The sequence below is a fragment of the Streptomyces sp. NPDC047043 genome (genome assembly GCF_040644055.1).
In the GTDB taxonomy this organism is placed as follows: domain Bacteria; phylum Actinomycetota; class Actinomycetes; order Streptomycetales; family Streptomycetaceae; genus Streptomyces.
This window is the reverse complement of sequence record NZ_JBEYVO010000013.1, coordinates 171,280-227,494: the sequence shown is the minus strand read 5'-3', so window position 1 is coordinate 227,494 and position 56,215 is coordinate 171,280. Positions and strand designations below refer to the sequence as shown.

The window sequence follows — 56,215 nt, the reverse complement described above, 5'->3', positions numbered from 1 at the left end:
AACTGGGCGGCGGAAGCGCCGGCCGGTAGGGCAAGTCGCAATGCGCAGTACCTCTCATCAACTCGGGAATCTTCAGCGGAAGGCATCGAATCGCATGGACGCGGTGGACAGGCAGCTCATTCAGGCCCTGAGGGAGAACGGCCGGGCCTCCTACGCGGAGCTGGGACGCCTCGTCGGTCTGTCGGGACCCAGCGTCACCGACCGCATCAACCGGCTCGAGGCGGCCGGCGTCATCACCGGCTACCGCGCCACGGTCGACGCCGCCTCGCTCGGCCTCGGCGTCACCGCGCTGATCGGCATCTCGCTCTCGGACGCCGCCGACCACGAGGACGTGGCGGCCCGGATGAAGGACCTCGGCGAGATCGAGGACTGCTGGTTCATCGCGGGCGACGACTCGTACATGCTCAAGGTGCGGGCGAACGACGTCGACGGTCTGGAGAGGATCATCCGGCGGCTCAGCGGCACCAAGGGCGTCTCCAGGACCCGTACGACCATCGTGCTCTCCACGAAGTGGGAGAACCGGGTCGGGGAGCTGCCCGAAGAGGCGTAGACGTACGGTTGTCGAAGGTCGTCGGTGGTCGTAGGAGAAAGGTGTGGGAATGGACGTCGGGCTCAAGCGCGAGCTGGAGGAGAAGGTCAGGGCCGGTGAACGGCTGACCCGCGAGGACGGCATCGCGCTGTACGAGTCGGACGACCTGGCCTGGCTCGGCGGCCTCGCGCACGAGGTGCGCACCCGCAAGAACGGCGACGTGGTGCACTTCAACGTCAACCGGCACCTCAACATGACCAACGTGTGCACCGCCTCCTGCGCCTACTGCTCCTTCCAGCGCAAGCCGGGCGAGAAGGACGCGTACACGATGCGCATCGAGGAGGCGGTGAAGCTCGCCAAGGCGATGGAGAGCGAGAACCTCACCGAGCTCCACATCGTCAACGGCCTGCACCCCAACCTGCCGTGGCGCTACTACCCGCGCTCGCTGCGGGAGCTGAAGGCCGCCCTCCCGGACGTCTCGCTGAAGGCCTTCACGGCCACGGAGATCCACCACTTCGAGACGATCAGCGGTCTGTCGGCGTCGGAGATCCTCGACGAGCTCATCGACGCGGGTCTGGAGTCGCTCACCGGCGGCGGCGCGGAGATCTTCGACTGGGAGGTCCGCCAGCACATCGTGGACCACCGCACCCACTGGGAGGACTGGTCCCGGATCCACCGCCTCGCGCACGAGAAGGGTCTCAAGACCCCGTGCACGATGCTCTACGGCCACATCGAGGAGCCCCGGCACCGCGTCGACCACGTGCTCCGGCTCCGCGAGCTGCAGGACGAGACCGGAGGCTTCCAGGTCTTCATCCCGCTGCGCTACCAGCACGACTTCGTGGACATGAAGGACGGCAAGATCCGCAACCGCCTTCAGGCGCGGACGCAGATGGCGACGGGTGCGGAAGCCCTGAAGACCTTCGCGGTGTCCCGTCTGCTCTTCGACAACGTCCCGCACGTCAAGGTCTTCTGGGTCATGCACGGCGTCCAGACCGCGCAGCTCGCGCTGCAGCACGGCGCCGACGACATGGACGGCTCGGTGGTCGAGTACAAGATCACCCACGACGCCGACAACTACGGCACCCCGAACAAGCTGACCCGCGAGGACCTGCTGGACCTCATCCGGGACGCCGGGTTCCGGCCGGTGGAGCGGAACACCCGGTACGAGATCATCCGTGAGTACGACGGCCCGGACCCGGCGCGCCGGGAGTCGCCGCAGCCGATGCGGGTGTGACGTGACGCGAGGTGCCGGACGGGTACCCGTCCGGCATGGTGAGCACCAAGGCTCCTGAGGACGCCTACACCGCCGAACCCTTCCTCCCCGACCGTGGTGGCCTGGCCGCGCTGCGCAAGGCCGCCGCGGACTGCCGCGGGTGTCCCTTGCACAGGGACGCCACGCAGACCGTCTTCGGCCGGGGTGCCGCCGGCGCCCGGGTGATGCTCGTCGGCGAGCAGCCCGGCGACCAGGAGGACCGCCAGGGCAAACCCTTCGTCGGGCCGGCCGGCAAGCTGCTCGACCGGGCCCTCGAAGAAGCCGGCATCGACCCGGCGGACGCGTACGTCACCAACGCCGTCAAGCACTTCAAGTTCACGCAGACCGGGCCCCGCAAGCGCCGTATCCACAAGGCGCCCACGCTGCGGGAGACGGCGGCGTGCGGGCCCTGGCTGGCTGCCGAGCTGGCCGTGGTCGAGCCCGAGCTGATCGTGGTGCTCGGGGCCACCGCGGGGAAGGCGCTGCTGGGCTCCTCGTTCCGGGTCACGCAGGTGCGCGGGACGGTGCTGGAGGAGGAGATCCACGGGCGGCGGGAGCGGCTGGTGCCGACCGTGCATCCGTCGTCCGTACTGCGGGCGGACGACCGCGAGGCGGCGTACCGGGGGCTCGTCTCAGATCTCGAGGTGGCCGCGCGCGTGCTGTCGTAATAACTACAATGGCCGCGTGTCCCTTACCTTCACTCTCGACCCCGCCGTCACTCCCGCCCTGCGTGACGGCGTCCTCGACCTGTGGACGGACGTGTCCAACGCGGGCGGATCCGTCGGGTTCGTGCCACCGGTGACGCGGGAGGCGATCCGCCCCGAGCTGGTGAAGCACATGGTGGCCATGGCGGAGGGCCGCACCCGGCTGCTGGTCGGGCACGACGAGGACGGGCAGGTCGCGGCGACGGCCTTCCTCGCGTTGAACACGCACCGGCTGATGACCCACTGGCTGTGGCTGTACACGGTGATGGTGCACCCGCGCCATCAGGGCAAGGGCTACGGCCGTGACCTGCTGGCCGCCGCCGAGGAAGCCGCCCGCTCCATCGACGGCATGGAGGCGATACGCCTGACCTGCCGCGGCGGGAACGGCCTGGAGCGTTTCTACGGCTCCTGCGGCTACAAGGAGGTCGGCCGGGTGCCCGGCGCGATCCGCGTGGCCGCCGGCGACGACCGCGACGACGTGTTCATGCTCCTGCCGCTCGGGTAGCCGCGGCCGCACACCCCCCTGCAAGATCGGGTGCCGGGCGTGCTTCACTGGACGGTGCCCTTTGGGAATGTTCGTACCGTTGACGGAAGAGTGGATTGAGATGCTCCGCTACACGCTGATGCGCCTCGGGATCTTCGTGGGCTGCTTCGCGGCTGTCTGGGGCCTGGTCTACTTCGGCATCGTCCCGCGCGGCTTCGGCGCCTCCAACGGCATGTGGATGGTCCTGCTCGCCCTGGTGGTCTCCGCGCCGATCAGCTTCGTGGTCCTGCGGGGAGAACGGGACCGTGCCTCCGCCCAGGTCGTCGAGCGCGTCGACCGCATGAAGGCCAACCTCGAGGCGAATGCCGCCCAGGAGGACGTCGCGGACGACGCGGCGCGGTCGCAGGGCCAGGCGCAGGGCCAGGCGTCGTAGACCTTGCAAGCGGGGGCCTGTTGAACATCCGCCCAACTACCCTTGCCCCATGGGTGCCGTGAAGACCAAGCGGATGCCGCGGGCGGTCCGTGAGCAGCAGATGATGGACGCCGCCGTGCGGACCTTCGGGCAGCGTGGGTACATGGCCGCGTCGATGGACGAGATCGCCGAACTGGCGGGCGTGTCCAAGCCGTTGGTCTATCTGTACCTGAACTCGAAGGAAGACCTGTTCACCGCCTGTATCCGCCGGGAGGCGAAGGCGCTCGTCGAGGCGGTCCGGGCCGGTGTCCGGGCCGAGCTGCCCGCCGACCGCCAACTCTGGGAAGGGCTGCGGGCGTTCTTCACGCACACCGCGCAGAACCCGGACGGCTGGGCGGTGCTGCATCTCCAGGCCCGTACGCGCGAGCCGTTCGCCGCCGAGGTGACCGCGATGCGCGAGGAGATCGTCGCGTTCGTGACGCAGCTGATCGTGGTCGCGGCCAGGGAGGCGCACCGCGACCCCAATCTGCCCGAGCGCGAGGTCGCCGGGCTCGCCGAGGCGCTGGTCGGCGCCGCCGAGTCCCTCGCCGCCTGGGCCAACGCCACCCCGGGCGTCACGGCCCGGCAGGCGGCGGCCACGCTGATGAACTTCGCGTGGGCGGGGCTCGGCAACCTCATGGAGGGGCGGCCGTGGTCCCCGCCGGTCACGACGGAACCGGAGCTCCCGGCGAGCCGCTAGCCGGGACCTCGGCGCAGGCCGCGATCTCCACGCCCGTACCGGCCAGCACCAGCGGCAGCGTGTGCGGCACCGTCGAGGGCAGGCTCAGCAGGGTGGCCGCGACCGGGCCGCGCAACAGCTCCAGTTCCAGGGGCAGTTCGGGGCGTACGATCTCCAGCTCGCCGTACTCCGCGATCAGCCGCAGTTTCTCGGGGTCCTCGTGGCGGTGGGCGTAGTAGCGCCCGGCGTTGTGCCGGTGGGCGAGGGACGAGACCTCCTCCACGTACCGTTCGGCGTCGATCAGTCCCGTCTCCGCGAGCGACGTACCGATGAGGTCGGTGGTGCCGTAGCGCACGTCGGGCGGGCCGAAGCGCTGCCGTGCCCAGGTGTAGGAGTTGGCGGACGTGACGATGCCGGGCGGCAGGCGCAGGCCCGCCGTCAGGCAGGAGAAGACCTCCAGGCCCCGTCCCTCGCGCGGGGCCAGCCGGCGCACCGTGCGTGCGGCCGCCCGCGGGGCGGGGCCCGTGCGGTGCCGGCGGATCAGGGGGCGGTCGGCGAGGAGTTCGCGGGACAGCTCCAGGGTGGCGGTGCCGTCGTCGACCAGGACGAGGTCCCGGGCCCGGGACAGCGGCAGCAGCCGCTGGATCAGCCCCGAGAACGGGTCGCCGACCACCAGCGTGTCCGCCGCGGCGAGCTTCGGCGCGAGCAGGGCGAGCGCGCACGCGAACCCGGCGGGGCCCCGGCAGATGTCGTACGGCCCGACCCGCACCCCCTCCTCCCGTGCGAGCCCGGCCATGGCCCGCAGCTGCCGCCGACTGCCCGAGTCCCGCGGCAGCAGCACCGCGACCTCGCAGCGTCTGGGCTCCGGCACCCCGTCGCGCTCCCCGAGCGCCCACTCCAGCAGATTGAGCAGCTGCGCGGGCGACTCGACGAGCGCGAGCACGCGGCTCATGAGACCCCTGCCCATGCACCGGTCGCAGTCATACGGCACCCCACCGACGCAGCGTCGGCGCCACCCGCTGGTGCCCCATCCGGTACAGCTTCATCGCGCCGCGGCCCGCGACCCTCCGTACGGCCTTCCCGGCGCGCCCCGAACCGCCCGTGCCCAGTGGGGCGGGCAGCGGGCGGCCCTTCTCGTCGAAGCCGTTGCTGCGGAGGATTCCGGTGAGGTAGATGTCCGCGGTCTGCGGGGAGTAGTACGGCTGCAGCGTCGGCAGCGGGCCCGCCGCGCGCAGTGCGGCGATGCGGGCGCGGGCAGCCGCGTACGGGTCCGTCCTGCCGATGCCCTGCGCCGCCGCCCACGCGGGATCCGGCTGCGGCAGTGCGCCCGCGTCGATGTCGTCCCAGGACGCGAGGCAGCCGGAGCGCACGAAGTAGTGGTTGCCGTGCGCCTCGCGGACGCCGACGTCGGTGAGGATCGCCGTGGGGATGCGCCGGTGCATCGACTCCAGGGCGGCCGTCGAGCTGACGGTGACGAGCAGGTCGGTGCGGTCGAGAACCTCGCCCATGTTGCCGTAGACCAGCCGGAGGTTGGCGGGGGCGGGCTCGGCCAGCTCGTCGACCAGGAGCTGGTACGGGTCGGCCTCGACATGGGTGGTCTGCTCGCCGGGCATGCTGCGCAGCTTGATCAGCACCTGCCGGTCGGGGTACCGGCGCGCATGCGCCGCCGCCCGCTCCAGCAGCCGTAGCCGCCCCTGCCGTTCCCTGGGCACCGACGGCTGGACGGCGAAGGTGACCGTGAACGGCCGGTCGGTGGACGGCCGGTAGGGCTCGCCGCCCAGGAACGGCAGCGCGCACTCCACCACCGAGTCCGGGTCGACGCCGACGTTCTCGAAGACGGAACGGAAACGCCCGGCGTCGTAGGCGGAGTTGGCGAGCACGAGGTCGGTGCCGGCGCGGGTCATGAGCCCGTCGACCATCTTCTCGTAGACGACCCCGACGTACCCGCTGACCGTGACCGGCCTGTGCTCGCGCCCCTCCCACGCCAGCCCCAGGCTGTGCGTGAGCGCCAGGACCGTACCGCCGAGGACGGCCAGGACGACGATGTCGGCGCTCGCGAGCTCCTCGTCGTCGACCAGCTCGGCGGCCGACAGCACGCGCTGTGTGTCGGGCACGATCCCGACCTCGGCGAGCTGCCGCTCGGTCGGTGTGGACCGGCCCCGCAGGAAGCAGGCGTCGAGCGCGTGCCCGGGAGCGATCTGCCGCGCCACCGAGGCGCCCCACTTCCAACGGGTGTCCGAATCCGCGAGTACGGCGATACGTCTGGGAGGCATGGCTCGGCGCCCTTCGTGCGGTGGATCAGGAGGGGTGGGGGTGCGCCGAGGCTAGGAGCCGTGTCTGGGTGCCGGATGAGTGATCCCTTGAAGGAACCTTGGGCAAGCTTGGGGTGACTGTGAGAGATTCCTCAACTGCCCGGTTTTTCCAGCGGGTTCACGATCGGCCGGCAGGCGTCTGTCGCCCACTGTTCGCCTGATGTTCACGGGTGTTCACGGAACCCGGGAGTAGTGGCGCCCCTCACGTGACAGCTGTCATGCACAAAGCCGGACGCCGGGCACTGGGGGGAGCGGAGCCATCGCCCGTACGTTCCTTCCCATGACGAAGAGCGACGGGGCGGACCCGCAGAAGACCGACATCAGGGTGAGCGTGATCGGCGGTCACCGCCTCAAGGGCGAGACCCTCCACGAGCGCACTCTCACCGTGTCCCTCATCGGCGGCGCCGAAGTGGACCTCACGGACATCGACATCCCCGACGGCGCCGAACTGCGCATCACCAAGCTCAGCCTGATCGGCGGGGTCAGCCTCAAGGTCCGCCCCGACGTGCGCGTCGAGGTTCACGGCATCCGCCTGGGCGGCGTGAAGGACGACGGCCCGAGCGAACCCGGCGGGCCGACCGTCCGCATCGACGCCTGGGGACTGATCGGCGGCGTCGGCGTCAGCCGCGGCTGAGGCTCTCCACCACGCCGGTCACATGCACGCGCTCCCCGCCGCGCAGCTCGAAGCGGCCCCCGTCCGCCGCATACGTCACCGTCCCCGGCAGCAGCACCGGTGCCCTGAACTCCGCTGCCACGCGGGCGTGTTCGGGCGTCCCGTGCGCGGCGAGGCAGCGGGCCACCGTCCACATGCCGTGGGCGATGGCGCGCGGGAACCGAAGAGGCGGGCGGTGAGCGGGTGCAGATGAATCGGGTTGCGGTCGCCGGACGCGGCGCCGTAGCGCCGTCCCACGTCGGCGCCGAGCCGCCACTCGGCGACGGCGGGCAGCAACTCGGGCTCCTCCATGGGCTTTTGAGCCGCACGGTCATGGGCCCGGTGCCGCGCGAGATACGTGCTCCGTGACTCCCACACGACGTCCCCGCCGTCCCGCACCTCGGTGATCACCGAGGCCTCGGTCCCGCGTCGATGCGGCTCCAACCCACCTACGTACACGGCGAGTTCGTACTCCCCGGTCGCGGTCAGGTTCCGCCGCCGGGTGATCTCGATCGACGTGTGGACGAGCCCGAGCAGCGGCAGCGGGAAACCCCGGTCGCTCATCAGCCGCATGGCCAGCGGAAAGCCCAGGACGTGCGGATACGTCAGTGGCAGCGCGTCGTCGCCGGTCGCGAAGCCGCACACCCGCTCGTACGCCGCCAGCCGCGCCAGGTCGATGCGCAGGGCGGGCAGGACGAGCCGGGCGCGGGGAAAGTCCGCGTCCGGACGTGGCCGTTTGAAGGGGGAGAGCAGGGCGCCGCGCGCGAGCAGCGGCGTGAGGGCGGGAGTCTGGGGCAGCACCACGGACGTCGACATCACGCCCCCAGCAGGCTCTGGCCGCAGACCCGGACGACCTGCCCGTTGACCGCACCCGACGCGGGGTGCGCGAGCCAGGCCGTGGTCTCGGCGACGTCGGCCGGGAGTCCGCCCTGCGCAAGGGAGTTCATCCGGCGGCCCGCCTCACGGATGAACAGCGGTATCGCGGCCGTCATCCTGGTCTCGATGAACCCGGGCGCGACCGCGTTCACGGTCACCCCGTGCTCGGCGAGCGCACGCGGTGCGAGGGCGCGCACCAGTCCGACGACGCCCGCCTTGCTCGCGCCGTAGTTCGTCTGACCCGCGTTCCCCGCGAGCCCGGCGATCGAGGCCGTGCCGACGATGCGGCCGCCCGGCCTGACCGCCCCGGCCGCGAGCAGCGCGTCCGTCGTCCGCAGTACGCTCGCCAGATTGACGTCGAGCACCGAACTCCACCGCTCGGCGGGCATGTTGACCAGCCGCCGGTCGCGCGTGATCCCCGCGTTGTGGACGAGTACGTCAAGGCTGTCCGGCAGCGCGTCCGCGATCCGCGCACCCGCGTCCGCCGCCGTGATGTCGAGCGCGAGGGCGCTGCCGCCGAGCCGTTCGGCGACCCGCCGGGCGTCCTCCTCCGCCTGCGGAACGTCCAGTACGACGACCCGCGCACCGTCCCGCGCCAGCGTCTCGGCGACCGCCTCGCCGATCCCGCGGGCGGCACCGGTGACCAGGGCGGTGCGCCCGGCGAGCGGACGGTCCCAGTCGACGGTGACCTCCTCGGCCGTACCGACCCCGATCACCTGACCGCTGACGTAGGCGGACCTGGGGGAGAGCAGGAAGCGGAGGGTCGACTCGGCGGCGGCCGCGTCCGTCACCCGCAGGAGATTCACGGTCCGACCGCGCCCGACCTCCTTGCCGAGCGAGCGCACGAAACCCTCCAAGGCCTGCTGTACGGCGGCCTGGTGGTGGTCGTCGGCGTCAAGTGGCGCACCCAGCACGACGATCCGGCCACTGCTCGCGACCGACCGCACGACAGGGTGGAGCGTCCCGTGCACCTCGGCGAGCGCGTCGACGTCCCGCACTCCGGTGGCGTCGAGGACGACGGCGGCCGGACGCTCGGTCCCGGTCTGCAGTCCCGTACGGGAAAGGACGGGACCGAGGTCGAGGTCCGACTTGCCGGCCGTGAGGTGGAGCAGGCCGCCGCCGGTCAGGGACGGCTGCTGCGGGGACCAGCGCTGGAGCGGAGCGGGTTGGGGGAGGCCGAGTCTGCGGGTCAGGAAGCGGCCGGGTGCGGTGCCGGTGAAGCTCAGGTAGCGGTCGGCCATGTCCGTACTCCCCACGCGAATGCCTGCTTACTCCAGAGTCAGGTTACCCGAGGTAAGTGGAGGTCGGGAGGTGAAAAACGTTCAACATACCGCCCGGTAGGGTGTCTTCGGCCAGAAAAGCCACGAGGCTGCACATCCCCGACGCCGGACAATCGTCGAACCCTCACCGGGTCATCACGCGAGCGCCGTACGATCTGCTCTCCTGACCTGCGGCAACTCCCCCGCAGGGCAACTCCGTTGAACCTCTGGAGTCGCCCGTGTCCACCTCCCACCCGCCGGCTGTTCCCATGGCGGTCCACTCCACGACGTACGACGGCACGCCGGTCCTCGTGGAGCCCGCGATACGACGCCTGGACGGGCAGGTGCGCGAGGTCTCCGTGCCGCCCTTCGCCCCGCCGCTGACGCACGGCTCGCTCGCCGAGCTGCCGTTCGACAACGCGCGCATCGCTCCCGAGGACAAGGTCCTCAGCCGCCGTACCGAGTCGGGCAAGTGGACGCATGTGACGGCGGCCCGATTCGCCGAGGAGGTCCTGGCGACGGCGAAGGGGCTGATCGCCGAAGGGCTGGCACCGGGGGACCGGATCGCCGTCATGGCGCGGACCGTCTACGAGTGGACGCTCCTCGACTTCGCCGCCTGGGCCTGCGGACTGGTGACCGTCCCGATCTACCCCACCTCCTCGGTCTTCCAGACCCGGTGGATCCTGCAGGACTCCGGCGCCGTCGCCCTCGTCACGGAGACCGCCGCCCAGGCGGCGGCCCTGGGCCCGGAGCTGCACCGCCTGCCGGACCTGCGCCACCTGTGGGTCATGGACAAGGGCCATGTGGAGCGCCTCGCGGAGCACGGGGCGGACGTACGGGACCAGGAAGTGGCCGTACGGCGCGGGATGCTGGGCCCCGACACCGTGGCCACCGTCGTCTACACCTCGGGCACGACCGGCCGCCCCAAGGGCTGCGTGATCAGCCACGGCAACTTCTTCGCCGAGGTCGACAACGCGATCGAGCTCCTCTACCCCGTCTTCCGGGCCCGCACCAGCGAGGAAGCGGCGATCCTGCACTTCCTGCCCATGTCGCACATCTTCGGGCGCATGGTGGCGGTCGCCTGCATCCGCGCGCGGGTGCGCCTCGGCCACGCCCCGAGCCTGAAGTCGGAGGAACTGCTGCCCGACCTGGCGAGCTTCAGGCCGACCTGCCTCGTCGCCATCCCGTACATGCTGGAGAAGGTCTTCAACGTGGCCCGCGCGCGGGCCGAGACCGGCGGCCGGGTCACCGCCTTCGATCGTGCGGTGGGCGTGGCCTGCCGCTACGGCGAGGCGCGGGAGGCCCGCGCGGCCGGCACCGGCCCCGGCCCGAGCGCCGCACTGAAGGCGGCCCGCACCTTCTACGACCCGCTCGTCTACCGCCGAATCCGCAACGCCATGGGCGGCAGGGTCCGCTACATGATCTGCGGCGGCTCCCCACTGGGCAGGCGCCTGGCGGCGTTCTACGCGGGCGCCGGCATAGAGATCTACGAGGGCTACGGCCTGACGGAGACGACCGGCGCCGCGACGGTGACTCCGCCGCTCAAGCCCCGGCTGGGTACGGTCGGTTGGCCCCTGCCCGGCACGAAGGTCCGGATAGCCGCGGACGGCGAGATCCTGCTTGCCGGCGGACACGTCCTGCGGGGCTACTGGGACCCGAACGCGGGCGGAGTCGTCCCCGCGACCGCCGACGGCTGGCTCCCCACCGGCGACATCGGCCGCCTGGACGAGGAGGGCTACCTCTACATCACCGGCCGCAAGAAGGAGATGCTGATCACCGCGGGCGGCAAGAGCGTCGCCCCGGCCCCGCTGGAGAACTGGCTGCGCGCGCATCCCCTGATCTCCCAGGTGATGGTCGTGGGCGACCGCCGCCCCTACGTCGGAGCCCTGGTCACCCTCGACATGGAGGGCATCGCCCACTGGCGCCGTATGCACGGCAAGCACCCCGCCGTCACGGCGGAACTCATCCTGGACGACGAGGAGTTGAGGGCGGTCCTGCAACGGGCGGTGAACGAGGCCAACAAGCTGGTCTCCCGCCCGGAGTCCATCCGGCGCTTCAGTGTCCTCCCCGTCGACTTCACGGAGGAGGCGGGGCATCTGACACCGTCGATGAAGCTGCGGCGGCAGGCGATCGCCGAGGACTTCGCGGCACAGATCGAGCAGCTCTACGACCCCTACGGTGCGTCGCGCGGATAGCCGCCCTCGGCCCGGCCTGCCGTCGAGGCTGCACAGGCCCGTCTCCGGACCAACCCCGAACCCGCACCAACTCCCCATGCGCGCGCCGTACGATCGCGGTTGTAACCCGCGGTAACTCTCGAGCCGCACACCGCCGGTGAATGAATCGGTACGCACTGCACGTATCACAACAGCAGAGCGGAACCGAGCTGCACGCCCCAGGAGCTGCCATGTCCGTGCCCGTGCCCTACCCGTCCGCGTCCGACTACGACGGCGTGCCCCAGCTGGTGCAGCCCGAGATCCGGCGGCTGGACGGCGAGGTGCGCGAGACGTCGGTTCCGCCGCTCGTCCCGCCGCCCACCCACGGCTCCCTCGCCGACCTGCCGTTCGACAACGCGGACGCGGCGCCGGACGCGCGTGTGCTCAGCCGCCGTACGCAGGACGGCGATTGGACGGACGTGACGGCGGCGGAGTTCGCCGAGGAGGTCCTGGCCCTGGCCAAGGGGCTGATCTCGGAGGGGCTGGTCCCCGGCGACCGGATCGCCGTCATGGCACGGACGATCTACGAGTGGACGCTCCTCGACTTCGCCGCGTGGGCCGCCGGCCTGGTCACCGTCCCGATCTACCCCACCTCCTCCGTCTACCAGGCCCGGTGGATCCTCCAGGACTCCGGTGCGGTGGCCCTGGTGACGGAGACGGCGTCCCAGGCGGCGGCGCTGGGACCGGAGTTGAGCCGGCTGCCGGACCTGCGGCACATGTGGATCGTGGAGAAGGGCCACCTGGAGCGGGTGGCGGAACTGGGCCGGCCGGTCCCCGACCAGGAAGTCGCCGTACGGCGCGGGATGCTGGTCCCCGACACCCTCGCGACGGTCATCTACACCTCGGGCACGACGGGCCGCCCGAAGGGCTGTGTCCTCACGCACGGCAACTTCCTGGCCGAGGTCGACAACGCGATCGAACTCCTCTACCCCATCTTCAAATCGAAGGCGGACGACCCCGCCACCCTCCTCTTCCTCCCCATCTCGCACGTCTTCGGCCGGATGGTGGCGATCGCCTGCGTCCGCGCGCGGGTGCGCCTGGGCCACGCCCCGAGCCTCCAGTCCGAGGACCTCCTCGCGGACCTGGGGACCTTCCGCCCCACCTTTCTGCTCTGCATCCCGTACATGCTGGAGAAGGTCTTCAACAACGCACGCGCCAAGGCGGAGGCGGGCGGCCGGGCGAGCGCCTTCGACCGGGCGGCGCGTGTGGCGGTCCGCTACGGCGAGGCGCTGGAGGCGCGAGCGGCGGGCACGGGCTCGGGGCCGAGTGCCTCACTGAAGACGGCCCGAGCCTTCTACGACCCTCTCGTCTACCGCCGTATCCGCAACGCCATGGGCGGCCGCATCCGCCACCTGATCTCGGGCGGCTCCCCACTGGGCCGCCGCCTGGCGGCCTTCTACGCGGGCGCGGGAATGGAGATCTACGAGGGCTACGGCCTGACGGAGACAACGGGCGCGGCGACGGTCACCCCGCCCCTCAAACCCCGGCTGGGCACGGTGGGCTGGCCCATGCCGGGCACGAGGGTCCGCATCGCGGCCGACGGCGAGATCCTCCTGGCCGGGGGCCAGGTCTTCCGCGGCTACTGGGACCCGCACGGCGGCGGGGTCATCCCCGCCTCGGCGGACGGCTGGTTCCCGACGGGCGACATCGGCCGCCTGGACGACGAGGGCTATCTGACGATCACCGGCCGCAAGAAGGAAATCCTGATCACGGCGGGCGGCAAGAACACGGCACCGGCCCCGCTGGAGAACTGGCTGCGTGCGCACCCCTTGATCTCCCAGGTCATGGTGGTCGGCGACGCCCGCCCCTACATCGCCGCCCTCATCACCCTCGACCTGGAGGGCGTCACCCACTGGCGCCGCATGAACGGCAAGCACCCGGTCCCGGCGGAACTCCTGGTCGACGACGAGGAGTTGCGGGCAATCCTCCAGCGCGCGGTCGACGAGGCCAACAAGCTGGTCTCCCGCCCGGAGTCCATCCGCCGCTTCACCATCCTCCCGAGAGACTTCACGGAGGAGGCGGGCCACCTGACCCCGTCGATGAAGCTAAGACGCCAGAACGTGATGCGGGACTTCGCGACGGATGTGGAGGGCCTGTACGAGCGATGATCGGCGGGCCACCGCCACGAGGCCCCGGGCCACGTCAGGAACTGAGCCGATCGAGTTCGGCACTGATCGCGTGCCGCAACGGATCGTGCTGCGGCCCGAGCACATGGCGCTCGTCCTGCCACCGCTCACGCGGATACAGCCACACGGGCCTGCCCACGAACTCGTCCGGCTCCCAGCCGAACCGCGGCCAGACGTGCGCGTGCAGGAACGGATCGGTGTTCCCGAGAATCTCGAGATTGACCCGCCGAAACGCAGGATCCAGCCGCGCACACGCGCGCTCGACGGCCTCGCCCAGCCGGTCCATGTCGGACAGGAACGCAAGCCGCTTGCTCCTCGGCAGCTGCGACAGCCGTTGCACCACGGGGTCGTCCACGAGGAGAACGGAGTACCCCGGGAGGAACTGCACGTCCCCGATCACCGCGAACCCCGCTTGCAGCCGTCTGAGTACGGTCGGGTTCTCGTCCCGGAGTGCGGTGCCGATCCGGTCCCGGCGCCAGTCGGTCAAGGCGCCAGTTCCGTCAGGGGTGGCGTCGACGGTGGTGCGCCGTAGCGGATGTAGTACTCGGTGGACATCGCCCTCGCCCGCTCCTCCGGTGGTAGTGCTGCGAGTCGGCCCGGGAGAGCGCCTCGTTCCGTCTCGCTGCGGTGGGAGAGTACGGCGGCGAGTTTCTGGTCGAGCCAAGGGGTGACGTCCACCGCTGCGGTGATCCAGTCGTCCGGGACGCTGTGCGGCGTTCTGCCCGGCCGGAGCAGGACGTGGGGCAGTGCGCGGGCGGTGGAGTCGGGGTGAGTGGCCAGGTAGAGGGCACTCGGCTGCCACGGGGCGCCGGTGTCCGGGTAGAGGCGGGGCCAGGCGGCCGCCTGGAACGCCAGTACCGTCAACCGGTGGGTGTGGACATGGTCCGGGTGGCCGGTCAGCCCGCCGTACGCGTCGTGCGTGACGACGATGTCCGGCCGGAACTCCCTTATGTGCGCAACCAGTTGGCCGACCGACTCGTCCAGCGGCGCGTCGCACAGCCGCACACCACGCGGCGCCGACTCCGGCATCCGCGCATCGGCGTACCCGAGCATCCGCGGCTTTCCGGCCCCGAGATGACCCAGCGCCTCCGCCAACTCCTCCGCACGCCAGGTGCTTTCCGCCCATGTCGCCGTGACCACCGCGGTCCGCGCCCCCGACGCCGCATGCCGCGCGAGCACCCCGCCCGCCGACAGGGACTCGTCGTCCGGGTGCGCGAAGACCGCGAGAAGGCTGGGGAGGGGCACGGCTATGCCGCCTTGCGTGCGATCAGGAAGGCCTGCGGGACCGACTCCTTGAGGGCCTCGTCCGGTTCGCGCACGGCCTGGGAGTGGAGGGCGAAACCCGCCGCCGTCAGCAGCTCCACGAGCTGTTCCGGGCGCCGCCGTTGGAACTCCAGGGAGACCGGGTGCCCCCACGGGTTGTCATGACGGCGCGGCACGTCACCCGCCTGGAAACCGAGCAGCAGATGGCCACCGGGGCGCAGCACCCGGTGGAACTCGCCGAAGAGGGACGGGAGTCGGTCCGCAGGGGTGTGGATGGAGGAGTACCAGGAGACGACACCGGCGAGACTGCCGTCCGCGTGCCCGAGCTCCAGCATCGACCCCTTCTCGAACCGCAGTCCCGGATTCTCCCGCCGCGCGATCGCCAGCATCGACTCCGACAGATCGAGCCCGTGCACATCCAGCCCCAACGAGGCGAGGAACCCGGTCGCCCGCCCCGGCCCGCACCCCAGATCGGCCACCTCCCCCTCGCCGCCCACGAGTTCGGTGTAGAGCGCGAGCACGGCCCGCTCCAACGGCCTGCCGGCGAGCTCGTCCCGGAAGCGGTCCGCGTAGTCCTCGGCGATGGCGTCGTAGAAGGTGCGCGTGGCGGTGAGGAAGTCGGTGTCGGTCATGGCTCGGGACCGTACAACCGCCCACTGACAATCCCCCCGCACACCACACCCACCACCACCCTTTCAAGCCAGCTCCACCCGCGGCCCCTCAAGCCCTCCACCACCGGCTCCTCAAGCCCCCGGCCACTGGCCCGTGAAGGTCTCCACCGCCGTTTCTCCGAGCTCCCGGCCACTGGCCCCTGAAGGTCTCCGCTGCCGGTTCTTCAAGCCCTCTCACCGCTGGTCCCTCAAGGCCTCCACCGCCGGCTCCTCAAGCTCCCGACCACTGGCTCCTGAAGGTCTCCACCGCCGGCTCCTCAAGCTCCCCACCGCTGGCCCCTCAATCCCTCCACCGCCGGCTCCTCAAGCTCCCCACCACTGGCCCCTCAATCCCTCCACCGCCGGCTCCCCAAGCTCCCCACCACTGGCCCCTCAATCCCTCCACCGCCGGCTCCCCAAGCTCCCCACCACTGGCCCCTCAAACCCCTCACCACCAGCTCCCCAAGCCCCAACACCAGCCTGTTGAGCCATTCCCACGAGCCCCTCTCACCCCACCCCCACCGCCCGCAACACCCCCGCCGTCCCCGCCGCACCCAGCACCACCACCACGAACGGTGCCCTCCGCCACGCCAGTGCTCCGCCCACCAGCGCCCCGGTCGGCCGCGCCCACCCCGCGAAGCCCCCGCCCTCCGTCAACGCCCCCTTCGCCAGCAGCGCGACCAGCAGGACGATCGCCCCCGCCGACAGCAACTCCTGCACCCGGGCAGGGAGTTCGACCCGTCCTTGCAGTACGGGCCCGACCAGCCGGAAGGTATACGTGCCGACCGCCAGCGCCAGCACCATGACCACGGTGGCGTTCACGTCGCGTCCGCCTCGCTCACGTTCGCGCCCTTCCCGCCGAGCCGCCCGTACAGAACCAGCCCGGCCGACGCCAGCAGCACGGGCACCCCCGCCGGCACGGCCGGCGTCGCCGCAAGCGCGATCACCGCGCCGAGCAGCGCGCACCGCCGCACCCGGGCGTCCCCGCGCAGGGTCGGCAGCACCAGCGCCACCAGCACGGCGGGAAAGGCCGCGTCCAGTCCGTACGCCGCCGTGTCGCCCAGCGCATCGCCGGCCAGCGCTCCGGCCAGGACACCGACGTTCCATACGACGAACAGGCCGATCCCCGAGACCCAGAACGCCGCCCGGCGCCGTACCGGATCGTGCTGGGCGAGTGCGAACGCCACCGACTCGTCGGTCACCAGATGGGCGCCGACCATACGGGCGAGCCGCCCCCGGCCGAGTGTGTCGGCGATCGCGAGGCTGAAGGCGGCCGTACGGGTGTTGAGGAGCAGCCCGGTCGCCGCCGCGGCCAGTGGACCGCCCCCGGCGAGCAGCACGCCGACCGCGCTGAACTGCGCAGAGCCCGCGTACACGACGAGCGACATCACCACCGGCACCCACACCGGCAGACCCCCGGCGACCGAGATCGCACCGAAGGAGACCCCCACGACACCGCCGGCCAGCCAGACGAGCGAGCTGTCGCGGACGAGGTCACGGCTGGGACATCTGCCGAGTGTTCGTTGCAGCGAACGCATGTTTTCTACGATGGACAGCAGCCGCCGTGTTCGTCAAGGCGAACAATCGTACCGATGGAGCGAACGTCATGCCCGATGCACCGCCCCCGCCGTCCCGTCTGCCGCTCGACTGGATTGCCGCCTCCCTGCGCCGCCAACGGACCCGCGCCGGTCTGTCGCTGTCCGAGCTGGCCAAGCGGGCGGGGATTGCGAAGTCGACGTTGTCGCAGCTGGAGGCGGCCGGCGGCAACCCGAGCATGGAGACGATCTGGGCGCTGGCGGTGGCGCTCGGCGTGCCGTTCAGCGCACTGGTCGAGCCGCCGGCACCGGCCGTCCAGGTGATCCGCGCGGGCGAGGGCCCCACCGTCCACTCCGAGCAGTCCAGCTACACGGCCACGCTGCTGTCGGCCAGTCCGCCGGGCGCGCGGCGGGACATCTACTACGTCTGGCTGGAGCCCGGCACCGTACGCGACTCGCAGCCGCACATTCCGGGGACGGTGGAGAACATCGTGGTGAGCGCGGGGAGGGTGAAGGCGGGGCCGGAAGGGGAGCAGGCGGAGCTCGGGCCCGGAGACTTCATGGCCTATCGGGGGGACGTGCCGCACTCGTACGAGGCGCTGGCGCACGGGACGACGTTCGTGCTGGTCATGCAGCACATCTGAGTGCACGCGGAAAAGGCAGGAGCCCCGTTGCCTTGCGGCACGGGGCTCCTTGGGTACTGCTATCAGTTCCGGATCAAAGCACCAGGCTCCGAGACCGAATCAGACGGGGGTGACGTTCTCCGCCTGCGGGCCCTTCGGGCCCTGGGTCACGTCGAAGGAGACCTGCTGGTTCTCCTCCAGCGAGCGGAAGCCGCTCGCGTTGATCGCGGAGTAGTGAACGAAGACGTCGGGGCCGCCGCCTTCCTGGGCGATGAAGCCAAAGCCCTTTTCGGCGTTGAACCACTTCACGGTTCCGGTAGCCATAAGCCCTCCTTGGGCCCAAAGGGTTGCCCTGCTCCAGAACCTGCAAGTGTGAAACGGTGCCGCACAACTGCATACGTCTGAAAACGACGAGAGCCCGCGGTTACATGCTCCGCAGGCTCTGTACTGCAAGGGAAACCAAACTGCAACTTGCGGCGAGCCTAGCACGTGGGCAGCCGAAAGCAATAGAGGTCAAGATCACGTCACTCGGACGTTTGAAGATCAAGTGGAGATTGACTCCGGGGGTGAAGTCTGGAGCGTACCCCACAGGGTCTAGCCTCGCGATGTGGACAATTCTCGCACCCGGCCGCGCGTCGGCCACATCCAGTTCCTGAACTGCCTGCCCCTGTACTGGGGGCTTGCGAGGACGGGCACGCTCCTCGACTTCGAGCTGACGAAGGACACCCCGGAGAAGCTCAGCGAGCAGCTGGTGCAGGGAGACCTCGACATCGGGCCCATCACCCTGGTCGAGTTCCTCAAGAACGCGGACGACCTGGTCGCCTTCCCGGACATTGCGGTGGGATGCGACGGCCCGGTGATGTCCTGCGTGATCGTCTCGCAGGTCCCGCTGGACGAGCTGGGCGGCGCCCGGGTCGCGCTCGGCTCGACCTCGCGCACGTCCGTCCGCCTGGCCCAGCTCCTCCTGGCCGAGCGCTACGGAGTCCAACCCGACTACTACACCTGCCCGCCCGACCTCAGCCTGATGATGCAGGAGGCCGAGGCGGCCGTACTCATCGGAGACGCGGCACTGCGGGCGAACCTGCTCGACGGACCGCGGTTCGGCCTCGAGGTGCACGACCTCGGCACGCTCTGGAAGGAGTGGACCGGGCTGCCGTTCGTGTTCGCGGTCTGGGCCGCGCGCCGGGACTACCTGGAGCGCGAGCCGGAGATCACCCGCAAGGTCCACGAGGCCTTCCTCGCCTCCCGCAACCTCTCCCTGGAGGAGGTCGGCAAGGTCGCCGAACAGGCGGCCCGCTGGGAGGAGTTCGACGAGAGGGTCCTTGAGCAGTACTTCACCACGCTGGACTTCCGCTTCGGCGGCCCGCAGCTGGCGGCGGTCGCGGAGTTCGCCCGGCGCGTCGGTCCGACGACGGGCTTCCCGGCGGACGTGAAGGTGGATCTGCTGGAGCCGTAGCCGAGGTGGAACGGCGCACTACCCTTTTCTCGTCATACGGGGGATACGGGGGGAGGGGTGGACGCCATGCAGCCGCTCGGAGTCGACGAGCCCACGGTCGTGGGGCCCTACCGGCTGCTCGGCCGGCTGGGCTCCGGCGGGATGGGCCGCGTCTACCTGGGCCGCAGCGCGGGCGGTCGTACGGTCGCGGTCAAGATCGTGCACCCGCACTTCGCCCTCGACGAGGAGTTCCGCGCCCGCTTCCGCCGCGAGGTCGAGGCGGCCCGCAGGGTCGGCGGCGCATGGACGGCCCCGGTGCTCGACGCCGACCCGGAAGCGGCCGTTCCATGGGTCGCCACGGCCTATGCGGCGGGCCCGTCGCTGGCGGGCGCGGTGGCGGACGGAGGTCCGCTGCCTCCTCATTCGGTACGAGTGCTGGGCGCGGGCCTGGCCGAGGCGCTGACGGCGGTGCACGAACTGGGCCTGGTGCACCGGGACGTGAAGCCGTCGAACGTCCTGCTGACCCTCGACGGCCCCCTGCTGATCGACTTCGGCATCGCACGGGCCACGGACGGCACGGCCTCCCTCACCTCCACCGGCGTCTCGATCGGCTCACCCGGCTACATGTCCCCCGAGCAGATCCTCGGCAAGGGCGCCACGGGCGCGGCCGACGTCTTCTCGCTGGGCGCGGTACTGGCGTACGCGGCGACCGGGGAGCCGCCGTTCCCGGGTGACTCGTCCGCGGCCCTCCTCTACAAGGTCGTCCACGAGCAGCCCGAACTCGGCTCGCTGGAGGGCGAGTTGCGGGAGGTGGTGGAGGCGTGCCTGGCCAAGGACCCGAGCGCCCGGCCCGCTCCCGGGGAGGTGGCCCGGCGGTTGGCTCCCGAGGGAGCGGCGCGGCTGGTGACGGGCGGATGGCTGCCCGGGACGCTGGTGGAGCGGGTGAGCCGTAGTGCCGTACAACTGCTGAATCTGGAAGTGGCCCAGGGCGAGTCGGCGTCGGGGCCGGTGGGGTTCAGCAGTCCCTCGGTCGGGGACGCGGTGACGGCCGGCGGCGAAGGGGCCGGGCAGTCGACGGTGGGGGAGTTCGGCCCGGCTCCGGTGATGGTCCCGCCCGCGCCGACGGTGGCGCCCTCGGTGCCGGAGCCGCGGGACGCGCCGCCTGCCGAGCAGCGGCCGGGCAGGCTGTCGGTCTCCGTGGCGGCGACCTCCGAGCAGGGCACCGGCGGTCGCGGCCGCCGCCTGAGCTGCACGGTGGCACTCGCGGTCGCGGGCGCGCTTGCGGCGGTGACGGTCGGCTCGGTCTTCGTGTTCGACCTGCTGCCGGGCGGGGGCGGCGACGACTCGGCGAGCAGCGACCAGGGGGCGTATTCGCCTGCGCCCAGCGCGACTTCGAGTGCCGCGGGTACGACACGCCCGTCGACGGGTACGACGCCGAGCGCCTCGTCCGGTACGACACCGGGCGACACGGCCAGCGAGGTTCCCGGCCCCTCGCCCGCCGTCCCCGCCGCCTACCTCGGCACCTGGGAGGGTCAGGCCCTCGCCCTCGACGGCACCCTCCCGGTGGGTACCTTCCGGCTGACCGTCCACCAGGCGGGCGTGGGCGAGGAGTTGGGCAGCCTCCGGCAGACGGACCAGCTCGGCGGCGTCTGCAACGACGTACTGACCGTGAAGACGGTGACGAAGCAGCAGATCGTCGCGACGTCGGTGGGCGCGAAGTCCAACCACGCGGGGTGCAACCCGGCGGCGCACACGGTGCGGTTGTCGCAGGTGGGGGACGACCTGAAGTACGTGTCGGACAGCGAGGCGGAGGGGAATCCTACGGCTCGGATGTCGAAGGTGAACTAGGGGACTCGGACCCGTACTTGACGAGCAGGGTGATCAGGAGGGCGGCGACGGTGAGGGTGGCGAGCAGGCCGACGGCCCACAGGTACGGGTACTCCTCGTGCACCCAGCAGGGTCCGCCCCGGCTGAGGCACTCGCCGTGCCAGTTCCGGCGCCGCTTGGGCCGCCAGGTCGCACCGATCACGCCCGCGATCAGATAGCCGGCGGCCAGTCCGGGAAGGGCCCCGCAGGCCCAGGCCAGCGAACGGGCTTTGCTCTTCTTCCAGTTCATGCGTGTCAGAGGCGCCACGAAGGCCGCGATGACCACCGGTACGAGCGCGCCGACGGTGGCGGCGAAGGCGTAGGCGCCGCCCGGCCAGGCAAGGGCGAACCGGCCCCAGATGTCATGCCCCCAGAACTGGTCGATGAAGATCAACGGAGCGAGGAGGACGAGGAAAACGGGGATCACCAGACACCCGAAGACCCAGCCTCCGCGCTCCTTAGGCGTCTCCGACCGAGGCCGACCGGGCCGATGCCGGTACTGCAGCGCCGCACCCGCCGCCTGCTTCCGCCTCGGCTTCGCCGATCCCCCGCCCATGCCCCGCCACTCTCACTCGCACCGTTGACACCGTTGATCACTACTGTGTCTGCGATAGCGAACACCATCACGCCAAGTGGATGCAACGGGGGAGCCTCACGATGGACGCGCTGCAGCCGGACGACCCGCGGGAGTTGGGCAGCTACCGCAGGCTCGGACGGGCTCGGCACGGGTGGCATGGGGCGCGTCTACCTCGCCCGCTCGCCCGGTCGCCCGGTGGCCGCACCGTCGCCGAAGGTATGGCTGCAGAAGCGCGACTGGGGCACCGACGAGTACGACGTGCAGGGAGCCGTCTCCGGCAAGCACCTCGTCTACACCGACTCCAAGCACAACCTCACCGTGCGCGACACCGCCACGGGAGAGCAGCTGTGGACCAAGAAGATCGGCGACGACCGGAGTTGGCGACCCACGGTCGCGAACGGGCTGGTCTTCCTGCCGGGCGGTCGACGTCAGGACCGGCAAACGGATCTGGCTCTGCGACCGGAGCCGCAGGGGAGTGGTCACGTTCCTGCGGGCCGGGACGACGTTGTACGGGGCGGGCAGCGCCCTGGCCGGCGGTGTCGCCGCCATCGATGCCAGAACCGGCAAGGTCCGCTGGACCTGGACCGACGACAGGGGCAGAAGCGGCGACTGGCAGATCGCCCTCTCCGGCAGCCGGTTGACGGTGACCAACAGGCCGGACATCTACGCGATGCCGGCGGTGTGGGACGAACACACCACCAGGGACGACGAAGAGGGCCGCGGATCGGTGCGATCCGCGGCCCTCGTGCTGTGCCCGCCCGGGTCACATCGGCGTCGTGACCGTCACATGCTCCCCGGTGCCCAGGTGCAGCATGCCCTTGCCCGGTGTGATCTGGCCGCCGACCATGCTGCGGTTCGTGCGGATGCCGATCAGTTCGCCCGCGGAGCTGTCCTGCGGCGACAGCAGGATGCCGCGCCGGGCCTTCTTCATCTCGACCTGCCAGCCGGAGAAGCCGTCGCAGATCTCCTCCTCGTCACCTGCGATGACGACGGCCAGGCCCTCCTCGGCGCCGCGCTCGACGATGCGCTTGAAGACGTCCTCGGCGTCGCAGTCGTCGTGCACCTCCGCGTCGTCGACCAGGACGACGACGGGCTGCGCGGGACTGGCCGAACCGATGAGCTCCTCCAGCTCGTCCTCGTCGATGTCACGGCCAGTGAAGACCTTCAACACCCCCTCCTGGCCATCGAGTTCCCGCAACGGGGACGGGCGCGGTGCCGCGAGGACCAGCCGTACCCCCTGCGTGAGGTAGGAGCGCGCGATGTTCAGCAGCACCGTGCTGCGCCCGGACTTGGCGGGTCCGCCGACCACGAACGCCGGGATGCCCTGGGCGAGGTCCGGACCGAACGCGGTGAGCTCGTCGCCGCCGACGCCCACCAGGGCCCACAGCGGGGAGGAGCTCACCGCCGGGTCGCGCATCGCCCAGGCGTCGGCGAAGGAGATCCGGCTCGGCAGGACGTCGACACGGAAGGGGCGGTTGGCGCGCGGCACACCCGCGTCCCGCGCGGCCGCGGCGTCACCGATCGCGACGAGCGCGGCGGCCTGGCCCTGACCGGTGGTGTCCTCGGCCAGCAGCGCGAACTGGGTCTCGGTGGCCGTCTCGCTGGCGAACCCGCGCCCGGGCGGGATCTCCTCGGGGATCTTGCGGGCGTTGATGTCCAGCATCGAGAAGTCACCGCGGTCCGCCAGGCGCAGACCGTACTTGTCCTCGGTGAGGGAGGAGATCCGGCCCGTCAGCAGCTGACGGTCACCCGTGATCACCATGTGGATGCCGACGCTCGCACCCTCACGCATCATCGCCATCAACTGGTCGGTGAGATCACCGTGGTTGTACTCGCCGAGCGTGGGCAGCCAGCCCTCCCACCGGTCGAGCAGCACCACGATGTGCGGCAGCCGTTCGTCCTCGGCGGCGGAGGCCCGCTGCTCCCCGATGTCGGCGTAGCCCTTCTCGGCCAACAGCTCCTGACGGCGGGTGAGTTCGCCGGTCAGCCGGTTGAAGAGGCGGACGACCCGCTCGAGTTGGTTACGGCCGACGACCGCGCCGGTGTGCGGCAGCCGGGTCAGCGCGTTCAGGGCGCCGTTGCCGCAGTCGATGCCGTACAGATGGACGTCGGCGCACGACAGCGTGCGGGCCAGCGAGCCTGCGACGGTCCGCAGGATCTGGGAGCGTCCGCTGCGCGGCGCGCCGGCGACGAGCAGGTGCCCGAAGTTCTCGAAGTCGACGACCACGGGGCGGCGGGCCTGGTCGGCCGGCAGGTCCTCGATGCCGTACGGGGCCGCCGGCAGCGCCCCCGTACTGTGCACCGCCGGGATGTCGTCCAGCAGCAGCATCTCGTCCAGGGCGGGCAGCCAGGGGGAGTGCTGGGCCGGGATGCCCAGCGCCTGGTTGGCCTCTCGTACGGCGTCCACCAGCACCTTGAGGTCGGTGATCTCGTCGTCCTCGCGCGCCTCGGTCTTCGGCTTGGTGAGCGCGGCCCGCCCCAGGTCCTGCCAGGACAGCGGCCCGGCCCACGGTGCGAGCGTCGCCGGATCGGCGGCGCCCGGACGGCGGCCACCGACACGGCCGGACTGGAAGGGGACGAGGGAGGCGTGGCCGAGACGGACGTACGCCCGACCCGGAGTGCTCTTCGCGATGTGCCCGGCGTCGGGCGCGTCGATGACGTCCGTCGACTCGCCGGCGTCCGTCACGCGGAGCGCGATACGGAGGTTGGTGTTGGCGCGGATCTCGGGAGAGACGACACCGGACGGCCGCTGGGTGGCGAGCAGAAGATGGATGCCGAGGGACCGACCACGCTGGGCGATGTTCACAAGTCCCGTGACGAAGTCGGGCAGATCACGGACCATCGACGCGAACTCGTCGATGACGATGAGGAGTCGGGGAACCGGCGCATGGCTCGGATCCCTCTTCACCAGGTCCTGGTAGTCCTCGATGTCCTTGGCGTCGGCGGCGGCGAGAATGTGCTCGCGCCGCTTCAGCTCGGCACCCAGCGACTCCAGGGCACGCTCGACGAGGTGCGCGTCGAGGTCGGTGACCATACCGACGGTGTGCGGGAGTTTGACGCAGTCCTTGAAGGCGGAGCCACCCTTGTAGTCGACGAGGACGAACGTCATGTTCTCGGGCGTGTTGGCGACCGCGAGGGCCGCCACGATCGTCTGCAGCAGCTCCGACTTACCCGAACCCGTCGTACCGGCGATGAGACCGTGCGGACCGTCGCGCCGGATGTCGATGCCGAACGGGCCGTCGTACGACTCACCGATGACCGCCATCGTCGACTGCCCGCCCATGCGCCAGCGCGCGGCGATCGCGTCGCGCGACGGCGGCTCCAGCTGCAGCACGTCGAGCAGACGGCTGGCGGAGGGCAGCGCGGAGTCCTCGGTCTCGCCGCTGATGTCACGCAGCGGCGACAGCGACCGGGCCAGCCGTGCGCACCAGGCGCTGGAGACGAAGTCGGGCCGTACACCGGTCCTGCGGCGGGCACCGGTCTGCTCGACCCGCAGCCGCAGTTCGAGGACCTGCTCGGTGTGCTGTCCGTCCTGCCGGTCGCTCTGGTGCCAGGCCTGGAAGGAGGGGAAGCCACCGGCGGAGGCCTGGGGCACGCTCATGGGCGAGGCGGCGACGGTGTCGTCGCGGCGCAGTGGTTCGGCGACGACGAAGGCCTGGCACTCACCGGGCAGGAACCGCTCCTCCTCGTCCAGGCAGATCGCGTAGATGGCGACGGCCGGACCCTCACGGAGCAGCCGTACGACACCCGGCATCGACCGCAGCCGTCGCGACCCGTCCCATACGACGACGATGTCGGGGTCGGAGAAGGCGGGACCGTCGACGCTGCGTCCGCCCTCCTTGAGGGCCTTCTGCCGCGCGTCGAGCAGCTGGGTCAGCTCACCGACCCGCGCACCCACGGTCTCGGAGTCCGTCCCGATCAGGACGTTGACGTCCTGACCACTCGCCGGGCGGGCGTGCGGCAGCCAGCGCACCCAGTCCCAGCGCGGGTGCGCCTCGTTCTCGGTGAGCACGTAGAACTGCACGTCCATCGGGCTGTGCAGCACCGCGGTCTGGGCGACGGCCCACCGCCCGAGCGCCTGCGCCGAGTCACCGGGCCCGGCGAAACCGACGACCCCGAGGTCCCTCAGCGGCAGCGTGACGGGCGAGTCCTCGATCTTCCAGGTGACCTGCCGCTTGTGGTCGTCCTGTTCGGGGTCGTCGAGGACGACCTCGGACGGCACCCGGCCCGTGCCCACCCGCAACAGCAGATGGTCGGCGTCGGTGCGCCGCCGTTCCCACAGCCGGGTACGGGGTCCGGTGCCGAAGGCCAGGACGGAGCCGGGGTCGGGAACGGTGCTGCGCCGCTCGAGCCGCTCCAGGCGCAGGGCGTCCTGGGCGTCCTTGTCGATCCGCTCCTTGTGCTCCTTGTACTCCTTGACCTGCTTCGCGTGTGACTTGCGCCCGGTCTTCTTGTCCATCATGTAGTTGCCGAACATCATGAGCGGGCTCATGAGGGCCATGATCAGGTAGTACCACCTGCCGAAGATCATGACCGAGACCACGGCACCGACCAGCGGCATCAGCGCCATCAGCCAGGGCAACGGCCGTGCTTCGTACTCCTTGGGCGGCGAAGGCAGCCGGAAGTGCGTCGTACGGTCGGCCGGGCGCAGCCGCGGGGGCCGGTTGTAGTCGAGCCCGGCGCCGTCCTCCGACCACTTCAGGGCCGCGTTCGGCGGGCTGTACCCGTCGATCTCCAACAGGGTGTTGCCGAGGGAGAGTTGGGAGCCGAGGGGCCAGGAGCCGCCCTCGAAGTCCTCACCGTCGAGCCGGGGGAAGTCGTCGTTGCCGCCCTCCCCCTTCTCGTCCTTCTTCTCCCCGTCCTTCTTCTCCCTGTCCTTCTTCTCGACGCCGTGGAGGGTGACGTCACAGGCGCCGTCGATGGCGATGGACAAGGTGGCGGCACGCTGGGCGAGTTCGGGGTCGTCGATGCGGATGTGTGCGGCCGGGCCGCTGCCGATGTCGTACCGTCCGACACCCAGCCGGTGCACGGCACCTGCCGCAGGACCGCCGGCCACCCGGAACTCGACGACGCCGGTCGGCTCGCCGAGCAGGCAGCCCGCCGGATCGTGCAGGCTGACCACGACGCCGTCGCGCAGGGCCGACCCCACGATGTTCGCGCCGGGGTCGAGCGGGTAGCCGTCGACGAAGGCCTGCGGCACTCCGCCGGGGTTGTGGTGCCCGCCGATGGGGATGATCTGCGCACCACCGTCGAGACCGACATGCCGCGCCAACTCCCGGGTGATGTCGCCGACCGACGACTCGGGATCGGCGTCGAGCACCACGTCGGCGCTGGCACCGACCATGGGGTCGACGACGGTCAGACTCAGGCGCACGTTCGTCCTCCTCGCTGGGCTGAGGCCGCCCCCGGAACGCTGAACACAGTGGAAGTGACCTTAGCCGCCGCATCTTTCCCCTGCGCAACGGGATGCAACGGGATGCACACTGCTTTCACAGTCGGGTATGTGCACTGGTTCACGGTTCCGTTGCCGGGCGTCCCTGTCATCCCACCAGCCCCACCCGTAAGATCTTTGCTCATGCGGACGGCCGGCAGGTGACCGCGCAGCCCGCAACAGGCAAGCCACGGGGGAAGGCCCTGCGGCGACCGCAACGGGAGGGAGAGCCGTCATGGCCAAAGACACAGACCTTACTTATTCCGAGATGGAGAAGAAGGCGCAGGAGCTCATCAAGGACATGGGCGACATGGAAGACATGCTCAAGAGCGTCGAAAAGCGTGTCGAAGAACTCGTCCAGAACGGGTTCGTCACCCAGAAGGCCTCCGGCGCCTACGACGACTCCATCAAGGACTTCACCAAGGGCGCGGCCAAGACCGTCAAGGGCCTGGAGGGCCTGTCCAAGTTCCTGACCAACGCCGTGAAGGCGTACCAGGACCTGGACGACCAGCTGGCGAAGAGCGCCAAGGGCTAGTCACCGGGAGGCCGGTCGGTCGGCGATCCGCCCCTGAGGCTCGGCCTCGGGGGCGGACGCCTGTGCTCCGGAGTTGCCTGTTTCCGAGCAGAGACAGGCCGCGGACCGCTGCTACGCCCCACCACCTGCACGCCGGCACCGGAGAGCGCGTCCACGACGGCCCCGGCCTGGTGCGACCGGACCTCGATCGCCTCTCCCGAGCGCAGCAGGAGATCGACCGACGGGGCGAGCCATGCCACACCACTCGGCAGCAGGACGGCACCCTGCACCTCGGCGAGCGGCAGGTCGAGCACGGCTCCGTCCGTCCCGCGAAGCCGCAGAGCCACGGCGCCGACTGCCAGTGCTCCGGTGCGTGTGGGGCCGAGATCCCAGGCGGCGGCGGTCGACGCGATGGCTTGGCCGTCGGGAGCGCCGAGGCCGTAGCGAACCGGGTGCAGGACCGCTCCGGCGGCGAAACCCTGGGCGAGGGCGCCCGCAACGGAGTTGAGCTCGGTCTGCTCGCGACGGTTCATACGTACGACCTTGGGCAGCCCCAACACCAGTACCGCCAGGGCCAACAGCCCTGCCAGGGCAAGCCCGAGGGCACCCTTGGGGCGCGCGACGACGTAGACCAGGGTGACGCTGACGGTGGGGGAGAGAAGAGCGGCGTACAGCAGGGCGGGGTGGATGCGGAGGCCGGAGAGATGGGCCGAGGGGGTGCGTGCGGTGGTGCGCTCCCCGTGCGCGAGCTGCGCCCGGTGCAGCTCCCGCCTGCGAGCCCGGGCACGCATCACCCGCTCACCCTCGGACCAGCTGTACCGCTTCTGGTACTTCCTGACCGCGCTCCAGGCGAAGAGCGCCGCGACGATCAGGCAGGGGAGCAGGGCCAGGACGGTGGGGTCGGAGAGGCCGACGAGGACGGCCACGGCGAGGATGACCGCCATGGCCAGCACTACGGCCGCGTAGAAGAAACGGCCGTGAGGGTACCCCTGGGCGCCGTAGCTCGTGGGGAACTCCGCGTCGTGCCCACGGTCGACAGCGGCCCACTGCTGCAGCAACGCGAAGCGCTCGACCGACCGCTTCCTGAACGCGCGCAGGACGAGCAGTGCCGGGACGGCGAGGAGAGCGAGCAACACGACGCCGAGTACGGCTGCCACGGCAACGTCGGTGGCCTCGCTGGTGTCGGAGCTGGCGGCGTCGACCACCATCACGGGGACCAGGGCGGCGGCGAGGGTGACGGCGCCTGTGCACAGGAGGGAGGCGAGGGCGCGGCCGCGGGAGAGGTCTTCGCGGATCAGGGCGTTGAGGGTGGTGGCCTGGTCGCGGAGCCGGGATGGACGATCAGGCCAACTGTCCGGTGCGCTAGGGGGCTTCGGGAAGCCGACTGGCCGGAGAGATGAAGTGCGGGCGGGAGTTGGCGAGTCAGCTTCGGTGGTGTTCGTCATGTCCGTTCCTGCGTCGCGCCTTGTCCGCGATCCAGGTTGTGCCAACCAGGACAGTGAAGAGCGGGGGCTCCTACGATGCCCGGCCAGAAGGAAGTCATGAGGCTGGGCACCCCAATGGCCCAGCCCATGGCGAGGTCACGTGACAGCAGGGGTGGACGGCGGCTCGGCCTGGGATTGTTGACCAGGATCCACAGAAGGTGGAGCAGACAACCCCCGAGCATGACCCAGTAGATCCCGAACAGGCCCCGTGACCGGAATCGGGGACGATGGCTGCGATTCCGATCAACGGGATGATGGATACCAGCGCTCCGACAATGGTCAATCGCACCCTGAAGTTGACTCCTGTACCCAGCTGCTCCCTGAGGGAATCAGCCATTTCTCCCGTTTCCTTTCCCGGTCGTGTTGGCCCGCACAATAACTCGTTGTCTGGAGAACCAGATCGATGCCGCGAGACTCAACACGCCAATACTCACTCCGGCGACTTGTTGTCGCGGAGCTCCTCGGTCGGGTCCACGAAAGAGACCGTCTGGAGAATTGCCCCCATCAAGTCGATGAATTTGGCCCAGTAATCCACAGCCGCAGTGAAGAGCGTGAAGACTGCTGTGAACGGACCCGTGGGGAACGGGACGTGAACCTGGATCTGTGCAGTGACGAGCTCCGTCGCCTCGCCGCTGGCCGTGACTTCCGGGTTGACGTTGAACTGACGCCAAGTGACACAAGAGACCGCTGGGCCGGCAGGCAGATCGAGCCATTGGACATCGTCGTACGGGTCTTTGGAGAGGGTCGCGAGAATCCCTTGAGCGACGACATCGACATCGACAGTTACTTGGTCCGTGGGGACGGCAGCCAAGGTGAAGGCACATTGGGCAGCGCCCTCGGAGAGGTTGTGCCTTGCCACGTCCCCTTCCGGAGTGAGTTCCTCCTCGGATGTGGAGAACAGGCCCATCGCAGCGTACGAGGCGCCGGTGTCCGCCATGAGTTCGGCTATCGCTGCGAAGTACGGAGCGGCAGGACTCCAGACGGCATCGTCACCACGGGAGTAGAGCTCACGCACGAAGGAATCGGCAAGCCGTGCACGTTCCTCGGGCGTGGCGGCGAGGGGGAGCGCAAAGAATCCTTCGGGGGCGAGGAACCAGATGGGTGGTGGCTCGGTGGGTGGAGGCGCAGGCAGGGAAGGGGACGTCATTGGGGGAGAAGCCGTTCCGGTGTGACGAGAAGTGGGGGTGGTCAGAAGTCCTCGGGAAGATAGTCGCTGATATCGATCTTCTGCCCGGCGGAGTCCATGGTCATAGTTGCCTCCGAGGCCCCAAAAGCAGACGTGTACCTGTCCGGGGGGAGGATATCCACTCGAATGCGACCGGTCGGATTGCGCGAGATGATGGGGGGCACGGATTCTGGCGTCCGGTTCTCGGCGGCAAATTCCAACACGGTTTTTCGCTGTGACGGAGTCAGGGATCCCAGCGGGATCAGATCGCGCGGCGGCACCAGATACTGCGCCACCTTCACGCGCCAGACCGAGCGCAGCCTGCACCACGAGCCGTCTACGAAAGTGACCTTGAAGTCGTTGCCGTCCTTGAAATCCTTTAGCTCGATGCTATCGATGTCGACACGGGGACATTCCCAGAGCATTTCATCATCGATGAGCTCCAGATCCTTCTTGTGGAAGGGAAGGCCGACGACGACCAGCCTGCGGTCGGTGACGATCAGGTGTGTGCGGTAGTGCTTCTCGTTCGAGCGCCCGGGGTCCAATTGCCAGGGGAGGGTGCGGGCAATGGTGCCGACTGCCGCCCACATGACAGGAAAGTCCTCCACCTCGTCGGCCGGCTCGTCCGGGGTGTCGGAACCCGAGTCGTCGGACTGACCACCGCCACTGATGTTGCCCCCTGCGGAGCTGAGGAAGGCCAGGGCGGCTGCGCCCGCAGCCATTGCCGTGGCCTTCAAGGATTTCTGGGCGACTACGCCACCCGTAGAGCGGGCCACGTAGGAAGGACCCTCGGGCCAGCCCGGCAACTCACGCTGAATGTCGTTGCGCTCGGTGTCACGGAACCAGCGCATACCCCTGACACGGGTTGCAGCGCCGGTGGCGAAGGTGACGGGGACACGGGAAAGAAGTGTTTCTCCCGATTCGGGCTGCCAGATGTTCATTGCTGTACGCCCTTCCTCATGTGGCGCCCTCGCTTCTCCGACTAGTCACCGAATACGGCCTGCGCAATAGGCGCGGCAATCTTGGGCATAACCTTCATACCACCGTCGATTCCCCTGCCGAGGCCACTGATTGGATCCACGTTGAACTTCGTGAACGTGTTGATGCCTTTCGACCCCAGCCATTGACCCTCGCGGTAGCCGGCCGTGACAAGGCCTCCCATACGTGACGCCAGGCCGCTCGTAGCGTGGGAGACCTCGTAGACATGGTCGGACATACCGCCGATCTTCACCAGGCCGGCCTTGCCTAGCCCACCGGTCAGCCCCTCCGAAGCTTTGCCCAAGGAGAACAGGATGCGTGACCTGCCAAGGCTGGTGGCCTTGAACCCCGTCCCGAGCAGCTTGGTGGTAGCTGACGCCGCCTCCTCGGCTGCGACGGCGGTCTTGCCTGCGACCTTGACTCCCTTGCCGAACATTCCAATTCCCGGCAACAGCCCAAGTGCGTCGGTACCGATCGTCATCCAGCTCACATCGGCTCCGGCCGCCATGGCAATGCCATGGGCCGCAAGGGCGAGCCCACTGCCGATGAGCGCGGCCGTACCGAAGATGGCCGCGAGGGGCGGGAACGGAAGCGTGACGATGGCCAGCATGCCCAGCACCGCGGTGATGTCGCTGAGAATGTCACCGATCATCTTGATCAGGTCGGCGTGGTCCTTGATCCAGTCACCGGTGGCATCCCAGGCATCCGCGATGCTGTTGCCCAACTTGTCCCAGAACCCGGGCTCGTCGGGCGCGATGTCGCCGGCCTTGTCCAGCTCCTTGCTGATCTTCCCGGCGGCCTGCCGGTACTCCTCCTCCAGCTCGTGGACCTTCTGGATGACGCCGTCCACCGCGCTGGAGGCCTTGGCGAGTTCCTCGCTGCCCTTGCCGTCGGCCTTTCCCTCGGCCTTCGCCTTGTCGTCTAGTTTGTCGCCGGCGGACTTTTCGAGCCTGTCTGCTCGGTCCTGGAAGTCCTGAAGTTCGTTGGCCCAGCGGTGCAGTGCGCGCGACGCCTTGTCGAAGGAGGTGTGGCTCTTGCGGATGAGGGGGGTGACGTCCTTGCCGATGTAGTCGGTGAAGGCGATCGCGGTCTTGCCCTTCCAGGCACCCGCCTCGATCTGGTCCAGTTCCTTGACTGCCGTGCCGAGCTCGCCCGCCAATTTGCCTATCTGCTTGGCGAGTTCCCGCGTTTCCTGCACGCTTCCTGGGGTGGGGTCCCAGCCGATGTGGGGGAAGGCGGGCCGATGCCCTGCCACGTCACTTGTCCTTCTTCTTCGGGGCCTTGAGGGATTCGGCCAGATCCAGGTCGAGCTTGCCGAAGCTCTCCCCGATCTTGTTGATCATCTTTACGGCGCCGTGGGTGTGCTTGCCGAGTTGCTTGATGCCGTAGGCCCAGTCGTCGGCGAAGTCCTGTACGTCCTCGACGAGTTTGCCCTCCCCGACGGCGGAGGCGTCCGTGCCTTTGAGGGTGCGGCGGGTGGTCTCCATGCGATCGCTGATGGAGGAGAAGGTCCTCTTGAGGTCCTGGAAGACCGTGTCTTTGAGACGGAGGTCGCTCATGTCAGTTCCGGTTCTTTCGGGCGGCCGACGGGCTGGGGCTTCGTCGGCCGCCCATCTCTGATCAGCGGTTGACGGCCTGGATCTCCTGGACGGTGACGGCCTGGGTTGCGCCGAACGTGCCGTCGGGCAGGTTGCCGCCCGCGCCACCTGAACCAGTCCAGTGGATCTTCCACGTGATGGTGGCCTTGAGCGGGTAGGTGCCGTCCCCGGAGGAGCGCAGGTATTTCACGCCGCACGGCGGGGTCTGGCCTGCCTTGCCCTTGGCGTACGGCTCGCCGATCCGGCCGTTCTTGATCTCGCAGACGCCGGAGGACGGGTAGGTCACCGCGTCCGACGTACCGGGATCGATCTTCAGGGACACCGGTTCGGCCGTCGTGGTCGCACTGATGCCGAGTACCGGCACGGAGGCGGTGACGGAGACCGGCTTGAAGTCTGCTCCGTCCAGCCAACCCCACGTGGGCAGGTTGACCTTGGTCGCGCCTGCCGGGGCCAGCGTCACCTTGGTGCCCGGGACCCGAACCTCGTTGTAGGCGAGTTCGGCGAGGATCTTCGGAGTGACCGCTTCCGGGATGTCGGCCGGGGGGGCCGTGTTGGTGTCGACCCAGAAGATGGGTTTGGTGCAGTCGAGGGCACCAGGGTCTCCCTCGCGGCCGGGTGTGACATACGAGTCCCACCAATAACCCTTGCCGGTCTTGTCCTTGTTGAAGTCTTTGTAGGGGTGGCCGTTGACGTATCTGTCGCGTTGCTCGGCATCCCACTCGTAACCGGTGGATCCGGCCTCCCAGATCGGCTCCAGGTACGCCTCGAGATCGGCGGGGCTGTACTTGGGCGCGTAGTAACAGGGCGGCGGCGTCCAGGTCGTCGTCGAAGTGACGGGGCCGACCGACTGCCCCGATCCGTTGTTCGAACGGTCGTAGACGATGGCACCTGCCGTCGCGGAGATTCCGCCCTTGCCGTCCGAGTTACCGGAGGTGTCAGTGGGCGGGGCTCCCTGGCCTTCGCCCGGTCCGTATGCCGCCGCTGTACCCGGCAATCCCACACCGCACGCGGCAACGATCACGCTCAGCGCCAGGATGCGCCCCCGACCGGTCACCCGGCGCATGTCTTGGCCCCCCGCTTCGAGACCAGGTTGCTGGTCTGCCACACGCCCTGCTTGTCCTTCTCGAGGCGGGTGTTGTACAGCACGTACGGACTCTCCTTCGAGGGAGTCCTGTCGACCTTGTTCGTCTTGCGGTTCTTGTTGAAACCCTTGCTCTCGTCGGAGCAGTAGACGACGGACGCCGTGCTCTTGCCGGAGAGCGTGACCTTGGGGGCGTAGTAACGCGTCGTGCCCGTGAAGGAAAGGTCTGCCTTTACGTACGCCTGCACCCAGGCCACGGCATCGGTCAGTGCCTTGTCGCGGTAGTAGAACGAGAGGCCGGGTGCGCTGGTGTCGCCTCGCAGAATGGCGTCGTTCGTCGCGTCGATGCGCTGGGCGGTGTCCGCCAGGACCGCGTCCTCGGTCGCGTCGCCCGTCTTCCAGTTCTCGTACTTGTCCGTGACGTCCGACGGCAACTTGATCTGCGGACGGCCGGCCGCGCTGGAAGCCGAAGCACTCGGCGAAGCCGACGTCGGGCTTCCCGTGCCCGCTCCCGCGATCTTGTCGTTGGCTTTGGAGCTGTCGTCCCCGCTCCCGCAAGCCGTCAGCAGTAGGGCTGCGGTCGCGGCGAGCGCGGCGGCAGCGGGCAATGTGCGGCGCTTCACTGTGGACTCCCCGTGAGACTGAAGTTCGTCAAGAGCACAAACGCTATCGGTGGGGTTCTTGGTTTCGCCAGAGCGAACTTCCCTGCGAACGTGAGCAATTACGGACGTAAGGGGTTCTCGGGGGTGTGGGATGTGTCCCTATCGTGCTCAAACTGACGAGGGCCTCAGGCGCGTTCGCGTGACGCGTCCGAGGCCGCCGTAGTCGTGGGGAATTTCGGTTCGCTATTGCGGCGTGCGGCACCTTGGGCAAGCGCACGGCGGGTACGCCGACGCGCGGTACTGGCTCGGCGCGACGGTCGGCCACGATCTCGAGTATGTCCGGCTGGGGCGGGTAACGGGTGGCGCAGTCCGGGCAGGCGTAGATGTTGAAGCCGGGGCCCGTGGCGGCGTGTACCTCGTGAACCAAACCCGGTTCGTCGGTGGTGCGTTGGCAGCGGGCGCACATGCGCACCGCGGGGCGGATCATCGGGCGGCTTCCGCCGGAATCCGTACGCCGGGACGTACGTGGCACCTGCTGACAGTGACGAGGAACCGGAGGCATAGGTCGACCGTCGTGGCGTTGGCGGGTGATGAGTTCTTGGGTATCTGACGTGTCGACATGAGATGGCCGCTGTCATGCAGGGTGGCTCCATTGGCAAGTTGCGCCGGGCTGGAGGACTTGTGGGGGCTTCGTCGCCACATTGGCGCGAAGCAGCTGTTTGCTTGCTGTGAGAGCCCCGAGCTGTGACGGCGTTGGGCCCCTCAGGCAGGTCGAAACTCCGGATTCAGGACGCCGATAAGCTGATCGGCATGGAGACCGAGGCGGCCGGAGGGTCAACTGGGGTGGTGTGTCCGGGCTGCGGCGGTACAGAGGTGCGGGCGGTTGAGCAGGCGCGCTTGGGCAAGGGCGCGATGCGTGATGACCTGTACGGCCGATTGGCGCCCGGGCCGGACAAATCCGGCGACGGTTGGATGCACCTTGCGGAAGGCATGGTGCTGACCGGCCTCGGTGTCGTCCTTGCGTACACGGGTGTCCACCAGGACAAGCCTCTGTACATGGTCGGCGGTGTCCTGCTCGCCCTGGTTTGCTTCGCCGGGACCATCGCTGTCGTCCGCAGTGACGGCCGTGAGAAGGCCGCCGCCGAGGCCGGGGCCCCGCGTGCGGAGCGTCTGTGGCGGCCGGCGCAGTACTGCTACGGCTGTACCTCGGTGTTCTGTCCGGGCGGTACTCCATGGCAGGGGGTGCTCACCCCGGAGCAGTTCAAGAAGCTGGTGTGGACGGAGGCGGGTTACGCCGGCCAGCTCGTGGTGGGGGACAAGGCCAAGGAGGCCGAGATTCCGGCAGATGTGTTGCCCGGGCCGTTGTAGGACGCAGGTCGGCGAGCACGGGCAGGACCCGAGGAGCGCAGCCTACTGTCGCGTACCCCGACGCCGCCGGATCCGATGACGACTGCCAGGAGCAGCCCGTAGCGGCGGGCTTTGCTCGCTCTTGATGCGTGCCATACCTCGCCAATAACCGGTCTACGTACTGTCTTGGGGTTGGCATGTGCACAGAGTGAAGCAATTGACGTATGGGGTACGGGGGCTGGTTCGGTGTCGGACCTGAAGAAGGAAGCCAAGTCGATGCACAAGGCGGCGTCGGGGCTGCGTGGGGTGGGGCATCACACGGCGACGCCGTTGAAGCAGTTCGAGGCGCAGTCGCACGACCTGGACGCGCTGGGCGCTCTTGGCTCGCTGCTGGGGGCGAAGGGCGAGATCGATAAGGGCATGACCACTCTGGTCAAGCTGACCAAGCAGCTGGACGAGGAGTGGGAGGCGGAGGCCAAGCTGATCGGCGAGGTCTCCGACGCCTTCGACCTGCTGGACGTGCTGATCGCGGCCGCGGCCCAGGCGGAGAAGGGCTGAGCGGCGCTCCGATGGTCGACCTCAATCCGCTGCACTACATCAACAAGTTCAACCACATGTTCGGCGACAGCGTCGCCAGTGGTCTGGAGTTCCTGGGCATCTCGGATCCGGCGGTGGATCCGGAAGGCGTACGCGAGATCGCGAAGAAGTGGCGGCACCTGGCCACCGGCCTGGACGACGCGGCGGAGGCGGCCGGCAAGTCGCTGGCGGACGTGGAGTGGGAGGGCAAGGCGGCCAAGGCGTTCAACAAGCGCTCCAAGGCGGCCCGTAAGCAGGCCACGGAGATGGCGCATGCGCTGCGCGAGGGCGCGAAGGCACTGGACGACTTCGCGGACAAGGCGCACGAGTTGCTGTCCGAGATCGGCGTCATGCTGGCGGAGATCGTCGAGTTCGAGATCGCCGGCCTGGCGCTGTCCGTCCTCACCGCCGGCGCTTCGGAGGTCGCCTCCACCCTCATCGCCGGGGAGCGGGCGCTGAAGGTTGTGGCGCTGATCGGCCGGATCGAGGAGGAGGGCACCGCGCTGGGGTCCGTGGTCCGTGGGGTCATGGAGGTCATCCGCGGGGTGGAGCGGGCGCTGAAGGCGCTGAAGGAGATCCGCGGGGTCGCGGCCGTGGCCAGGATGGCCAAGGGGGGTGCGGAGTTCTCCGCGTTCACCACGCTGTTGGAGGATCCGGGGGCGTTCAGGGACCCGGAGAAGCTGGCCGGGATTCTGGCCGAGGGCGCGGTGATGGGCGTCGGCTTCGGGGTGCTGGGCAAGGCGCTCGGCAAGGGGCTCAAAGCGCTGGGTCCGGCGGCTCTGGCCAGGCTCAGCAAGTCGATGGGGATGGACTGCGCGGCGTTCGAGCGGCTCAAGCTCAACCCGGGCTTCAACAAGCTGCCCGCCTCGATCCGCAACATGGTCAAGAAGTTCGTGCGGGACCCGATCGACGTGGCTACCGGTGACATGGCGCTGCCGCGCACCGATGTGTCGTTGCCGGGTGTGCTGCCGCTGGTGCTGGAGCGCACGCACATCTCCTCCTACCGGTCGGGCGGTTGGTTCGGCCCGTCCTGGGCCTCCACCCTCGACCAGCGCGTCCAGGCGGACGACGAGGGCTTCGTGTATGCGGCGGCGGACGGCGCCCGCCTGTGCTTCCCGCCGCTGGACCCGGAGAGCGACGAACCGGTCCGGCCGCTGACACCCGGCTCCCGCCTGACTCTGTCCTGGGACGACGGAGTGGACGGTGCGATCCGCGTCACCGACCCGGACCGCGGCCTGGTCCATGTCTTCCACTCCCCGGTCCCGGCGGCCGGCGACGAGGCCGTCGACCTGCCGCTGCAACACATCCAGGACCGCAACGGCAACCGCATCACCGTCGTCTACGCCGAGGGCGACCTCCCGTCCGCGGTCGTGCACTCCGGCGGCTACCACCTCGCGATCGACCACGACCGCTCCCGCATCACCGGCCTGCGCCTGCTCGACCCCGCCCGCCCGGACCGCCCCGGCACCACCCTGGTCACCTTCGGCTACGACGAGCACGGCCACCTGACCGAGGAGACCAACTCCTCGGGCCTGCCCATGCGTTACACCTACGACGCCGACGGCCGCATCACCTCCTGGACCGACCGCAACGACACCACCTACTGGTACACCTACGACGAGCACGGCCGGGTCGTGGCCACCGGCGGCACCGGCAACGCCCTGGCCTCCACTCTCGCCTACGACGACACCACCCGCACCACCCGGGTGACCGACTCCCTCGGCCACACCCGCGCCTACGAACACAACGAGGCCCTCCGCCTCGTCCGCGAAACCGACCCACTCGGCAACGTCACAACCCAGGAGTGGGACGAGGACCTCCAACTCGTCGCCATCACTGATCCACTCGGCCACATCACGCGCTACGAGTACGACGACAACGGGCGCATGGTCTGCATCACGCGTCCTGACGGTCAGGAAGCCACAACCGAGTACAACCAGTTGGGACAGCCCAGCGCGGTGACGGTGCCAGGTGGTGCCGTCTGGCGGCAGGAGTACGACGAGCGAGGCAACCGCACCGTCGTGACAGACCCCGCAGGTGCAGTCACGCGCTTCGCACACGACAAGGCCGGGCGTCTGGTCTCCGTCACCGACACACTCGGACACAGCACGAACCTGCGCTGTAATACTGCCGGACTCCCCCTGGAGGTCACGGATTCCCTGGGCGCGGTCACACGCTACGAACGGGACAGGTTCGGGCGTCTGGTCTCCATCATCAACGCGGCGGGTGCAACAACCCGGCTGGAGTGGACAGTCGAAGGCCGACCGCTCCGTCGTACAACTCCCGACGGCGCTGTCGAGTCGTGGACGTACGACGGTGAAGGCAACTGCATCAGTCACACTGATCAGGTCGGGGCCGTCACCTCGTTCGAGTACACACACTTCGACCTTGTTGCGGCACGCACCGGTCCGGACGGGGTGCGCCACGAGTTCGTGCACGACACGGAACTACATCTCGTCCGGGTCATCAATCCGATGGGGCTAACCTGGAGTTACGAGTACGATTCCGCGGGTCGCCTCGTCTCCGAAACCGACTTCGACGGCCGAGTCCGCGCCTACACTCTCGATGCCGTCGGCCGCGTGAGCAGCCGTACGAACGCCCTTGGCGAGATGGTGCGATACGAGCGCAATACTGTCGGACAGATGATTCGCAAGGACGCCGGCGGGCAAGTCACCACCTTTGACTACGCGCCTTCCGGCAGGCTTGTCAGTGCTGTCGGCCCGGATGCCACGCTCTCGCTGGAGCTCGACGAGCGCGGACTGCGCAGGTCCGAGACCGTCAACGGCCGCACAGTCAGCTACGCATACGATGCCCTGGGGCGCAGGACGCACCGCGCCACGCCGGGAGGAGCGACCAGCGCGTGGAGTTACGACGCGGCGGGCCGCCCTGTCGAACTGACCGCTTCAGGGCGCTCGATCGGCTTCGACCATGACGAAGCGGGCCGGGAAACCGTCTGTCGCTTCGGGGAGACGGTCACTCTGACCCACATCTTCGACGAGCTGGGCCGCCTCACCACGCAGAAGGTGCTCACAGACGCGGGTGTGGTTCAGCGCCGTGCCTTTTCCTACCGCCCGGACGGTTCACTGATCGGGCTCGATGACCAGTTGAACGGAACGCGGCGGTTCGACCTCGATGCCGTCGGACGCGTCACCGCTGTGCACGCAGAGGAATGGACCGAGTCCTACGCCTACGACGACGCGGGCAATCTGACCATGGCGAGCTGGCCCGACCGTCACCCCGGTCACGAGGCCGCGGGGCCACGTACCTACGCCGGCACCCGCATCACCCGTGCCGGAGGTGTCCGCTACGAGCACGACGCGTCGGGACGTATCGTGCGGCGCCAGAAGACCCGGCTGTCCCGCAAGCCGGATACCTGGCACTACACCTGGGACGCCGAGGACCGTCTGACCTCCGTCATCACTCCCGATGGCACGTGCTGGCGCTACCGGTACGACCCGCTGGGGCGCCGCATCGCCAAGCAGAGCCTCGCCGCCGACGGTGAGAGTGTTCTTGAGGAAACCCTGTTCACCTGGGACGGACACATCCTGTGTGAGCAGTCCACCACGACCGAGAACCAGCCGCACCGTCTCTTCGTCACCTGGGACCACGAGGGCCGACGCCCGTTGGCCCAGACGGAACGGATCATCACCGCAGACTCCCCTCAAAGAGATGTCGACGAGCGTTTCTTCGCCATCGTCACCGACCTCGTCGGCACGCCCACCGAGCTCGTCGGCGAAGCGGGTGACATAGCCTGGCGCACCCGTGCGACTCTCTGGGGCACAACGACCTGGAACAGTGATGCGACGGCCTATACACCGCTCCGATTCCCAGGCCAGTACTACGACCCTGAAACGGGCCTCCACTACAACTACTTCCGCACGTACGACCCGGAGACAGCCCGTTACCTCACACCCGACCCACTCGGTCTGAGCCCCGCCCCCAACCCGGTCTCCTACGTGCACAACCCGCACACGTGGATTGACCCCCTGGGCCTGGCCCCCGGATGCGGCGAACCCGTCGGGCGCACTCTTGACGAGGCGAAGGCAAAGGCCTTGAGAGAGGCCGGTATCCCGGAGGGCGCCGAGCCTCTCGAGGTCAACAACCATGTTCCTGCCACGACGCCTGAATGGCAGGGCTCAAAACAGTTGATGGGTGAGGATCACCAGCCCATCTACTACACGGAAGAGGTCTACGAGCATCCCAACGGAGAGGACCTCATAGTTTTCCAGGATCACTGGTTCGGACACCAGAAGCCGGGGCAACCCGGCTACCAGGGACCGCACGTTCATGTGAGACCGTTCGAGGACACCCGCAATGGCCAGGTCCCCGGCTGTGAGGAGCACTACTACTATGACCGTTGATCGTTTTCTGGTGAATCCAGAAGTGCTCCGATCGCTCTACGAACATAGCCCGAGCCTGAATGACATCCGGATTCGCTCGATCAACCTGAACTGGCGCGGACCAACGGTGACGTTGCGAGTCGACTTGCCGTCGTTTCCCGATTTCGCACCGCAGGAGTGGATCGACGCGGGGATGGACGCGGTGCAGTGTCACTTCCAGTTCCTGGCCGCGGAGAACCTCTCCCTTTCCGAATGGGATCCGCCGGTCGTCGGCACCATTGACATGGTGTCGTGGGGCGAGCAACGGCGTATGCGGGTGACTGCCCATGGCAGCGGGGTCGCCCTTCGATTCGACTGCAGTGAATCCGTGCGAATCGGTCACGTGAGCGCGTTCAAAATCCAGCAGGGCGGATCGGACGACGGTGACCATCTGTTCTCGAGCAAGATCGATGCTCGGCGTCATGCATCCCTCCCGGCAACCGATGAGAAGACGTTCTATGAGCGATGAATGGAAGCAACTACTCGCTTCACCGGAGTATCTGGGGAGACTCTACGACGGTACTCCGCCTTCCCCGGACATGTGCGATCTGTTCTACTTTCACATCGACGAACGGGAAAACTCCGTAACTCTGGGTTTCGTCACCAGGAGCTTCCCCTTGAACCCGCCTGAAGAATGGGATGGGAAGGGGTTCAATGCCTTCGAGTTCTACCTCGTTTTTACTGGGGTGGACGGTCTTCGGGTCATGGGATGGGGGCCTGCCGAAGCCAAGCAGGTCGATCTCACCGTCCGGGACGGAGGATTCATCGATGTGACCCTGGGGGCTGAGGGTCCCGGGGCGACCTTCCGGGCGAGTTCGTCCCGCCTCGCCAAAGTGCGTGCCTATCTCGCCTCGGACAGCCCCTGACGGGATGCGGCGTGCTCTAGACCCTCCCTTTGCACCCCGTTGGTTGCAGCCGCGAAAACCCTCGACGGACAGTAACCGTGGCCGTCCTGTGCCCTGCGGGACTGAAGTGGCGGTCGGACGAGCAGCGCGTACACGGGGGTCGGAGTGGCGGATCACGTCAAGGTGTCCACGTCGGAGCTGAAGGAGATCAGCCGGTCGGTGGGCAAGCTCAAGTCGCACTTCGAGCATGCCAAGGACCTCGTCGACTCCTACGACGCCGAGATCGGGTCCGGCGATGTCGCCTCCGCGCTCGACGACTTCGCGGACGACTGGAAGAAGAAGCGCAAGGAACTCTGTGACGGGCTGGAGTTCCTCGGGAAGACCGCCGGCGCCGCGGCGAAGGCGTATGACGGGCTCGACCAGCATCTTGCCGACGCGCTGCTGAAGGCCCAGTCGGGGGACGGTGGCAAGGGCAAGTGAGCGACGACTTCTCCGGTGTCGACTGGCAGACGGCGCGGTACGACGACAGGGACTTCACGCCGGGCGATCCCTACGAGGTGGCCCGGCTCGGCAAGCGCATCGCCGACACCGCCAAGCTGATCGAGGAGCAGGCGGGCAAACTGCAGAACCTGGTCGACGGGAACGGGTGGGACTCCGACGCGGGGCGGGCCTTCCAGGACAAGACCCATGACACGGTCGGGCTGCTCACCAAGACGCACCAGCGGTACGCGACCGCCGCCACCGCCCTCGGCTCCTCCGTTCCGTACGGGCCCGTGTCCGATCAGGCTCGGGAGAACTGGGCCACCGCCCTCAACCACGCGCAGAGCCTGGTGCGTACGGCGCTGAAGAAGGCCAAGGACGCGGACGGGGACGGCAGTCGGGCTCAGAAGCAGATCGATCAGCATCCCGGGCCCGACGAGCACCCCGACAAGCAGAAGCTGAAGCGTCAGAAGGACGCTGCGGACGGGGAGTTGGAGGCCGCGAAGAGGGATCTGCGGCGTGCGCTGGAGTATCGGGACACTCAGGCCGGGTACGCCGCCAAGGCCATTCGGGACGCCATCGACCATGACGGGCTCAAGGATCCCAAGCATCACTGGTGGGACAACTGGAAGGACTGGGTCGCGGAGGTCGGGCACTGGGCGGGGGTTGCCGCGGCCGCTCTCGGCGTGCTGGCGCTCGTCTTCAGCTGGGTGCCGATCCTCGGCGAGGTGCTCGGCGCACTGGCGCTCATCGCCTCGGTCGTCGCTCTGGTCTGCGACACCGTCTCGGCACTCGACGGCAAGGGCACCTGGCTGGACGTCGCCATCGACGTCGTCGGCGTCCTGTCCTTCGGCGCCGGGCGGATCCTGGGGACGACGGCCAAGGAGGCTGCCACGGCGGCCCGCGCCTCCTCCGCCGTAAAGGACTTCCAGTTGGCCCGAGAGATCGGGCTGAATCCGACGGCGGCCCGCGACCTCGCCGAGACGCTCAACGGGGTCAAGCCCGGGGAGATCGGCAAGGCGCTGTCCGAAGGACCCGCCAAACTCCTGCCGCGGATGCGCTCGGTGGTCAAGGAGACGTTGAACGTCAAGGGATACGTGAACGACATTCGCGACGCCCGGGAAGTGCACGCGGCGGCCAGGGCCTTCGCACAGGAGGCCCCGAAGATGTCGGAGATCGCCAACTCCTCGTTCAAGACCATGGCGGGTCAGGCGAAGGCCCTTTACTACGGCAGTCAGGCGCTGCCTCTCCTGGCCGGCTGGGGAAACCTGGCGCACACGCATTCCGGCGAGCCGGGGATCACCGGCCCCAACCTCCTGCAGGGAGCGAAGGAGCTTCCGGTGATCGGCGCCGGCGGAACACCGTTCTACAACTGGCACTGGAGCACCAGTGGCTGACACCGGTCGGCCGCCCGGGATCCCAAGGCCGAGGAAGCAAGGATCACGTGGCTGGCGAGGATGAGCGGTCCGTCGACGAGCTGTTCGCGGAACTGCCGGAGAAATGGCAGCGGGCACTGGAAGAGGTCGGCATGGGGCTGCCGGAACTGCGGCGTATCGGTGCCGGGCCGGACGGCATGCAGCGGGTGCGCCGCATCCTCTCCGAGTTCTCCACCAGTCCTCGGCCCGTACGGATGAGCGACGGCAGGGGATCGGCGGTGTGGCCATGGGGCCGGCTGCTCCTGGTGGCCGCCGCCTCGGTCGTCGTCTGCCTGCTCCTCGGCCTGTTCATCGGCAAAGCGGCGGGGTTCGTGGGCCTGGGACTCGGGCTGTTGGTGATCTGGCTGGCCTTCAAGACCCCGGACGGCCGTGGAGTTTCCGCCGTGCGGTTCCTCACGGTGGCGGCCTACTTCGTCACGGTCCTGATCGGGACGTCCTTCGCCAACGCCTGGTATCTGCAACTACGCGGCGAGGAACAGACGGTCACCCTCGTCTCGCCGACCCACCAGTGGACCCACGGCACCCGCGAGACGTACTGCAGGGTCCGGCTGCACGACGGTTCCGTCCACGAGGTCATCGACAACAAGGACAACTGCGCCGACCGAGTGGGGCAGACGACCACGGCCGTCGTCGACCCGTCGGGCCACTACGACCCCTCCCTCGGTACGAAGTCCGACATCGGCGGCATCGTCGAGGGGTACGTCTGCCTGGGTGCCGCGGCGGTTCTCGTGCTGACGCCGGTGACCGCCGTCGTCATGGGCCGACGAGACCGGAACCGCGCGCTCAGGACGGTGGCGTGACCGAGGCGAACACAGCGGACGAGCTGTTCGCACAGCTGCCGAGCAGCACTCGACGCACACTTGAGCAGAGCGGACTGGGCCTGTCGGAGCTGCGCCGGATCGCCGCCGAGGCCGGCGGTGAGCGGCGTGTGCGGCACATCATCTCCGAGTTCTCCCCTTCCGTCGACAGGTGGGACCTGGCGGGCGACGGCCCCGTATGGCGGTGGATACGGCTGCTTCTCGTCGCGGTGGCGGGCGTGGCCGTCTGCCTGTCGTCCACGTATTTGATCGGTCCGTACGCGCTGCTCGTGGGCGTGGCCTGCGCACCGGTCGTGGGGTGGGCCGGGTACCGGGCGTGTTCGTCACGTGCGGGGACCGTCGCGTACTGCTTCGTCGGAGTCTCCTACGTCGTCCTGATCTGGGTCGGTTGCGGGCAGGCCGACCAGTGGTACCTGCACCTGCGCGGGCAGGAGGCCATGGTCACGTACGCGAAGCCCGAGCGTTCGGAGTCGCACGGGGTCTCCAGCCCGTACTGCCGCGTCCGGCTGCCCGACGGCTCGGTCCGTCAGGTGATCGGCAACGACAAGTGGTGCACGGACGGAACCATGGTGGGCACGAGGACCCGGGCGGTGATCGATCCGGCGGGCCACTACCGGCCGTTCCTCGGAGGCAGGTCGGAACTCGGCTTCGGCTTCTGGGACCAACTCTGCCTGGGCGCCGCCGCGGTCCTCGTCCTCGTCCCGGTGACCGCTGCGGTCCTGAACGGGGCGAACGAGTCGCGTAGCAGCAGACGCGGCCGAGCGATCGGTACAGCGGCATGACCGACGGGCCGAACAAGACGAGCGAGCCGAACAAGACGAGCGACACGAACGTGACAAGCGAAACGAGTCCGACCATGGCCACGGCGACCGACGCCACCGACCCCGACTCCACCCCCGTACCACCCCCCTCCGACTACCGCCTGGCCGTCCCGGAGGGCTGGGAGCGGATCGTCCTCGACCCGGACCGCTGGCCCCACCGCATCGACAAGCTGGTCAACCGCGGTCTGCGCCGTACGAGGGCGACCCCGCAGCTCAAGGCCGCGCTCGCGGAGCGGATGCGGGAGCAGGCGCAGGCCGCGCATGCGAACGGCGGCGTGGAGATGTACGTCGTCAATCAACTCGTCGGCCAGGTACCGGTGTCCGCCGGTCTCGTCGTCACTCTTCTGCGGCCCCCGACCGGCACCGCCCCCGGCGACCTCGCCGACATCGCGATGTCCCTCGCCGCCCGCGCCACCCCCGACGACGAGGTCACCACGACCGACCTCCCCGCCGGCCCCGCCGTACGCCACCTCTACCGTCGCCGCCCCGCGCCCGACGACCCCGACGGCAACAGGCTCACCGTCACGCACCTGGACGTGTATCTCGCCGTCCCGAACGCCGAGCAGCGCCTGCTGCTGTCCTTCTCCACGCCCATGGAGCCGTTGGCCGAAGCCCTGGTCGGTCTCTTCGACTCCATCGCCCACACCCTGCAATGGATGGCCTGATGCCCGCCTTCTCCTCGTCGACCGTGCGCATGAAGGCACCCGAGGACGCCGTCGCCCTGCCGGTGCGCGAGCCGGTCGACCTCGGCTTCTGGGCCATGGACGCGGCTCGGCAGCGCGTGGGCGAAGGCGGGGACGAGCGGTTGATCGAGGCCCTGGCCGAGGAGCTCCGCGAGGCCGCCGTCGATGCGCGTACCCGGGGCCCGGTCACCGCCTTCTCGTACGTGCCCGAGCTGCGCCTCGGCGAACTGGCGCGCGTCGAGCTGTCCGCCCTGGTCGCGGACGACACGTACCCGACGATGACCGTCGACCTCCTTCACCGGTACCTCACCACCCCCACGCCGATCTCCTTCCGCCCGCCCGAGGCCGAGCCCCGCGAGCTTCCCCTCGGCCCGGCGGTCCGCGTCCGGCACGCGTACGTCCAGGACGCGGACCGGGACGGGACCGGCACGATCCTGGAGACCTGCGCGTACGGGATCGTGCCGGACGGGAAGTGGGGGCTGGTGCTGCTGACTTCTTGGCGGGAGCAGGCTTACACCGACAGGCTGTGCGCGCTGACGGACCGCCTTGCGCAGGCTGTTGCCGTCAACTGAGGGAACCCGCGAGCCGCTGTCGCGCGCTGTCCCTCGCTGAAGCCTTCACGTGTCGCCCTTCGGGCTGAACGGGCGAGGCCTCCGGTGACCGCTGACGGTGCCCCACACGACCGTCACGACCGCGGCAGTGGACCCGACGGCCAGGAGAGACGCGTTGACGATCGCCCAGGTGGAGTCGACCGGATGCGGGTCCGTCAGGGAGATGTAGCCCTTTCCCAGCAGGTAGAAGCAGCCGAAGGCCCCGATCAGGTTGCTCCACACCGTCGCGACCAGAAAAGAGTCCCTCGCGCGCAGCCACACGAGCAGCACGGCCATGATCAGCGCCAGGGCCACGGGCGGGCCGCCGCCGAACCGGGGTTCGTACGATGCGAGTTTCGTGCCGAGCCATGCGCTGGCCGGTATGCCGACGACGTTGAACGCCAGTGCCACGGCTCCTCGCCAGGCGGCGCCCAAGGGAGTCCGCTCGGGCCATGCGAGTTCTTCGGGAGCATCGGGGACGTCAGAGGTGGTGGGGAGGTCCGGCTTGGTCATGGTGCAGGCTCAACCTTGGAGTGGGCGAAATGTGTGCCGGTCGTGCCGGTCGTGCTGAAGTGCCGTGGTCGTAAAGGTGAATGCTGTGGAGGGGAAAGCAGTACGGGTGAAGTGCCGTACAGATGCGGGCCTCGCGGCGAGCAAAGATCATGGCACGGTGGCTCAAAGGGTTCGTGAGTGAATCGTGCAGGCCTCATGACCGCCCCGTGAGGAACGCCCCGGTTCGGGCAACATGTCGGTGCGGCAACGGATTCGCGCCCGCACAGGCGGCCGTACAGGTGGCGGCCTTACCGCGCCCGGCCCCAACTGGGAAACGTGCACTTCAAGTTGCAGCTGAATAACAGTGGGCGTGCCGCGGTCCATGGGTCAGGACGCGCCTTGAGGGGCTTATGTGCGGCTGATACGGTGCCATGGCTTGACACTCGCCCCTGCCGTGGCTAATCGCCCAGGTCGGGCGGTACGTCCGGCGCGTCCCGGACGTCGGTGTCCGGGCTGGCTCGGGGTGAAGTGTCCGGATTTGCAGGGTATTTGACAGACGTGTCAGACACATTCTTGGCTGTACGGGGAGCGGTTGCGTGAAGATCCAAGAGCGTACGGGGGCGGGCGCAGGACGTTCTGCCGCTCCGGCTCAGCCGTCGGTCGGTGACCGCCTTCCCACCCCGCCTCGCGAGCGCAAACCCGCGCTGGCCGCGCTGGCGGTGCTGCTGATCCTGGTCGGTGCGCTCGGCGCGACGATGCTCGTGCTGCGGGCCGGCGACCGGATCGAGGTCGTCAAGGTGACGCAGGAGATCCCCGCGGGCGGCTCCGTCACCGACAGCAACGTGACCTCCGTCATGGTCGCCAAGGACAGCGGCATCCACTACGTCGAGTGGTCCCAGCTGGCCGGCCTGAAGAAGCTGAAGGCCGTCAACACCATCCCGGCCGGAGCCGTCGCCGTCGGCGAGATGTTCGGCGACCAGAGCGGTGTCGGTGAGGGCAAGGCCCTCGTCGGTCTCTCCCTCAAGGCGGGTCAGTACCCGAGCGGGATCGAGGCCGGGGACGTCGTCGCCGCCTACCGCGTCCTCAATGACACCGGCTCCAGCAACTCCAACAGCAGCTCTTCCTCGTCCTCCTCGTCCGGCAGCAGCAACTCGCTGATCGTCGAGCGGGCCACCGTCGCCTCCGTCCCGAAGGAGGGCGGCGACGACCTGGTCAGCAGCACCAACAAGGCGATCACGGTGACCGTCGACAGCGACAGGGCCGCCGCCCTCGCCCAGGCCGCCTCCAACGGCCAGGTCGCTCTCGTGCTCGTCTCCAGCAAGTAGAAGGCGACGGAAGCAGACCATGGCTCTCATCGCCCTCGCTGCCGACAAGGGTTCCCCCGGCGTCACCACCGCGGCCGTCGCCCTCGCGGCGGTCTGGCCGCGTCGCGTCCTGCTCGCCGAGACCGACCCGGCCGGCGGCGACCTGGTCTACCGCAGTGCCGCCGCGCACGGCGGACCGCTCAACCCCAACACCGGCATGCTGTCCATCGCGGCCACCGCCCGCCGCGGGCTGGTTCCCGACCAACTCTGGGACCACGTCCAGCCGTTGAGCGGCGGCCTCGAGGTCCTCGTCGGTCTCGGCAACGCCGAGCAGGCCGCCGGTCTGGCCGGCCTCTGGCCGACCCTGGGCCACGCCTTCTCCTCGCTCGCCGACTCCCCGAACGCGCCCGCCGACGTCATCGCCGACTGCGGCCGCATCGCCGGCGAGACGCCCGCCGTCGACCTGTTCCCGCACGCCGCCCTCGTGCTGCTGATCAGCCGCACCGAGCCGGAGGCCATCGCCCGCGTCCGTGACCGCGCCGCCGCCCTCTCCAACCGGCTGCACGGCGGCCCGCGCGGCGCCGCGAGCCTCGCCACCCCGCTGGTCGGCGTGATCCTCATCGCCGACACCAACAGCGCCGGCAAGATCGCGGGCCAGGTCAACGACATGCTCGTACACGCGCAGACCGGCGCCCGGGTCGTCGGCACCATCGCGGACGACCCCGCCGGAGCCGACCAGTTGGCCGGCCGCAAGCGCGGTCGCCTCGACAAGTCCCTGCTCATCCGCTCGGCCCGCAAGGTCACCGCGGACATCTACCAGCAGTACGGCGCCGCCTGGTCCGTCTCGGCGCAGGCCCACCACGGCCATGTCAGCGGCCATGCGGGGGCCGGGGCATGACCGCTGTCGACCACCAGTTGGTCAAGCGGTTCCGCCAGGACGCCGGCGACCGCATCGCCGAGCAGCGCCGCCTCGACCAGGCGAACAACGTCACGCCGATGTCCACCGAGGACGAGCGGCAGTACGCCCGCGCGGTCATAGCCCAGATCCTGGAGGACTACGCCCGCACCGAGATCAACGCGGGCCGTACGCCTCTCGACGCCGAGACCGAGGAGCAGTACGCGGCCGCCGTGCACGCCGCACTCTTCGGCGTCGGCCGGCTGCAGCCGCTGCTCGACAACCCCGAGGTCGAGAACATCGACATCAACGGCTCCGACCAGGTGTTCGTCGGGTACGCCGACGGCCGTGAGGTGGTCGGCGATCCCGTCGCCGAGACCGACGAGGAGCTCATCGAGCTGATCCAGGTGCTCGGCGCCTACTCGGGTCTCTCCTCCCGGCCCTTCGACTCCGCGAACCCGCAGCTCGACCTCCGGCTTCCGGACGGCTCGCGTCTGTCGGCCGTCATGGACGTGACGCGGCGTCCGGCCCTCTCCATCCGTCGCGCCCGCATGGGCAAGGTCTTCATCTCCGACCTGGTCGGCAACGGGACCATCGCCCCCGAGGTCGCGCACTTCCTCGCCTGCGCCGTACGCGCCCGTAAGAACATCATGATCGCGGGCGCCACGAACGCCGGTAAGACGACGCTGCTGAGGGCCCTCGCCAACGAGATCCCGCCGCACGAGCGCCTGATCACCGTCGAGCGGGCGCTCGAGCTCGGGCTCGACACTTTTCCCGAACTCCACCCGAACGTCGTGGCGTTCGAGGAGCGGCTGCCCAACTCCGAGGGACAGGGCGCCATTTCGATGGCCGAGCTGGTCCGCCGGTCGCTGCGTATGAACCCCTCCCGGGTCATCGTCGGTGAGGTCCTCGGCGACGAGATCGTGACCATGCTGAACGCGATGTCGCAGGGCAACGACGGCTCGCTGTCCACGATCCACGCGAACAGCTCCAGCGAGGTGTTCAACCGTATTTCCACCTACGCCCTGCAGGCGTCCGAGCGGCTGCCCATCGAGGCCAGCCAGATGCTGATCGCGGGCGCGGTGAACTTCGTCGTCTTCATCCAGCGGCGCAACAACTACCAGTCGGGCGGCCGCCTCCAGCGCATGGTCACCTCGGTCCGCGAGGTCAACGGCGTCGACGGCCGGGTGCTGTCCAGCGAGGTGTTCGCCGAGGCGCCGGACGGGCGGGTCGTGGCGCATGCGCCCATCGCGTGCGTGGAGGAACTGATCGCGTACGGCTACCGGCCCACCGGCACGTGGGGGTGACATGACTTACGAGGCTCTCGGCTCGCTCGGTTCCATGGGCGGGCTGTTCTCCACGACCGTCCTGTACTCGATCGGCTGCGGTGTCGCCGTCGGCGGCGGGCTCGCGCTGTTCATGGTCGCCGTACGCGGTCTGCCCGTGAAGCCCGACCACGAGAAGCAGAAGGCCGCCGAGCGGGCGAGCGAGCTGATCCGGTTCGCCGGACAGCGCGGCTCGCTCGCGGCCATCGTCGGCCTGGTCGTACTGCTGCTGACGCGCTGGGCGGTGGCCGGCATCGCGGCCGGCGTCCTCGTCTTCTTCTGGGACCGTCTCTTCGGCGGCGCCTCGGAGGAGAAGGCCGGCATGCGCCGCGTCGAGGCCCTCGCCTCCTGGACGGAGTCGCTGCGCGACACCATCGCCGGCGCGGTCGGCCTGGAGCAGGCCATCCCGGCGTCCGCCCGTGCGGCCGCCCCGGTCCTGCGCCCCCACCTGGACGCCCTCGTCGACCGCCTCCGGGCCCGCACCCCGCTCCCGGAGGCGCTGCAGCAGCTCGCCGACGAGATCAACGACGCGTCGGCCGACATCATCGTCGCCGCCCTCATCCTCAACGCCCGGCTGCGCGGCCCGGGTCTGCGCCAGGTGCTCGGCGCCCTGGCCAAGTCGGCGCGCGAGGAAGTCGACATGCGCCAGCGGGTGATGGCCCAGCGCGCCTCCACCCGACGCTCGGTCCAGATCGTCGTGGCGGTCTCGATCGCCTTTGTCCTCGGCCTGTCCATCTTCAACCGCGACTTCGTGGCGCCGTACGGAACGGCCGTCGGCCAGCTCGTACTCGCCTGCGTCTGCGGCCTGTTCGCGCTCGGCTTCTGGTGGCTGCGCAAGCTGTCGACCATCGAGACGCCGGAGCGCTTCCTCGTGCGCGACGAATCGTCGGTCCAGTTCGTACGGCCGCGCACACCGGGCCAGCACGCGCAGCAGGAAGAGGGGGTACGTCGGTGAACCTGACGATGCCGATCGTCGTCGGCGCGGTCCTGGGTCTGGGCATCTACGCCCTCGTACGCGCCCTCATGCCGTCGAAGCGCAGCGCGGTCTCGCAGGTCGCGCGGATCGACGCGATGCGGGCGCGGGGAGCGGCGTACGGGTCCGCGCGGACCACGGCCGACAAGGGCCGGCTCGGCTCGCTCAGGGCCGAAGTCGGCGACCGCGTGGCCGAGTTCTACGTGCAGCAGGGCTGGGAGCAGCGCTCGCTGCGCGCCGACCTCGCGGTGCTGGACCGCAGCTGGGAGAAGTTCCTGGCGACCAAGGTGCTGCTGGGTGTGGCGGGCCTGTTCTTCGGCCCGTTCCTGTTCGCGGTGGTGTGGACGCTCGGCGTCGGCACCAGCCCGATCATCCCGGTCTGGCTCGCCCTCGCCTTCGCCCTCGTCTTCTTCTTCCTGCCCGATCTGGAGGTACGGCGGGATGCCGCCGAGAAGCGGCGCGACCTGCGGCGCGTGATCGGCGCGTACCTGGACCTGGTGTCGATGAGCCTGGCGGGCGGCCGAGGCCTGCCGGAGGCGCTGATGGCCGCGGCCGAGGTCTCCGACGGCTGGGCGACCCAGCGGATCCGCAACGTGCTGGCCGACGCCCGCATCACCGGCATCAGCCAGTGGCAGGCGCTGGGGCAGCTCGGCGAGGAGATCGGCGTCGAGGAGCTCAAGGACCTCTCCGCCTCCCTCGCCCTGGTGGCGGACGACGGCGCCAAGGTCCGCGAGTCCCTCGCCTCCCGCGCCGAGACCATGCGGCACCGCGAACTCGCCGAGATCGAGGGCAGCGCGGGCGAGAAGTCGCAGTCGATGCTCGTGGCCCAGCTGCTGCTGTGCGCGGGCTTCCTGGTGTTCCTGATCTTTCCGGCGGCGATGCGGGTGTTCCAGGTGCAATGACACACGGTGCAACGACGCACGCCCGTACGGCCCAAGACGACGAACGACTACCGGCGATCTGCTTCTGAGAGGACAACTCACCATGATGGGACGGAACTTCAACACCGGCATCCCGGCGATGGACTTCCTGGTCACCTTCCTGCAGGGCCGCGTGCAGCGCGCCCGCTCCGGCGAACTGGACCGCGGTGCCTCGGCGGTCGAGTGGGTCATCATCTCCGCGGTCGTCGTGGCGATCGTCGGCGTGGTGGCCGCGATCATCAACGCCGCGCTGAGCGACGGTGCCGAGAAGGTCTCGAACTGCATCAGCGGTGCCAAGGCGAGCGGAACCTGCTGACAACGGGCCGTACGCACAACGGGGTTGAGGGGAATGCCGGCCAACGTGGGCAGATGGATGCGCCGCAGGGTGAGGACCGCACGCGAGGCGGCGGCCACCCGCGGTGACTCCGGCATGACCGCGATCGAGTTCGTGCTGCTCACGCCGGTCCTGTTCTTCATGATCTTCGCGACCGTGCAGTTCGCGCTGTACTTCTTCGCCGACCACGTGGCCCAGGCGGCCGCCCAGGCCGGCGCACGCAAGGCCCGCGCGACGGCGCACGACCAGCCGGGCGCGTGGCGGGGCGAGGCACGGGACGTGGTCGACAGCTACATCAGCCAACTGGGCCCGCAACTGGTGCTGTCGCCGAACGTGGAGATGCTCCAGCCCGAGCAGAACACGGTCGGCGTGGAGATCACGGCCAAGGTGCCGGCGGTGTTCCCGGGGCTGAGCCTCACGGTCCATGCGCAGTCGGAGGGGCCGGTGGAGAGGTTCGTACGGGAGAACGGGAACTAGCCGATGCCCTTTTCCCGGATTTCGCGTATCGGGCAGTGCCTGGCGAATCGGCGCCGCGCCGCGGACGACCGCGGACTGTCCGCCATCGAGGTCGTCATCCTCGCGCCCGTCATGATCCTCTTCATCCTCGTCCTGGTGGCCTTCGGCCAGATGGTCGACGGGCGCGGGGCGATCGACGGGGCGGCCCGGGACGCGGCGCGCTCCGGCTCCCTCCAGTGGGACGAGGGCAACGCCATGGCCGAGGCCCGCAAGGCCGCCGAGGCCGACCTGACCGATGTCTGCAGCGGCCCGGTGACCGTGACCAAGACCAGTGCGGGCTTCCAGGACGCCGACCTCTTCACGGTCGAGGTGAGCTGCGAGGTGCGGGGCCTGGCGACGCTGGGCCTGAACATCAAGACGCACATGTCGGGTTCGTTCACCGCGCCCCTGGACCCGTACAAGAGGAAGGCGTGATGGGGGAGTTGCGCACCTGGTGGGAGTCCCGCAGGGCCCACCTCGACGACCGTGGGTCGGGCGCCGGCGCGGTCATCATCTTCGCGCTCGTGTTCCTGTCGCTGTCGGCCTTCGTGATCGACGGCGGCCTGTCCATCTCGAAACGGGAACGCGCCGCCGACATAGCGGAACAGGCGGCCCGTTACGCCGCCCAGGACATCAACCTCGACGACCTGTACGAGAACGAGGGCGGCAGCGCGCCGATCAACTACCAGAACTGCGACGCCCGGGTGAAGACCTTCGCCCGCCAGATGGACATGTCCGGCGCGGACATCGCGGCCACCCACTGCGTGGCCGCGGACGCCCAACAGGTCCAGGTCGAGGTGCAGTTGACGTACGACCCGGTCTTCACGGGGATGTTCTACGGCGGGGCTGTGGTCGTGCACGGGGAAGGTGTGGCGGAGAACGAGGTGGGCTGAGGCGCCACACGACCGGACGCCCTGGTGCGCCGCACCCCCGCCAGCGGGCGGCGGGGGTTGTCGGGCTCGTTGTGGGCCTAACGGTGAGGCCGGGCACCGCCGTCGGAGTGTCCGCCGCCGCAGTCGTCGCCGGGGTTCGTGGGGGTCGGTGACGGGTTCTGGGCGGGCGGCGTTGACGGGGACGGGTCGGTCTCGTCCGGTGCGGACGGAGTCGGTGCCGGGGTTTCGGGTTCCGACGTGGGAGGGGTCGACGGCGCGCTCGGCGTTTCGGGCTCGGGGTTGTCGTCGGCCGGGGGCGCAGGAGTCTCCGGGTTGTCGTCAGTCGGGGGCGTAGGCGTCGTCGGGGTGTTGTCGTCGGGAGCCGACGGGGCTTGCGGGTACTCCTCGGTGGGAGCCTGCGGGTCCGACGGCTTGTCCGGCTTCCCGGGTTTCTCCGGCTTCCCGGGCTTGTCTGGCTTCCCGGGTTGCTCCGGCTCGTCCGGCTTCCCGGGCTTCTCCGGTCCCTCTTCCGACCCTCCCGTCTCCGAGCCTCCCGTCGTGGGCGGAGTGGGGTCGGGCTCCTCAGGCGCGGGCTTGGTCGGTCCCTCGGGTGCGGTGTCGCCCGGCTGTTCCGGTGACGTCCCACCCGGCTGCTCGGGCGAGTGGTCGTCCGGCGCCGAGCCGTCCCCCGACTGGCCGTCGTCGGTCCGTCCTCCGGCAGCCGTCGTGTCGTCGCCACCGTTCCGCGGTTCCGATACGGCCGTACCGGCGCCGTCGGCGGCCGCGACATCCGCCCGGCCCCGCCCGCCGATACCACCGTCGGCGGCCGCACCCTCCGAAGTACGCACCCCCTCGGCCGACTTGACCCGCACGCTCTTCGACGGCGGCCCCACCGGCCCCTCGGCCACCGGCACCTGAGGCGCGGGTGCGTCGGCCACCGGCACGCGCTGTGGCGGCACCGTACCCGAGCCGCCCGACCCGAGTACCAGGACGAGCGCGGTGGCGCCGGCCACGACCGCACCGGCCGCGACCGCCACCGGCGCCTTCGAACCGCCGATCGTGGCATGCCGCACCCCGTGCAGCAGCCCGCTGCCATGCCCGGCAGCCCCGCCCGCCGCGCCCGCCGCGGTCGCCGCACCGGCGGACCCGGCGGCGAAGGTGAGCAGGTACTTGCCCAAACCGCCCACCGCGAACACGAGCAGCGCAGGACCGACGAACGCAGGCAGCCGGTCATTGGCGCTCATCAGCGCCGCGAGCCGAGCCCTGCAGTCGTCGCACGCGTCCACATGCCCGAGCAGCCGCTCCGACTGCCGCGCGCTCGCCGCACCCCGTACATACGCGGGCATACGCGCCCAGTGCACCTGGCAGGCAGGATCGTCCGGAGCGCCCGTCTGGACCCGTAGAAACGCCTGTCGCATTCCCTCCCGGGCGCGGTGCAGCAGCACCGCCGTGGCGCCCTCCTTGGTGCCGAGCTGGGGTCCGATCGCCGCGAGCGGCTGGCCCTCCGCCTCCGACAGCCACAGCGCCTTGACCCACCGCTCGGGCAGGTCCTTCAGCACCCGCACCACAAGGTCGACGGAGGACACATGGTCGGCCGGATCGTCCCCGTGCCCGCTCTGCATCGGAACGCGCTCGTCGCCCTGCGGATCCTGCGGAGTCTCGCGTACGGAGGTCCCGGCGGCGGTGGCGAGATGCCGCACCGTCGTCATCAGATACGCCGGCACGTTGTCGATCTCGTGCCCCGCGGCCAGCCGCCGCCACACCCTGAAGTGCGCCTCGGCGACGAGGTCTTCGGCGTTCCAGGCGTTCCGGGTCAGGGAGCGGGCGTACGCGACGAGACGCGGCTGCTGCTCCTCGTAGATCCGGGCGTACGCGGCCGTGGCGGCGGACGAGGCGGGGCCCGGTACGGCCGGTACGGACACAGCAGAGGAACCGTCGGACATGGCGGAACGCTCCAGTTGCCTGCAGTGGGGCGGGAAAGGTTTTGTCAGCCTAGATGGCAAAACTTTCAATCAAAGTTGCAGCCTCGAGTGAAAGTGGCACACGTCACACCGGTAACTTCCGGAACCGGCGTAATGCACACCCCCACCACGCACTCGAAGAGGTACGTCGGCCCAACGGCCCCACCGCCCCACCACCCCACATACGGAGCCCCTCGTGCCCATAACCCTGGAACAGCCCACCGGTGCCCACCTGCTCACCCCCGACCACGAGGAACTGTCGGTCCCGGTCACCCTCCGCTACAGCTCGGCCGACCCCCTGGCCGTGCACTTCGTCTTCCCGGCCTGGAT

55 protein-coding genes and 1 pseudogene (2 of these 56 running past the window's edge) are annotated in these 56,215 nt (G+C 69.4%); 35 read left to right on the top strand and 21 right to left on the bottom strand.

Annotation, left to right across the window (positions count from 1 at the left end):
* From ABZ880_RS22225 to ABZ880_RS22195, 7 genes are all read left to right on the top strand, one after another.
* Nucleotides 1–29 carry the final stretch of a UbiX family flavin prenyltransferase gene (locus ABZ880_RS22225; RefSeq protein WP_361265540.1) on the top strand. Its footprint begins 655 nt before the window's first position, so 29 of the gene's 684 nt are visible here — the last part of the coding sequence; the start codon falls outside the window, past its left edge; the stop codon is at nt 27–29.
* A 65-nt stretch (nt 30–94) separates the two neighbouring features.
* Nucleotides 95–550, top strand: coding sequence for an Lrp/AsnC family transcriptional regulator (locus ABZ880_RS22220; protein WP_361265538.1), 456 nt, complete (start codon nt 95–97; stop codon nt 548–550).
* Nucleotides 551–599: 49 nt separating this feature from the next.
* The gene (mqnE, locus tag ABZ880_RS22215; RefSeq protein WP_361265535.1) at nt 600–1,763 is read left to right on the top strand and encodes an aminofutalosine synthase MqnE; all 1,164 of its coding nucleotides are present in this window, start codon (nt 600–602) and stop codon (nt 1,761–1,763) included.
* Nucleotides 1,764–1,798: 35 nt separating this feature from the next.
* The gene (locus ABZ880_RS22210) at nt 1,799–2,449 is read left to right on the top strand and encodes a UdgX family uracil-DNA binding protein (protein ID WP_361265532.1); all 651 of its coding nucleotides are present in this window, start codon (nt 1,799–1,801) and stop codon (nt 2,447–2,449) included.
* A gap of 16 nt (nt 2,450–2,465) precedes the next feature.
* Entirely contained in the window at nt 2,466–2,990 is a 525-nt protein-coding gene (locus ABZ880_RS22205) for a GNAT family N-acetyltransferase (RefSeq protein ID WP_361265529.1), read from the top strand.
* 100 nt (nt 2,991–3,090) lie between these two features.
* A complete protein-coding gene (locus ABZ880_RS22200) occupies nt 3,091–3,402 on the top strand; it encodes a DUF4229 domain-containing protein (RefSeq protein ID WP_361265526.1) in 312 nt (103 codons plus the stop codon).
* 49 nt (nt 3,403–3,451) lie between these two features.
* Entirely contained in the window at nt 3,452–4,120 is a 669-nt protein-coding gene (locus tag ABZ880_RS22195) for a TetR/AcrR family transcriptional regulator (RefSeq protein ID WP_361265523.1), read from the top strand.
* Here ABZ880_RS22195 and ABZ880_RS22190 read toward each other — a convergent pair.
* On the bottom strand, nt 4,086–5,051 hold the full coding sequence (locus tag ABZ880_RS22190) for a hypothetical protein (RefSeq protein ID WP_361265520.1): 966 nt from the start codon (nt 5,049–5,051) through the stop codon (nt 4,086–4,088). The genes ABZ880_RS22195 and ABZ880_RS22190 overlap by 35 nt on opposite strands.
* Before the next feature lie 28 nt (nt 5,052–5,079).
* Nucleotides 5,080–6,372, bottom strand: coding sequence for a DUF6716 putative glycosyltransferase (locus tag ABZ880_RS22185; RefSeq protein WP_361265517.1), 1,293 nt, complete (start codon nt 6,370–6,372; stop codon nt 5,080–5,082).
* Nucleotides 6,373–6,691: 319 nt separating this feature from the next.
* Between ABZ880_RS22185 and ABZ880_RS22180 the strand changes: the two genes are divergently transcribed.
* Nucleotides 6,692–7,045 carry a hypothetical protein gene (locus tag ABZ880_RS22180; RefSeq protein ID WP_361265514.1) on the top strand — a complete coding sequence of 118 codons (354 nt, stop codon included), beginning with the start codon at nt 6,692–6,694 and terminating at the stop codon, nt 7,043–7,045.
* Here ABZ880_RS22180 and ABZ880_RS22175 read toward each other — a convergent pair.
* A pseudogene (locus ABZ880_RS22175) lies at nt 7,032–7,879 on the bottom strand (MaoC/PaaZ C-terminal domain-containing protein). The gene ABZ880_RS22180 and the pseudogene ABZ880_RS22175 sit on opposite strands and share 14 nt — an antisense overlap.
* Nucleotides 7,879–9,180: a 3-oxoacyl-ACP reductase gene (locus ABZ880_RS22170; protein WP_361265511.1), complete on the bottom strand. Its 1,302-nt coding sequence runs from the start codon at nt 9,178–9,180 to the stop codon at nt 7,879–7,881. The pseudogene ABZ880_RS22175 and the gene ABZ880_RS22170 overlap by 1 nt, the downstream one beginning before the upstream one ends.
* A gap of 287 nt (nt 9,181–9,467) precedes the next feature.
* Between ABZ880_RS22170 and ABZ880_RS22165 the strand changes: the two genes are divergently transcribed.
* Both ABZ880_RS22165 and ABZ880_RS22160 read left to right on the top strand, forming a co-directional pair.
* Nucleotides 9,468–11,393, top strand: coding sequence for a long-chain fatty acid--CoA ligase (locus ABZ880_RS22165; protein ID WP_361265666.1), 1,926 nt, complete (start codon nt 9,468–9,470; stop codon nt 11,391–11,393).
* Between the two features lie 209 nt (nt 11,394–11,602).
* The gene (locus ABZ880_RS22160) at nt 11,603–13,519 is read left to right on the top strand and encodes an AMP-dependent synthetase/ligase (RefSeq protein ID WP_361265508.1); all 1,917 of its coding nucleotides are present in this window, start codon (nt 11,603–11,605) and stop codon (nt 13,517–13,519) included.
* A gap of 34 nt (nt 13,520–13,553) precedes the next feature.
* Here ABZ880_RS22160 and ABZ880_RS22155 read toward each other — a convergent pair whose 3' ends face one another.
* From ABZ880_RS22155 to ABZ880_RS22135, 5 genes are all read right to left on the bottom strand, one after another.
* A complete protein-coding gene (locus ABZ880_RS22155) occupies nt 13,554–14,024 on the bottom strand; it encodes a diadenosine tetraphosphate hydrolase (RefSeq protein ID WP_361265506.1) in 471 nt (156 codons plus the stop codon).
* On the bottom strand, nt 14,021–14,782 hold the full coding sequence (locus ABZ880_RS22150; RefSeq protein ID WP_361265503.1) for a PIG-L family deacetylase: 762 nt from the start codon (nt 14,780–14,782) through the stop codon (nt 14,021–14,023). Before ABZ880_RS22150 ends, ABZ880_RS22155 begins: the two co-directional genes overlap by 4 nt.
* 2 nt (nt 14,783–14,784) lie before the next feature.
* The gene (locus tag ABZ880_RS22145; RefSeq protein WP_361265500.1) at nt 14,785–15,432 is read right to left on the bottom strand and encodes a methyltransferase domain-containing protein; all 648 of its coding nucleotides are present in this window, start codon (nt 15,430–15,432) and stop codon (nt 14,785–14,787) included.
* Nucleotides 15,433–15,957: 525 nt separating this feature from the next.
* Nucleotides 15,958–16,272 (bottom strand): AzlD domain-containing protein, encoded by a 315-nt coding sequence (locus tag ABZ880_RS22140; protein WP_361265497.1) that lies wholly within the window; start codon nt 16,270–16,272, stop codon nt 15,958–15,960.
* Nucleotides 16,269–16,988 carry an AzlC family ABC transporter permease gene (locus tag ABZ880_RS22135; RefSeq protein WP_361265494.1) on the bottom strand — a complete coding sequence of 240 codons (720 nt, stop codon included), beginning with the start codon at nt 16,986–16,988 and terminating at the stop codon, nt 16,269–16,271. Before ABZ880_RS22135 ends, ABZ880_RS22140 begins: the two co-directional genes overlap by 4 nt.
* 68 nt (nt 16,989–17,056) lie before the next feature.
* Between ABZ880_RS22135 and ABZ880_RS22130 the strand changes: the two genes are divergently transcribed.
* Complete coding sequence (locus tag ABZ880_RS22130; protein WP_361265491.1) at nt 17,057–17,629, top strand: XRE family transcriptional regulator; 573 nt, start codon at nt 17,057–17,059, stop codon at nt 17,627–17,629.
* Between the two features lie 99 nt (nt 17,630–17,728).
* Here the strand turns inward: ABZ880_RS22130 and ABZ880_RS22125 are convergent, their stop codons facing one another.
* Complete coding sequence (locus tag ABZ880_RS22125) at nt 17,729–17,932, bottom strand: cold-shock protein (RefSeq protein WP_003992177.1); 204 nt, start codon at nt 17,930–17,932, stop codon at nt 17,729–17,731.
* A 283-nt stretch (nt 17,933–18,215) separates the two neighbouring features.
* Here ABZ880_RS22125 and ABZ880_RS22120 point away from each other — a divergent pair, with 283 nt between their 5' ends.
* Nucleotides 18,216–19,064, top strand: a complete 849-nt coding sequence (locus tag ABZ880_RS22120) for a menaquinone biosynthesis protein (RefSeq protein ID WP_361265488.1) — start codon at nt 18,216–18,218, stop codon at nt 19,062–19,064.
* 66 nt (nt 19,065–19,130) lie between these two features.
* On the top strand, nt 19,131–20,891 hold the full coding sequence (locus ABZ880_RS22115) for a protein kinase (protein ID WP_361265485.1): 1,761 nt from the start codon (nt 19,131–19,133) through the stop codon (nt 20,889–20,891).
* Here the strand turns inward: ABZ880_RS22115 and ABZ880_RS22110 are convergent.
* Both ABZ880_RS22110 and ABZ880_RS22105 read right to left on the bottom strand, forming a co-directional pair.
* On the bottom strand, nt 20,863–21,336 hold the full coding sequence (locus ABZ880_RS22110; protein WP_361265482.1) for a hypothetical protein: 474 nt from the start codon (nt 21,334–21,336) through the stop codon (nt 20,863–20,865). The genes ABZ880_RS22115 and ABZ880_RS22110 overlap by 29 nt on opposite strands.
* A 913-nt stretch (nt 21,337–22,249) precedes the next feature.
* A complete protein-coding gene (locus ABZ880_RS22105) occupies nt 22,250–26,860 on the bottom strand; it encodes an FtsK/SpoIIIE domain-containing protein (protein WP_361265479.1) in 4,611 nt (1,536 codons plus the stop codon).
* A 292-nt stretch (nt 26,861–27,152) separates the two neighbouring features.
* Between ABZ880_RS22105 and ABZ880_RS22100 the strand changes: the two genes are divergently transcribed.
* A complete protein-coding gene (locus ABZ880_RS22100; RefSeq protein WP_361265477.1) occupies nt 27,153–27,452 on the top strand; it encodes a WXG100 family type VII secretion target in 300 nt (99 codons plus the stop codon).
* On the opposite strand, the gene ABZ880_RS22095 is transcribed toward ABZ880_RS22100, so the two are convergent.
* The 7 genes from ABZ880_RS22095 to ABZ880_RS22065 all read right to left on the bottom strand — a co-directional run bounded on the left by ABZ880_RS22095 (nt 27,449) and on the right by ABZ880_RS22065 (nt 34,360).
* A complete protein-coding gene (locus ABZ880_RS22095) occupies nt 27,449–28,876 on the bottom strand; it encodes a hypothetical protein (protein ID WP_361265474.1) in 1,428 nt (475 codons plus the stop codon). The two genes, ABZ880_RS22100 and ABZ880_RS22095, sit on opposite strands and share 4 nt — an antisense overlap.
* Nucleotides 28,877–29,345: 469 nt before the next feature.
* The gene (locus ABZ880_RS22090) at nt 29,346–29,930 is read right to left on the bottom strand and encodes a hypothetical protein (protein ID WP_361265471.1); all 585 of its coding nucleotides are present in this window, start codon (nt 29,928–29,930) and stop codon (nt 29,346–29,348) included.
* 173 nt (nt 29,931–30,103) lie between these two features.
* A complete protein-coding gene (locus ABZ880_RS22085; RefSeq protein ID WP_361265468.1) occupies nt 30,104–31,021 on the bottom strand; it encodes a hypothetical protein in 918 nt (305 codons plus the stop codon).
* A 41-nt stretch (nt 31,022–31,062) separates the two neighbouring features.
* On the bottom strand, nt 31,063–32,313 hold the full coding sequence (locus ABZ880_RS22080) for a WXG100 family type VII secretion target (protein ID WP_361265466.1): 1,251 nt from the start codon (nt 32,311–32,313) through the stop codon (nt 31,063–31,065).
* Nucleotide 32,314: 1 nt separating this feature from the next.
* Nucleotides 32,315–32,617, bottom strand: coding sequence for a hypothetical protein (locus ABZ880_RS22075; protein ID WP_361265463.1), 303 nt, complete (start codon nt 32,615–32,617; stop codon nt 32,315–32,317).
* Between the two features lie 61 nt (nt 32,618–32,678).
* Nucleotides 32,679–33,719, bottom strand: a complete 1,041-nt coding sequence (locus ABZ880_RS22070; protein WP_361265460.1) for a hypothetical protein — start codon at nt 33,717–33,719, stop codon at nt 32,679–32,681.
* The gene (locus ABZ880_RS22065; RefSeq protein WP_361265457.1) at nt 33,707–34,360 is read right to left on the bottom strand and encodes a hypothetical protein; all 654 of its coding nucleotides are present in this window, start codon (nt 34,358–34,360) and stop codon (nt 33,707–33,709) included. The genes ABZ880_RS22070 and ABZ880_RS22065 overlap by 13 nt, the downstream gene beginning before the upstream one ends.
* Nucleotides 34,361–35,149: 789 nt before the next feature.
* On the opposite strand from ABZ880_RS22065, the gene ABZ880_RS22060 reads away from it, so the two are divergent.
* The 11 genes from ABZ880_RS22060 to ABZ880_RS22010 all read left to right on the top strand — a co-directional run bounded on the left by ABZ880_RS22060 (nt 35,150) and on the right by ABZ880_RS22010 (nt 46,296).
* Nucleotides 35,150–35,707, top strand: coding sequence for a hypothetical protein (locus ABZ880_RS22060; protein WP_361265454.1), 558 nt, complete (start codon nt 35,150–35,152; stop codon nt 35,705–35,707).
* Nucleotides 35,708–35,932: 225 nt separating this feature from the next.
* The gene (locus tag ABZ880_RS22055) at nt 35,933–36,244 is read left to right on the top strand and encodes a hypothetical protein (RefSeq protein ID WP_361265450.1); all 312 of its coding nucleotides are present in this window, start codon (nt 35,933–35,935) and stop codon (nt 36,242–36,244) included.
* Between the two features lie 11 nt (nt 36,245–36,255).
* Nucleotides 36,256–40,623, top strand: a complete 4,368-nt coding sequence (locus ABZ880_RS22050) for a DUF6531 domain-containing protein (protein WP_361265447.1) — start codon at nt 36,256–36,258, stop codon at nt 40,621–40,623.
* On the top strand, nt 40,613–41,110 hold the full coding sequence (locus ABZ880_RS22045) for an Imm50 family immunity protein (RefSeq protein WP_361265444.1): 498 nt from the start codon (nt 40,613–40,615) through the stop codon (nt 41,108–41,110). The genes ABZ880_RS22050 and ABZ880_RS22045 overlap by 11 nt, the downstream gene beginning before the upstream one ends.
* Entirely contained in the window at nt 41,100–41,507 is a 408-nt protein-coding gene (locus tag ABZ880_RS22040) for an Imm50 family immunity protein (RefSeq protein ID WP_361265441.1), read from the top strand. The genes ABZ880_RS22045 and ABZ880_RS22040 overlap by 11 nt, the downstream gene beginning before the upstream one ends.
* Nucleotides 41,508–41,651: 144 nt before the next feature.
* On the top strand, nt 41,652–41,966 hold the full coding sequence (locus ABZ880_RS22035) for a hypothetical protein (RefSeq protein WP_361265438.1): 315 nt from the start codon (nt 41,652–41,654) through the stop codon (nt 41,964–41,966).
* Nucleotides 41,963–43,363, top strand: coding sequence for a hypothetical protein (locus ABZ880_RS22030; RefSeq protein ID WP_361265435.1), 1,401 nt, complete (start codon nt 41,963–41,965; stop codon nt 43,361–43,363). Before ABZ880_RS22035 ends, ABZ880_RS22030 begins: the two co-directional genes overlap by 4 nt.
* Before the next feature lie 47 nt (nt 43,364–43,410).
* The gene (locus tag ABZ880_RS22025) at nt 43,411–44,202 is read left to right on the top strand and encodes a hypothetical protein (protein ID WP_361265432.1); all 792 of its coding nucleotides are present in this window, start codon (nt 43,411–43,413) and stop codon (nt 44,200–44,202) included.
* Complete coding sequence (locus ABZ880_RS22020; RefSeq protein WP_361265429.1) at nt 44,199–45,002, top strand: hypothetical protein; 804 nt, start codon at nt 44,199–44,201, stop codon at nt 45,000–45,002. Before ABZ880_RS22025 ends, ABZ880_RS22020 begins: the two co-directional genes overlap by 4 nt.
* A 74-nt stretch (nt 45,003–45,076) precedes the next feature.
* Complete coding sequence (locus ABZ880_RS22015) at nt 45,077–45,706, top strand: hypothetical protein (RefSeq protein ID WP_361265426.1); 630 nt, start codon at nt 45,077–45,079, stop codon at nt 45,704–45,706.
* A complete protein-coding gene (locus tag ABZ880_RS22010; protein ID WP_361265423.1) occupies nt 45,706–46,296 on the top strand; it encodes a hypothetical protein in 591 nt (196 codons plus the stop codon). The genes ABZ880_RS22015 and ABZ880_RS22010 overlap by 1 nt, the downstream gene beginning before the upstream one ends.
* Nucleotides 46,297–46,341: 45 nt before the next feature.
* Here ABZ880_RS22010 and ABZ880_RS22005 read toward each other — a convergent pair whose 3' ends face one another.
* Nucleotides 46,342–46,827: a hypothetical protein gene (locus ABZ880_RS22005; protein ID WP_361265420.1), complete on the bottom strand. Its 486-nt coding sequence runs from the start codon at nt 46,825–46,827 to the stop codon at nt 46,342–46,344.
* Nucleotides 46,828–47,402: 575 nt separating this feature from the next.
* On the opposite strand from ABZ880_RS22005, the gene ABZ880_RS22000 reads away from it, so the two are divergent.
* From ABZ880_RS22000 to ABZ880_RS21960, 9 genes are all read left to right on the top strand, one after another.
* Nucleotides 47,403–48,131: a hypothetical protein gene (locus tag ABZ880_RS22000; protein ID WP_361265417.1), complete on the top strand. Its 729-nt coding sequence runs from the start codon at nt 47,403–47,405 to the stop codon at nt 48,129–48,131.
* 19 nt (nt 48,132–48,150) lie between these two features.
* Nucleotides 48,151–49,008: a hypothetical protein gene (locus ABZ880_RS21995; protein WP_361265414.1), complete on the top strand. Its 858-nt coding sequence runs from the start codon at nt 48,151–48,153 to the stop codon at nt 49,006–49,008.
* Nucleotides 49,005–50,312, top strand: a complete 1,308-nt coding sequence (locus ABZ880_RS21990) for an ATPase, T2SS/T4P/T4SS family (RefSeq protein ID WP_361265411.1) — start codon at nt 49,005–49,007, stop codon at nt 50,310–50,312. Before ABZ880_RS21995 ends, ABZ880_RS21990 begins: the two co-directional genes overlap by 4 nt.
* A gap of 1 nt (nt 50,313) precedes the next feature.
* Nucleotides 50,314–51,285, top strand: coding sequence for a type II secretion system F family protein (locus tag ABZ880_RS21985; protein ID WP_361265408.1), 972 nt, complete (start codon nt 50,314–50,316; stop codon nt 51,283–51,285).
* On the top strand, nt 51,282–52,205 hold the full coding sequence (locus tag ABZ880_RS21980) for a type II secretion system F family protein (protein WP_361265405.1): 924 nt from the start codon (nt 51,282–51,284) through the stop codon (nt 52,203–52,205). The genes ABZ880_RS21985 and ABZ880_RS21980 overlap by 4 nt, the downstream gene beginning before the upstream one ends.
* Nucleotides 52,206–52,287: 82 nt before the next feature.
* Entirely contained in the window at nt 52,288–52,539 is a 252-nt protein-coding gene (locus ABZ880_RS21975; RefSeq protein WP_361265402.1) for a hypothetical protein, read from the top strand.
* Between the two features lie 57 nt (nt 52,540–52,596).
* Nucleotides 52,597–53,034, top strand: coding sequence for a TadE family protein (locus ABZ880_RS21970; protein WP_361265399.1), 438 nt, complete (start codon nt 52,597–52,599; stop codon nt 53,032–53,034).
* Nucleotides 53,035–53,037: 3 nt separating this feature from the next.
* Complete coding sequence (locus ABZ880_RS21965) at nt 53,038–53,487, top strand: TadE/TadG family type IV pilus assembly protein (protein WP_361265396.1); 450 nt, start codon at nt 53,038–53,040, stop codon at nt 53,485–53,487.
* Complete coding sequence (locus tag ABZ880_RS21960; RefSeq protein WP_361265393.1) at nt 53,487–53,945, top strand: pilus assembly protein TadG-related protein; 459 nt, start codon at nt 53,487–53,489, stop codon at nt 53,943–53,945. The genes ABZ880_RS21965 and ABZ880_RS21960 overlap by 1 nt, the downstream gene beginning before the upstream one ends.
* Before the next feature lie 77 nt (nt 53,946–54,022).
* Here ABZ880_RS21960 and ABZ880_RS21955 read toward each other — a convergent pair whose 3' ends face one another.
* The gene (locus ABZ880_RS21955; protein WP_361265391.1) at nt 54,023–55,867 is read right to left on the bottom strand and encodes a sigma-70 family RNA polymerase sigma factor; all 1,845 of its coding nucleotides are present in this window, start codon (nt 55,865–55,867) and stop codon (nt 54,023–54,025) included.
* A gap of 214 nt (nt 55,868–56,081) precedes the next feature.
* On the opposite strand from ABZ880_RS21955, the gene ABZ880_RS21950 reads away from it, so the two are divergent.
* Nucleotides 56,082–56,215, top strand: the 5' end (the start) of a protein-coding gene (locus ABZ880_RS21950) for an SsgA family sporulation/cell division regulator (protein WP_361265388.1). It continues 280 nt past the right edge of the window; only the first 134 of its 414 coding nucleotides appear in the window; it begins with the start codon at nt 56,082–56,084; the stop codon falls past the right edge of the window.

What these genes read in the sequence shown, in the direction of transcription:
- ABZ880_RS22005 (WP_361265420.1), bottom strand. Translation starts at nt 46,827, where the DNA reads ATGACCAAGCCGGACCTCCCCACCACCTCTGACGTCCCCGATGCTCCC.
- ABZ880_RS22220 (WP_361265538.1), top strand. Translation starts at nt 95, where the DNA reads ATGGACGCGGTGGACAGGCAGCTCATTCAGGCCCTGAGGGAGAACGGC.
- ABZ880_RS22185 (WP_361265517.1), bottom strand. Translation starts at nt 6,372, where the DNA reads ATGCCTCCCAGACGTATCGCCGTACTCGCGGATTCGGACACCCGTTGG.
- ABZ880_RS21990 (WP_361265411.1), top strand. Translation starts at nt 49,005, where the DNA reads ATGACCGCTGTCGACCACCAGTTGGTCAAGCGGTTCCGCCAGGACGCC.
- ABZ880_RS22195 (WP_361265523.1), top strand. Translation starts at nt 3,452, where the DNA reads ATGGGTGCCGTGAAGACCAAGCGGATGCCGCGGGCGGTCCGTGAGCAG.
- ABZ880_RS22010 (WP_361265423.1), top strand. Translation starts at nt 45,706, where the DNA reads ATGCCCGCCTTCTCCTCGTCGACCGTGCGCATGAAGGCACCCGAGGAC.
- ABZ880_RS22160 (WP_361265508.1), top strand. Translation starts at nt 11,603, where the DNA reads ATGTCCGTGCCCGTGCCCTACCCGTCCGCGTCCGACTACGACGGCGTG.
- ABZ880_RS22070 (WP_361265460.1), bottom strand. Translation starts at nt 33,719, where the DNA reads ATGCGCCGGGTGACCGGTCGGGGGCGCATCCTGGCGCTGAGCGTGATC.
- mqnE (WP_361265535.1), top strand. Translation starts at nt 600, where the DNA reads ATGGACGTCGGGCTCAAGCGCGAGCTGGAGGAGAAGGTCAGGGCCGGT.
- ABZ880_RS22050 (WP_361265447.1), top strand. Translation starts at nt 36,256, where the DNA reads ATGGTCGACCTCAATCCGCTGCACTACATCAACAAGTTCAACCACATG.
- ABZ880_RS22060 (WP_361265454.1), top strand. Translation starts at nt 35,150, where the DNA reads ATGGAGACCGAGGCGGCCGGAGGGTCAACTGGGGTGGTGTGTCCGGGC.
- ABZ880_RS22040 (WP_361265441.1), top strand. Translation starts at nt 41,100, where the DNA reads ATGAGCGATGAATGGAAGCAACTACTCGCTTCACCGGAGTATCTGGGG.
- ABZ880_RS22170 (WP_361265511.1), bottom strand. Translation starts at nt 9,180, where the DNA reads ATGGCCGACCGCTACCTGAGCTTCACCGGCACCGCACCCGGCCGCTTC.
- ABZ880_RS22100 (WP_361265477.1), top strand. Translation starts at nt 27,153, where the DNA reads ATGGCCAAAGACACAGACCTTACTTATTCCGAGATGGAGAAGAAGGCG.
- ABZ880_RS21985 (WP_361265408.1), top strand. Translation starts at nt 50,314, where the DNA reads ATGACTTACGAGGCTCTCGGCTCGCTCGGTTCCATGGGCGGGCTGTTC.
- ABZ880_RS22115 (WP_361265485.1), top strand. Translation starts at nt 19,131, where the DNA reads ATGCAGCCGCTCGGAGTCGACGAGCCCACGGTCGTGGGGCCCTACCGG.
- ABZ880_RS21975 (WP_361265402.1), top strand. Translation starts at nt 52,288, where the DNA reads ATGATGGGACGGAACTTCAACACCGGCATCCCGGCGATGGACTTCCTG.
- ABZ880_RS21995 (WP_361265414.1), top strand. Translation starts at nt 48,151, where the DNA reads ATGGCTCTCATCGCCCTCGCTGCCGACAAGGGTTCCCCCGGCGTCACC.
- ABZ880_RS22200 (WP_361265526.1), top strand. Translation starts at nt 3,091, where the DNA reads ATGCTCCGCTACACGCTGATGCGCCTCGGGATCTTCGTGGGCTGCTTC.
- ABZ880_RS22190 (WP_361265520.1), bottom strand. Translation starts at nt 5,051, where the DNA reads ATGAGCCGCGTGCTCGCGCTCGTCGAGTCGCCCGCGCAGCTGCTCAAT.
- ABZ880_RS21955 (WP_361265391.1), bottom strand. Translation starts at nt 55,867, where the DNA reads ATGTCCGACGGTTCCTCTGCTGTGTCCGTACCGGCCGTACCGGGCCCC.
- ABZ880_RS22045 (WP_361265444.1), top strand. Translation starts at nt 40,613, where the DNA reads ATGACCGTTGATCGTTTTCTGGTGAATCCAGAAGTGCTCCGATCGCTC.
- ABZ880_RS22015 (WP_361265426.1), top strand. Translation starts at nt 45,077, where the DNA reads ATGGCCACGGCGACCGACGCCACCGACCCCGACTCCACCCCCGTACCA.
- ABZ880_RS22125 (WP_003992177.1), bottom strand. Translation starts at nt 17,932, where the DNA reads ATGGCTACCGGAACCGTGAAGTGGTTCAACGCCGAAAAGGGCTTTGGC.
- ABZ880_RS22145 (WP_361265500.1), bottom strand. Translation starts at nt 15,432, where the DNA reads ATGACCGACACCGACTTCCTCACCGCCACGCGCACCTTCTACGACGCC.
- ABZ880_RS21970 (WP_361265399.1), top strand. Translation starts at nt 52,597, where the DNA reads ATGCGCCGCAGGGTGAGGACCGCACGCGAGGCGGCGGCCACCCGCGGT.
- ABZ880_RS22210 (WP_361265532.1), top strand. Translation starts at nt 1,799, where the DNA reads ATGGTGAGCACCAAGGCTCCTGAGGACGCCTACACCGCCGAACCCTTC.
- ABZ880_RS22165 (WP_361265666.1), top strand. Translation starts at nt 9,468, where the DNA reads ATGGCGGTCCACTCCACGACGTACGACGGCACGCCGGTCCTCGTGGAG.
- ABZ880_RS21965 (WP_361265396.1), top strand. Translation starts at nt 53,038, where the DNA reads ATGCCCTTTTCCCGGATTTCGCGTATCGGGCAGTGCCTGGCGAATCGG.
- ABZ880_RS22130 (WP_361265491.1), top strand. Translation starts at nt 17,057, where the DNA reads ATGCCCGATGCACCGCCCCCGCCGTCCCGTCTGCCGCTCGACTGGATT.
- ABZ880_RS22075 (WP_361265463.1), bottom strand. Translation starts at nt 32,617, where the DNA reads ATGAGCGACCTCCGTCTCAAAGACACGGTCTTCCAGGACCTCAAGAGG.
- ABZ880_RS22135 (WP_361265494.1), bottom strand. Translation starts at nt 16,988, where the DNA reads ATGCGTTCGCTGCAACGAACACTCGGCAGATGTCCCAGCCGTGACCTC.
- ABZ880_RS22180 (WP_361265514.1), top strand. Translation starts at nt 6,692, where the DNA reads ATGACGAAGAGCGACGGGGCGGACCCGCAGAAGACCGACATCAGGGTG.
- ABZ880_RS22095 (WP_361265474.1), bottom strand. Translation starts at nt 28,876, where the DNA reads ATGACGAACACCACCGAAGCTGACTCGCCAACTCCCGCCCGCACTTCA.
- ABZ880_RS21960 (WP_361265393.1), top strand. Translation starts at nt 53,487, where the DNA reads ATGGGGGAGTTGCGCACCTGGTGGGAGTCCCGCAGGGCCCACCTCGAC.
- ABZ880_RS22085 (WP_361265468.1), bottom strand. Translation starts at nt 31,021, where the DNA reads ATGAACATCTGGCAGCCCGAATCGGGAGAAACACTTCTTTCCCGTGTC.